The sequence below is a fragment of the Shimazuella alba genome, from assembly GCF_009831235.1.
Lineage (GTDB): Bacteria > Bacillota > Bacilli > Thermoactinomycetales > Thermoactinomycetaceae > Shimazuella > Shimazuella alba.
Genome location: NZ_WUUL01000002.1, coordinates 1 through 57124 on the forward strand (window position 1 = coordinate 1; position 57124 = coordinate 57124).

Here is a 57124-nt window from a genome sequence, read left to right on the forward strand (position 1 = left end):
TTTAAAAAAAGTTTCTCCCCTATTAGTTAGCTCATTCAAAACAACCACTATTAGAATTAAATTTGATAAATCGAAAATACATAAATCTATACTTGAAATCTTCACTATTCTTACTTAACATTAAATTATCAAACCAACAGCAAGAATCCTTGAGGGAGAGTAGATATGGAGCAGTACACTCGTCGAATCAAGTTCAAGGCTGCGCCCCAGGGCTCGCAGGACTTCAAGACCATCGAGATCGATGAAGAATGGCTGGAGACCGCGCCGAGGCACAGCCAGAACTTCTGGAACTCCGAGACTCGAAAGATCACAATCTGGAACTTCGCAGAAGGTGAGTGGCGAATCGGCTCCAGTGATGAGTACATCTCGGTCGAACCCCAGAAGAGTGGACTCCTGAAGCTCACCTGGGGAACCAATACCAACATCGAAGCCATCTTCCCGGATGGCCTCACCTACTGATCCGAGCTGTTGGTGCGCCCCGTCGATCATTGATCGACGGGGCGCGCTACTTTATTAAAAGATAACTTCACTTCTTCTTAATAGGGATCAGCTTCATGGCCTTTCTTTATCGCATCTTGTACAGCTTGTTCCCCTGCTCTACTACCGAGAGATTTTTGACTTGACCCTCCTTTAGGAGCTCTTTTTATTCCTTCTCGCAAACGGTGCCCATATTCCTCATCTGCCTCTTCTGCTAGAGCGATCATTGCCTCTTGAATTCGACGATCACTAGGAGCTAGTGCAGACACCAGATTAGAAATTAACTCATCTTTCTCCCAGTCTTCAAATTGACGATATGTTTCCCCCGCCTGTTTGGTGTTATTTTGACGATCAATCGATTGACGTACCAGATTGCCCTCAACACGCGGAGTATGTTCTTGTCCAGATTGATTTGCTTCTGTCAGTCCTCCTAAAAAGGACGGCTCATAATTAATATGTGGATTTTGACTAGGTGCATTGTCGACTACATATTGCATCTGTCCACCGCTTTGATTTGTGGCAACATCTTTTTTCGGAGCATTAATAGGAAGTTGTAAATAGTTTGCTCCTACACGATACCGCTGTGTATCCGAATAGGAAAAAGTTCGTCCTTGCAACATTTTATCGTCCGAAAAATCCAATCCATCGACCAATACTCCAGTCCCAAAAGCCACCTGTTCTACTTCTGCAAAATAGTCTTCCGGATTTTTGTTCAGTACCATTTTTCCCACTGGCAACCACGGAAACTGTTCTTCCGGCCAAAGTTTTGTATCATCTAGTGGGTCAAAATCCAATTCGGGATGTTCTCCATCATTCATGATCTGTACAAGTAGTTCCCATTCTGGGTAGTCCCCATTATCAATCGCCTCATACAAATCTTGTGTTGCATGATTAAAATTTTTCGCTTGAATTTCTTCTGCTTCTTTTTGGGTTAAATTTTTAATTCCTTGTTTTGGCTCCCAATGATATTTAACCAAAACTGCTTCTCCTTTTTGATTAACCCATTTGTATGTATTCACACCAGAACCTTGCATCATTCGATAATTTGCCGGTATACCCCATGGGGAATATACAAACGTGACCATATGAAAAGTCTCTGGGGAGTTAGCACAAAAATCAAAAAAACGTTCGTTATCTTGGATGTTAGTAACGGGATCTGGCTTAAAAGCATGAACCATATCAGGAAACTTCATCGCATCACGGATAAAAAATATTTTCAAATTATTCCCCACCAAATCCCAATTGCCATCCTCTGTATAAAACTTCACAGCAAAACCACGAGGATCACGAAGTGTTTCTGGAGAATGTCCACCATGGATAACAGATGAAAACCTCACAAATACAGGTGTTCTTTTGCCTTTTTCTTGAAATAATTTTGCACGAGTATATTTGGAGACTGGGTCTTTTCCAACTGTTCCATAGGATTCAAAATAGCCATGCGCACCTGCACCACGAGCATGAACAACACGTTCTGGAACTCTTTCACGATCAAAATGACTTATTTTTTCAATGAAATCGTAGTTTTCTAATGTAGCAGGACCACGATTACTAACCGTTCGGATGTTCTGATTGTTTGTAATCGGATGACCTTGTCGATTAGTCAAAGTTCCTTCGGTATCTTTTTGTCCTTGATTTACCTTGTCGTGTGCCAATAAAATCCCACCTTCTCACAAAAATGTACGATCCTCTATTTATCGTAACCATATTTTTACATATCATCCTAAAAATAAGTATAAATCAAAAAAATGGGTTGACTTGAATAAAAGTCAACCCATTATCTATTATGAAGCTTAATCTTCTTTCTTATACTCTTTTTCCCAAAAGTCTGCGTTTTTTATTCCTAGAGCATTTGGATTAAAGATTGGATCGAGTCCTTGTTTCCTTTGCTGTTCATAATCTTTTAAGGCTAATAATGCTGGTTTTGCAAGGATTAGTATCGCTATTATATTTAGCCAAACCATAATTCCAAGCCCAACATCACCTAACGCCCAAGCTAATGCTGCTGTTTTTACAGATCCATAGAATGTTCCTCCTAAAATAACAAGCTTTAAGAGAAGCAACGGCAACTTACTATTCTTACCTCGTACTAAGTAAGCAATATTTGTCTCTGCTATATAGTAATAAGCCATAATTGTTGTAAATGCGAAGAAGAATAATGCAATAGCTACAAAACCTGATCCGAATCCTGGAAAAATGCTGTCAATAGCAGCTTGAGTATAACCAGGACCAGCCTCTACACCTTTTAAATTGTTAACAATGAACGATCCATCAGGTGCTTCAGTGTTGTACATTCCAGTAAACAAAATCATAAATGCAGTTGCAGAACACACGAATAAAGTATCAATATAAACAGAAAATGCCTGTACTAAACCTTGTTTTGCAGGATGTGAAACTTCTGCAGCTGCAGCTGCATGTGGACCAGTACCTTGTCCAGCTTCATTTGAGTAAATTCCACGCTTTACTCCCCAAGAGATCGCCATCCCGACAATTCCACCAAATGCAGAGTCTAAAGCAAAAGCACTTCTAAAAATAAGAGAAATGATACTAGGTAATTCAGAAATATTCATTAGAACGATAATAACTGACAATAAAATATAACATAAAGCCATAAACGGAACGATTACTTGGGCAAATTTTGCAATCCTTTTTACTCCACCAAAAATAATAAATGCTAATAAAAGAACAACAGCTATTCCAGTAAAATATTTAGGAATTCCAAATGCGTTTTCTATCCCAAGTGCAATTGAATTCGCTTGAACACCTGGCATTAAAATAGCCATTGCGATAAGTGCTGCAAATGCAAAAAGGACAGCAAACCATTTCCAGCCAATACCTTTTTCAATATAATAAGCAGGTCCACCGCGGTATTGTCCATCCTGCTTTACTTTATAAATCTGAGACAATGTTGACTCAATATATGCACTTGCTGCACCTATAAATGCTATTGCCCACATCCAAAATACAGCTCCTGGTCCACCAAATGCTATCGCTGTCGCAACACCTGCGATATTACCGGTTCCAACACGACCAGAAAGAGCAATCGAAAGCGCCTGAAAAGAAGATACTCCAGCTTTTGAACTTTTCCCTTTAAACATCAGTACTACCATTTCCTTAATATGCCTAACCTGCAGGAATCGAGTTAATATGGAAAACAATAAACCTACACCAAGCAAAATATAGATAACTGGTGTACTCCATAAAATACCGTTTAAACTATTAACAAATTGCTCCAAAGTATCCCCCCTAATTTATGAAAGTGTTTACATTTTAGATTATAATTAATGATTAATAGTTTTACAATATATATGTAATTTTACTAACATATTTTTTTATATTATAAAATTGAAAAGAGACAAATAATAGAATAGTCTCCATTTGCTAATAGATATTTTATTATGATGATAAATCAATCTTTGAAAATTACGGAAAATACTGCAATTATTAACACTTCCAACGCTTTTGCTTCTTCAAATACTTTAGATGGTAAACCTTGAAATACTAAAGCAGTGTTTATTGCTAAATCAAGCTGTCTAACTCTCTCTAAAAAAAGACTATAAGTTAATCTTCCTTCTAAAACCAAGGGGTCTAATCGTAAAAATCAGTGTTGAAGATTAAGCTACAACACCAGTTTATTTGCACATTACAAAAGATAGAAAAAAAAGCTTCTCAAAAGTTTTTTCAACTAATGAGAAGCCTCTAATTTATATTTCTGAAAAAGTTCTGGCACTTTCAGCACCTAAAATGATGTTTTCACCTTTAAAACCCTGATATAAGGGTTGAGTTTTAAAAGTTAAATTACATCATGCCGCCCATTCCGCCCATGCCACCCATATCAGGCATTGCTGGAGCTTTGTTTTCTTCTGGCTTATCTGCAACAACAGCTTCTGTAGTCAGTACCATAGCAGCAACAGATGCAGCATTTTGCAATGCAGAACGAGTAACTTTAGCTGGATCAACCACACCTGCTTGGATCATGTTTACCCATTCTCCAGATAGGGCATTGAAACCAACACCTACATCTTCTTTTTTCAAGCGCTCAACAATAACAGAACCTTCTAGTCCAGCATTGTGTGCGATTTGACGAACTGGTTCTTCTAAGGAACGCTTGATGATAGATACACCAGTTTTTTCGTCGCCAATAGGTAGAGAAGATTCTAGTTCTTCTACTGCACGAATTACGTTAACAAGCGCAGTACCACCACCGGAAACAATACCTTCTTCCACTGCTGCACGAGTAGAGTTCAATGCATCTTCGATGCGAAGTTTTTTCTCTTTCAACTCGGTTTCAGTAGCTGCTCCAACTTTGATAACTGCTACTCCACCAGCTAGTTTTGCTAAGCGCTCTTGTAATTTTTCTTTGTCGAACTCAGAAGTTGTTTCTTCAATTTGTTGACGGATATGAGAAACGCGTCCTTTGATTTCGCTTTGTTCACCAGCACCATCTACGATGATGGTATTCTCTTTGTTTACACGTACTTGGCGAGCACGTCCAAGAGATTCTAGACCAGTAGTTTTCAAGTCAAGACCAAGATCTTCGGTAATTACTTGACCACCTGTTAAGATGGAGATGTCTTGAAGCATTTCTTTACGACGATCACCAAATCCAGGAGCTTTTACTGCTACTGCGGTGAAGGTTCCACGTAATTTATTCACAACAAGAGTAGTAAGCGCTTCTCCCTCTACATCTTCAGCAATGAGCAAGATAGGACGACCTTGTTGAACTACTTTTTCCAACACAGGTAAAATTTCTTGGATGTTGCTGATTTTCTTATCGGTGATAAGAATATATGGATCATCTAACACTGCTTCCATTTTATCGGTATCTGTAACCATGTAGGATGCGATATATCCACGGTCAAACTGCATACCTTCTACTACTTCTAGTTCTGTTGTAATACCTTTGGATTCTTCTACAGTGATAACACCATCGTTACCCACTTTTTCCATTGCTTCTGCGATGAGTTTACCTACTTCGTCATCGTTAGCAGAAATAGCTGCAACTTGAGCGATAGACTCTTTACCTTGGATTGGTTTCGCAATTTCATGGATGTGATTTACAGCTGCTGAAACAGCTTTTTCAATTCCTTTACGAACGATCATTGGGTTTGCACCAGCTGCAACGTTTTTCAAACCTTCACGAATGATAGCTTGAGCAAGTACAGTAGCGGTGGTGGTTCCGTCCCCAGCGATATCGTTTGTTTTGGTTGCTACTTCTTTCACCAATTGTGCACCCATGTTTTCAAAAGCATCTTCTAGTTCGATTTCTTTTGCGATTGTCACACCATCATTGGTGATCAGAGGAGATCCAAATTTACGCTCTAAAACAACATTACGCCCTTTTGGTCCCAAGGTTACTTTTACTGCATCTGCTAGTGCATCCACACCGCGAAGCATCGCACGGCGGGAGTCTTCACTAAATTTAATCTCTTTAGCCATTATAAAAATCTCCCTTCTTTATGTAAAAATTACTCGATTACTGCCAAGATATCGCTTTCGCGTAAGATGAGGTATTCTTTCTCACCATATTTTACTTCGGTTCCTGCATATTTGGAGAAGATTACAAGATCACCAGCGTTAACTTCTAAAGCAACACGATTACCGCTTTCATCGATGCGTCCAGCACCTACAGCAACGATTCTTCCTTCTTGTGGCTTTTCTTTAGCGGAATCAGGCAATACGATACCGCTAGCGGTTGTTTCTTCCTTTTCAACAGCTTCTAGAATCACACGATCACCAAGTGGTTTAATCATGATGGGAAACCCTCCTTTTGTCATTCGTTTGTTAGCACTCGACAACGTCGAGTGCTAACACCCAATTCTTATGATAATCATCTGGCATCTATTTTGCAAGCTTTCCACAAAAAAAAATTGCTACGTTTCCAACTTATCTTCACGCTCTTGTTCTTCCTCTGTTTCTTTTTCAATTCGACGATATAACCAAAGAGAAAGCAAAATGCTTACTTCATAAAGTAAAATAAGCGGAATAGCAACCAAAAAATTGGACATCAAGTCTGGAGTTATTATAAGTGCAATAACAATCAGAACCAAATATGCTCCTTTACGCAGTTTGATTAACAATTCAGGGGTAATAAGCCTTAATCGAGTCAGAAATAACACAACTACTGGTAATAAAAACAAAAATGCAAGTGGGACAATAACATTGAACATAAAGCTTATGTATTGGTAAATTCCATACATCTGTTTCACACCAAGATCTTTCGATATATTAGTGAGAAAATCAATCATGAGCGGAAATACCAAGAAATAACCAAACAACAAGCCCCCAATAAAAAGAAGAAAGGCGATTGGAATATAAATCAATGCTGCTTTTTGTTCTCTTCGTTCCAAGCCAGGGCGAACAAATTGCCATAAGTGATACAACAATACTGGCAAAGCAAGAATAAAAGCAGCTACGAATGAAATCTGCATGTAAATTTTAAATGAATCAGCTGGACTTAGTGCATAGAGTTCAAAATGCTTATTCGCATCTTTACTAATGATCTTAAATATGTCAGAAGCATATAAAAAACTTACGACAAGACCAATAACAAAAGTAGCGAGCACCCAAAAAAGGCGCCGCCTTAGTTCTGAAAGATGTTCTACTAATGGTTGTTGTTCAAAATCTTCTTCGCTCATCAAAGATACCCCTTAAAACTCTTCCTCTTCCAATATCTCATCTGCTGGAAATTTTTTTAGAAAATAGATCAGTGTTTGGAGTTCAGTAGTAAGATCTATATGGTGTATGCGAACATGCCCCGGTGCTGTGATCCTAGCTGGTGTAAAATTAAGAATACCTCTTATACCAGCATTGACAATAAAATCAGCCGTTGGCTGTGCAACATTCAAAGGAACAGTAAGTATAGCCACTTCAACATGGTGCAGTGAAATTACTTCTGACAATCGGTTCATCGAATAAACAGGTATACCATCTATATCAGATCCGATTTTACTATCTTCTTGATCGAAACCAGCTACAATTTTGGTATTATGACTTCGATAAAAATTATATCGCAATAAAGCTGTTCCAAGGTTACCAACACCGATCAACACCACATTGGTTACTTCATCTTGTTTTAGGAAGTCCCTTAAAAATTGTAAGAGATACGTTACATTATAACCGTATCCTTTTTTTCCTAACTCTCCAAGATAAGAGAAATCCCGCCGGATGGTGGCTGGGTCAATCTGTAGTGCTTCACTTAAATCAGCAGAAGATATCCGCTGTTTGCCAATAGCGTGTAATTTTTCTAAATAACGGTAATATAATGGCAATCGTTTTGCAGTTACTTTTGGGATTTTCTGTTCTGCCAAGGAAAGCCACCCCCTCCCAGCTTATATTATACGGCAAAACGAGCATCAGGGAAAATATCGCCTGATTACTCCAATATATTTCTATTAGGAGTAACAATCAGATCCATAGGTATATCATGGTCTTCTGGATATATGGTTTCCACAATTTGCTCATCATAAGCGATACCGCACTTATACACTTTAGGTAGATGAACAAAAAATCGGTCATAGTGTCCTTTGCCAAAACCCAGCCGGTATCCTTTCGTATCAAATGCAACTCCTGGAACTAGAACCAAATCAATTTTTTTTATATCCACCTTTTCACAAGATACATTTGGCTCCAGTACATGAAAGTCGCCGTGTTCTAATTCACTTGGAGAAGTAAATAGCCTTGGGACAATTTCATCTTGTTCCATACGAGGTAGAGATACTGCTTTCCCTTTTACCCAAGCATCTTCTATTAAGGGGTATAAACTCACTTCATTACGTACAGAGAAGTAAACCAGTATGGAGGAAGCTTTATGATAAATGGGAAGTTGTGTAATACGTCCACAAATTTTTCTTGCACTTTGTATGCGAAGAGAGACACCAATTTTTTTTCTAAATGCTAACATTTCTTTCCGAATTGTGTCTTTATCCAAAAAAATACTCCTCCTTACTCTTCTGTTTCATCTAAGAATCAACCTTCTCATCATACCACTTTTGTAATAGAAAAAAGACCAAGCATTTGCTTGGCCATATCTATATCAAAATTAACATTTTCGGGGGGACGATTGGATGTGAGTCTGACTGGATGTCAGCTTCAACATACAATCGCCCTTAAATCCCTATACTATCACCAGCTGTCCCCCCATGACAGTGGAAAATAGATAGGCATTTGCCAAACTGTTTACTTATCCTGGCGCTTGGAGAACTTTTCATGATAAGCAATCAAAACAAGAAACCCAACACCAAAGACGAAAAAGAATGCCATCCAACTCACCAGATTGTCGAAGGACAAGGGATTGGTGTTGGCAAATTCCTGCTTGATTCCATCAAAAATCTTTGGCACCGGATCAGCCTGCATCTCCTCGGAGAACATATCAGACTGATCAACGGAGATGGGCTTAGAATCAGAAGAAGATGCAACATGTCCTACACCGATACAAGTGAAAAAGCTGAGCATTGCAACCAGTCCTGCGATCAAAAGCTTCCTATTATGCGTGAACATAATTCCTCATTTGGGGGAGAAAGTGTGAGTGCTGATAACTTATTATATCGAATGATTGGGGAGATATAAAACTGTTTTTACTAGTAAAAAAATACAAAATAGACTGGTGCAAGACCAGCCTATTTTCATCTATATGCATTTCTTTGTATTCGGTGGACAGTAGATGTAGGATGAGCGGCTCTCATCAACTAGCATGCAACTGCCCTTCCGTCCTATCTGGTCACTGCTCCTTGTTGTAGTGCTTTCGCTCGGCTACTACGAATCCAACCACGAGAAGAAGCACTCCGAGAATGACACCATTGATACTGAACACGAAGTTGATGATGCTGTTCTCGATGAAGTCGTTGAGGTTCTCGATGGAACCCCAGAACATCGTTCCGAGATTACCAGAGAACAGTTCGATTCCACCCACAGACACCTTGAAGTCGAAGAGAGACGGGGCGGCCTGGCTCAAAACCAGGAAGATGATGGCCAGAGCTGCGAACACACTCAGGACAACCTTCTCCGCACGAGTGAAAGGAGACATGATGACCTCATTTTTGTTGATTTGGACGGATAGTTGTTATCTTTATTATAATAAAAGGAAATTAAATTTCAAAAGTTATTTTTTTATTGTCAAAAAATACAAAAATAGATCAGCTATTTCGCTGATCCATTTTTATCTATATTCATTATTCATTTCCTTGTATGCGGGGGACAGCAGATGTAGGATGAGTGGCTCTCATCAACTAGCATACAACTGTCCTTCCGTCCTATGGTGTGGTACGATCTGCTCCCCCATGCAGCTCGAATCGTCCTAGAATTGCTTCATGAAGCTCAGTTCATACGCGCGCTCTTCTGGCACTTGTGCTCGATCCAGAAACAGCGACCGACCACGGAGCCAAAGACACCCACCAAACCGAGGCAGATCAACCAACGGTTCTGGTGCATCATGGTGAGCCCCGATTGATCTCGTGGACCGCCACCGAGTTGGCGATGTTGTGCTTCACGGACTTGAGGTCCTGCTTGATCTCATGGTATGCGGAAGTTCGGTCAACCTCGACGAGCACCACGGTCTGGGACACGACCTTGGCGGGCTCACGCTCACTGTTGTTGGCGGAGTTCGTCGCACCAAGGAAGCCGAACACGAAGCCGATCAGAGCGATGACGACCCAAAAAGCGAAACGACGGAACATGATGATGTACTCACATTCTCCCAGTTGGACTGGGCATAGGACGGATTGTTGTTATATATATTATACTTTGGTTGCTTCTAAGGAAACAAATATAAATTTATAAAACTTTTTCAGTCAACCTGAACACAAAAAAACTAGCAAAATACGCTAGTTTTTCTTCATCTATATGGACTTGCCTTATATGTCGGGGGACAACTGATGAATGATGACGAAAGTCAGCATCAACAATTGTCCGTTCCCGTCCTTGTTGAGGATCAGTACTTACGTGTCTGCGACTGCGGCAGCGTCACAGCGCCGGTGGGACCGGAGTGGCACCAGCAACGGCACTGGCAGCACGCCTGCTGCGAGTAGTCGAACACGACGGCAGACTTGCGGCGACGGTTGCTCGGCAGCGTCTCGTCGATGAGCGCGGCCAGGAAGAGGATGAGGAAAGTCCACATCACGATCTCCCACTTGTGAGCCTGAATCCACTGGGAGTAGTCGAAGTTGACGACCGTGTCCTTCCACTGACCCAGGGGCAGGAGTACTTCGGTCTTGATCTGGTCGACGAGCTCCGGGTGGTCCTGCGCGACGATGACCATCAGACCTCCCACGAACATCAGGAACATGGCCTTGATGGTGACCTTGATGGCGTTGGCGATCTGGTCGACGATACGAGCGAGAACGAACATGACTAACCTCAATCTCGGCAAATAGCCGATCGGACGGGTGCTTGATATCTTCAGTATACGAGAGTATTCCCAAAATGAAAATACTTATATATGTAAATAAGAACACAAAAAAACTAGATGATATTAGCTAGCTCTTTCATCTTGAGGTCATTTATTTATTGAATCATCTTCTCACTTGGAGATTCTCTTCCTTTTCTTTTTCATCAAATCTCCTGCTCGGAACAATATATCCCAGTACTTCAATTTCTTGAGAATCACATAAATAATAGCGGAATAAATCAACACACTTTCTAAAAGATGAAGTGTTCCCGTAAGGTCGATAGCATAATCATTCACCGTAATCACAACTTTAACAGTAGCTAGTAACTTCCAAACGAGCAGTTGCCCTAAACCAAATGCACTAACCAATAAAACTAATTTCCCAAATTTCTTCCACTCAGGTTGATTCATGATGTTCCTCATTTCTCAGTGATGTTTAAGAAATGGCAAGTTAAATAAGTTGTAGATTAGCTACAGCATTTAACTCTAAGTCTGTTTTTTTCTCTTCCTTGAGCAAAAAATATCCCGCAGAAGCTATCATTGCCGCGTTATCTGTACAAAGTTCTAAAGGAGGTATACACAAGGAGATGTTTTCTTGTTTTGTACGGCTGATAAGTCTCGTACGCAAACCACTATTTGCAGCTACTCCGCCAGCAATAACAAGGTTCTTTACTTCCTTTTGAGCCATTGCCCGAAATGTTTTCTCTACGATCACGTCAAGGACAGCAGTTTGAAAACTAGCGGCCAAATCTTTCTGAGAGTAACGTTCATTTTGTTTGATAAATTGCATCACAGCAGATTTTAAACCACTAAAACTAAAATCCAAAGACTCTTTTTCTAACCAAGCCCGTGGAAGAGAATAAGACGGCGTTCCTTGTGCTGCTAAACGATCAATATGCGGCCCACCTGGGTATGGCAGGTTCATGAGACGAGCTACCTTGTCAAATGCTTCTCCCACTGCATCATCTCGAGTTCGTCCGATTCGTTCAAAATTCATATGATCCTTCATAAAGATCAGCTCTGTATGACCGCCAGAAACTACCAATGCGATCAAAGGAAAACAAAGGGGTGAAACGAGGTGATTTGCATAAATATGACCTGCTATATGATGAACAGGAATCAATGGTATTTGCACGGAATATGCTAGCGCTTTGGCTGCTGTAACACCGACTAACAGAGCACCAACAAGCCCAGGTCCTTGAGTGACTGCAATCGCAGTTAATTGATTTTTCGTTATGTTCGCTTCTAAAAGTGCTTGTTCGATAATCAATGTGATTCGCTCAACATGACGACGGGAAGCAACTTCTGGAACAACTCCACCAAATGCCTGATGTATTTCCATCTGGGAACTGATTACATTGGAAAGAACGGTAACACCATCCACTACAACAGAAACACTTGTCTCATCGCAACTTGTTTCAATTCCTAAAATGACTTGTTTATTTTTCATGTAATACCAGTCCCATCAATATGGCATCTTCCCCATTATCTGGGTAATAATTTTTTCGTGTTCCGATAACCGTAAAACCAAGATTTCGATATATTCGTTGTGCGATTTGATTTGATTTTCTTACTTCCAATGTCATTTTGGAAGCTCCGAGTTGTTTTGCAAGCTCAATCAAATAAGCTAATATTTCTTTTCCTGTACCCTGTCCGCGATAATCAGGATGCAGAGCCACATTGGTAATCTGAGCTTCGTCTAAAACAACCCACATTCCAGCATACCCAACAACCTGACCATCGACTAAAGAAACGATATAATAAGCTAGATCATTGGCAGTGATTTCATCTTCAAATGAGTAGGCACTCCAAGGATCAGCAAATGAGAGAGTCTCAATTTCCATGATTGCTGGTATATCCGTTACTTTCATTGGACGAAATAAAATTGTTTTGGTAGAGTTCATGATTGACGCCCCAATAAATTTTTTTCTGCCAGTGTCAGTTGAAGGTAATTAGGAGCATAATCGTTCCTTTCACTCCTATTTGAATCCAACCAATTTTGCATAGCCAAAATACCTAAGTTACTTGCACGAGGAAACTGAAGGCTTGACGGAGCAAAAACTGCTCGTTCTTTTAGCTCTGCTTTTATTTTCTCTTCAAAGAGAGAACTATCATCACCAATAAATAAGATATCTTTTTCTGTCTCTTTTAACTCCTCCAGCAAAACGTCTACTGGTACAATCTGCTCTTCCATTTTCCCCTTGAGTCTTCCAGATTGAACGTTGTAAATAGACGTATACACCTGCTCACGTCTAGCATCGATTAATGGAACAATATATCCCGGAAAATAGAATCCATTCATCGCCATTACTGCAAGGGTTGAAACTGCAAGGAATGGTTTATTTTGTGCCCAAGCAAATGTTTTTACTGTTGTTACTCCAATACGAACACCGGTATAAGAGCCAGGTCCTGCTGTTACTGCAAATAAGTCGATTTCCGCTATAGATAAGTCCAAATCATGCAATAATTCATCGATTGCTGGCATAAGACGAACAGAATGATTCTTTTTTAAATTGGTTGTTTTTTCACCAAGTACTTTCTGCTCATTTAATACAGCTACACTTAAAACAAGCGTGGAAGTATCAACCGCTAAAATATTCATTATGTGATATCTCCTTGTACAATGCTGGTGAACCAATCGAAATTGCTCTTTCCCCAGATGGGAGAACTTCAATCGAGATAAAAATCGTATCTTTTGGTAAAAGAGATTGGATTCGAGACGGCCATTCAACCAATGCCACTCCATCCCCATACAGATATTCGTCCAAGCCCAGATCCTCTATGCTATTCTCCTCTAAACGGTACACATCCATATGATAAAGAGGCAGTCTGCCTTCATATACTTTTAGAATGGAAAATGTAGGGCTATCTACATAATCCTCTACACCAAGTCCTATAGCTAAACCTTGGGAAAATGTAGTTTTCCCTGCCCCTAGTTCTCCTGTTAATGCAATAACTGTACCCTTGGATAACTTGGACCCGATACGTGAGGCTATTGCTTTCGTTTCCTCTTCATTTGAAGAAAGCAGTATGTTCTTATCCAAGGTTTTCACCGCCCATTCATCATAAATAATTCTATCTTACCAAGAAAAAAACAAAGAAGAAAGTTTTTGTAAAACAAAAAGAAAAAGCTGCTAGTATAAAGCAGCTTTTTGTGTGGAGCGGGTGAAGGGAATCGAACCCTCACATTCGGCTTGGAAGGCCGATGTTCTACCATTGAACTACACCCGCATATTCAAGTTTTTGGTCGGGGCGACAGGATTTGAACCTGCGCCATCCTCGTCCCGAACGAGGGACTCTACCAAGCTGAGCTACGCCCCGCTTTTGGTATAAAAAAAGAAAAGTTACGGTCATAACTCTTCATGAAGGGAAATTGGTGCGGTCGGTGGGACTCGAACCCACACGGCCTAGGGCCACTACCCCCTCAAGATAGCGTGTCTGCCAATTCCACCACGACCGCAAGTATGAAGTTTTGTAATAATATGGTGCGGGTGGAGGGACTTGAACCCCCACGCCTCGCGGCGCTAGAACCTAAATCTAGTGCGTCTGCCAATTCCGCCACACCCGCATATTTAAAAATGGTGAGCCATGAAGGACTCGAACCTTCGACCCTCTGATTAAAAGTCAGATGCTCTACCAACTGAGCTAATGGCTCTTACTAAAGATATTCTTTCAAAAAATGGCTGGGGAGGAAGGATTCGAACCTTCGGTACACGATACCAAAAACCGATGCCTTACCACTTGGCTACTCCCCAAAAGTATAAAAGTGGGGCGATCGAAGGGATTCGAACCCTCGAGTGCCGGAGCCACAATCCGGTGTGTTAACCGCTTCACCACGACCGCCACAAAATTGGCGGGGCTGACGGGATTCGAACCCGCGGTCTCCTGCGTGACAGGCAGGCATGTTAGGCCTCTACACCACAGCCCCAAATGGGAAATGTAAAACTATTTGAAAATGGTGGGCGTTGACGGGATCGAACCGCCGACCCCTTGCTTGTAAGGCAAGTGCTCTCCCAGCTGAGCTAAACGCCCAAAAATGGTGACCCGTAGGGGATTCGAACCCCTGCATGCCAGCGTGAAAGGCTGGTGTGTTGAACCGCTTCACCAACGGGCCTAAATAAAACGTAATGTCTGGCGGAGAGAGAGGGATTCGAACCCTCGCATGGCTGACGCCATCTAACGGTTTAGCAAACCGTCCTCTTCGGCCTCTTGAGTATCTCTCCAGAGTTGGCTCCCAAAGTAGGATTCGAACCTACAACCTATCGGTTAACAGCCGATTGCTCTGCCGTTGAGCTATTTGGGAACATTTTTGAAGACAAGAGTTATTGTATCAAAAAGCTTATGTGAGTGCAAGCTTTTTTTATTAGTTTCGAGCGACTTCTATAATCTAGCATGATTTATGCCTCTACGTCAAGCATAATTTTTCACTTTTGGCATTTCACGAATAAAACTGTGGGATTCTTGGGACAGTAGTCTCATGACTACTTCATTACCAAACGAACCCTGTGTGCCCCATGGGTTAAAGAGAGTTCTTTATTGCTACGACCAGCACAAACAGACAGCTTGGTTTTCGCAATTCTTATTTAATGATCGACTAGGGATGCCCCAAAAACAGAACACACATTTGCAAAGATGCATTCCGAAAATATCATCAGAATTTTAGGGAGAAAGAACGCTCTCTATCATTCTAAGATTAAAGTAGTTTTTGTTACTCGCGAACTATAAAAAAACCTTCTCACTGTATGTGAGAAGGTTTTACATCCGTTTTATTGTTTAGTCTCTGCTGAAAATAGAGATCAAGTTTTGCAAAATAGCAATGAAGTCGATGTAAAGCATCAACGCCCCAAAAATAGCCACTTTCGTCGCAGTGTTTTGATCCATGGATTGTATACTAGCACTTAAACGCTTAATATTTTGCACGTCATATGCAGTAATACCACAGAAAACAGCAACAATGATATAGGAAAGGACTAGATCGAAGCCACTATTTTGCAAAAAGATAATGTTTACTACACTAGCAAGAATGATACCAATGAGAAGCATCAAGAAGATAGATCCCATTTTGGACAAATCTCTTTTGGTAATAAAACCAAGTGCAGCTGAAATACCAAACATACCAGCAGTAATAATAAAAGCTGATCCTACTGTACTAATGTCTACATAGGCAAGGAAGACACTAAAGGTTATTCCATTAATTGCTGCATAGAAGAAAAACAAAAACGTTGCAGTAAAAGCCGAAATTTTACCGATTAATGCTGAGATAGACAAAACGACTACAATCTGTACGATAAAAGCTCCCCACAGGATTCCTGGTGTCGTCGCGATTAAAAATGATATATCTGTATTACTACTTAAGAAATATGCAATAATTCCTGTTAGTAGTAAGCCAGCAAACATCCACGAAAAAACGCGTTGGAATAGGCGTTGATCTGTTCTAACCGCAGAAGATGATTCATAGTATTGTGGTCCCACTACTCATTCCTCCAATAAAATGTTAAAGATAACATATGTTCACTACTAAGTATACTCACAAGATCAAGAAAGATCAAGAATACCTAGGCTTTTTATGCCTCTTTTAGTCTCTTCGCTCCCTAATTGATAAATCGCAGTATAAATTTCTTTTATCTTGCTATCTACATCTTTACTTTCCATTTGCCTGTCTTTTGTTTGATATGGGATATGTGCTTCCAAATATGTCCCCCAGTCTTCATTGTATGCTTCTTGGAACAAATCTTGTAAATTATTTATCTCTTCTTCTGTTGCCTCGATTTCAAAATCGTAAGGAGCATCATCTACTTTTTTCTCCGTGTGAATAGTTCCATCCACTGTAACATAATAGGTTTGTTTATCCATGTATATTCACCTCTTCTACCTTTTACCCGATAAAACTGTATTTCATTCACCTTTTTTTGAACTCATTAAAATAGGCACATGACAACCCATACATGTAATAAACATAAGTAATATCAATTTTAAAACGAGAGGAGTATACGCATGCCCAATTGGCTGAGTAAACAATTGATGCAGGCGTTTCGAAAAAAAGATCGCAACCAAATTCGTTTTTTAAATCGTTGTTGGTTTACCTTTATCAAAAAAGAATATGATGAAAAGGCAAGCAAAAATTTATTCCCTTAACATACATGATTCGTAATGAATAAAAAAGCTAGGAATTCCATAAACATGGAGTTCTTAGCTTTTCTAGATTAGTTTACCATACTCAGACTTACTCGATCACGATCTTTATCTACCGAAAGAACCCACACATCCACAATATCCCCTACTGTGACTACATCCATTGGGTTTCGAACGTACTGTCTACTCAGTTTGGATATATGAACTAGTGCATCATTTTTTAACCCAATATCAACAAAAGCTCCGAATGCAACCACATTGCGAATCGTTCCTTTTAGATGCATGCCCGTCTCTAAATCATCTGACTTTAAAACATCCGAACGCAGGATTGGACTAGGTAAAGACTCCCTTGGATCTCTTCCTGGTCGCAGCAAAGAATCAATAATATCTCTCATGGTTGGTACTCCGCTATTTAATTCTGCTGCAACTTTTACGATATCTACTTTTTTTAACTTTTCTTTTGCTTCTTCCAAACCTAAATCATATGCGGAGATATCAAGTTTTTCGAGAAGTTGTGTTGCTATTTGATAAGACTCTGGATGAATAGGTGTCTTATCTAGTGGATTATCTCCTTCACGAATTCGTAGAAAACCAATACATTGTTCAAATGTTTTTGCTCCTAGTTTTGGAACTTTTTTTAATTGCTCTCGATTTGTATATTTTCCTATCTTCTCGCGTTCTGCCACTATGTTTTTCGCTACTGTCTTACTCACCCCTGATATATATTGCAACAGAGAGGGTGAAGCAGTATTTACATCAACCCCAACATAGTTAACGGATGATTCTACAACTTGCGTCAGTGACTCTGATAATTTCTTTTGGTTCACATCATGCTGATACTGCCCTACTCCAACTGATTTGGGATCAATTTTGACTAATTCCGCTAGTGGGTCTTGTAATCTACGAGCAATGGATACAGCACTTCTTCTTGCTGCATCTAAATCTGGGAACTCTTCTTTCGCTAGTGGGGAAGCAGAATACACACTTGCTCCGGCTTCATTTACAATCACGTAAAACAGTTCTTTATTTGCTTCTTGAATGACTTCCGCAATAAAATCTTCTGTTTCTCGTGAGGCTGTACCATTACCAATTGCAATCAAGCTGATCGGGTATTTTTTTAATAAAGCATGAACTTTTTCTTTTGCCTCTTCCGTACGTTCATTTGGCTTAGTTGGATAAATAACATCAATGTCAAGCAACTTGCCAGTATCATCTACAACTGCAAGCTTACACCCTGTACGATAAGCAGGATCGACACCTAACACGACTTTTCCGGCAATTGGAGATTGAAGGAGCAGATGTCGTAAATTTTCTTTAAAGATGTCAATTGCTTTTTCTTCTGCATCTACCAACATTTTCGCATGAATCTCTCGATCGATGGATGGTGCAATCAGACGCTTATAACTATCTTGCATGATGGAAGCAGTGTATGTATTTTCATGAGGAAACCATTTACGAAGCAGGGAGAACACTTCATCTTCCTGTACATTAATTTTCAACTTTAGTATTCCTTCTCTTTCAGCACGGCGAACTGCTAGAACGCGATGAGATGGCATGGTGCGTATAGGTTCTTGATAGTCATAATACATTTCATAAACAGATGTTTCATCAGCGTCAACTGCTTTTGCTTCCAAAACACCTTGATTCCATGTATAGGTACGCACCCATTTTCTCGTATCAGCATCTTCAGACAGCTCTTCTGCTAAGATATCCAACGCACCTTTGATGGCTTCCTCTGTAGACTTAACGTTTTTCTCCTCCAAAACATACGGGGCAGCTAATTGCTCTTTATCTGTGGTCTCCTTGGATTCCAATATCATTTTTGCCAACGGCTCTAAGCCTTTTTCCCTAGCCATGCTTGCTCTTGTTTTCCGTTTGGGGCGAAATGGTAAGTATAAGTCTTCTAATTCTTGTAGTTTTTTTGCCTTTAACAACTTTTCATGTAATTCATCTGTAAGTTTACCATGTTCATCAATTAAACGAATAATTTCATCTCTTCGTGTATAGAGTCCAGCAATATAGCGATATCTTTCTTCAATCTGACGAAGCTGCTCTTCATCCAGTTCTCCTGTCATCTCTTTTCGATATCGAGCAATAAAAGGTATCGTATTTCCAGCTTCTATTAATTCCATTGTTACTTTTACTTGTTCTACTCGAAATGATAATTCACGAGCAACTTGCTCCACTAATTCCATAACTTCCATCTTCGCACCACCTAAACTTGTGTTCGCTATCTATTTTGGCACACTTGGTTATTCTCTGTAAAACGGCTAAATAAAAAACTTGCCCACATTGTAATGAGCAAGCTGTTTGTTCGCATACGGGCATGTTCGTAAATTATGTAAAGCAAACATTTATATAATTTCCGACAAATTCATACGTATTGTTTGTCGAAGTTTTTTAAGAGCTCTGCGCTGAAGGCGTGATACATGCATTTGAGAAATTCCTAAACGCTCCCCGACTTGTTTTTGGCTCAAGTTCTCAAAGAAAATTAATTCCAGTATCTCTCGCTCACGAGTGCTCAGTACTTGAAAAATCTTCTCCAGTAACAATTGTTTATCGATTTTTTCAAACGCTTCATCTTCGGTCCCCACTAAATCAAACAATGTCAATGGATTTCCTTCTGAAGAGGATTCAATAGGTGAATCCATGGAAATCGCTTGATAACTTCTACCCATCTCCATTGTTTCTAAGATCTCCTCAGGTGTAACTTCTAAATAGTCTGCTATTTCTGTGACTAGTGGGGAACGTTGTAAATTGATCGTGAGCTGCTCGACAGCTTTTTTTATGCGCGGCCCTAACTCTTTTATTCTACGAGGAACATGCACACTCCAGGTCTTGTCTCGGATATGTCGCTTTACCTCCCCTACAATAGTAGGGACAGCAAAACTTTCAAAACTCCTACCTACCTCCGGATCATACCGATTGATAGCGGCTAGAAGACCAATCATTGCCACTTGTACAAGATCCTCATATAACTCCTGCCCACGTGAAAATTTGTATGCGACAGATTCAACTAAATCGCGAAACTGGGTGACTAGCTGTTCCTGGGCTTCTCTATCTCCTTCCCGCCTATACCGATCGACGAGCTCAATAATTTGATCTTCATCAAGTCGGGTAGGATGCGGGCGACCCGGCATGCTCCTTCACTCCATTCTCTTTTATAAATTTAGTAAGCTTAACCACTACCCCTCCTTCTTCTTGAACATCGACTTGATCCATCAGTGATTCTATTAGATAAAGACCCAAATCTTGCTCACGCAATGCTTTAATGGCTGGATTTTCCAAATCATCATCATATAAGCATTGATCCATCACTTCTATCTCGAGGCGATTGGAAAAGATATTGCAACATACTTTGATGTCACCTTCTCCATCTGTATATTGTGCATCAACTGCATTGGTGCAAGCTTCAGATACTGCCAATTTTAAGTCCTCAATATCATCATAAGAAAAACCCATCCGATTGGCAATCCCAGAGACTGCTAAGCGAGCGATACCCACAAAATCAGTTTTGGCGGGAATGACTAAATTAACCAAATCTAGGGGTTGTTCCTTCATTGCAATTCATCCTCCTGGGGGTTCAAATTCATAAATTTGCAATTTGTCCTCTTCATTTTTTCATACATCCTTCTTCACATGCTTATTATCTTGCCCAAACGAATAGCAAAAAACGTCATACAAATGTCAATATCATTGATGAATTCACAAGATCATTTCCCCGTAAAGAAAAGTTGTAAACATAAAAAAAGCGAGGAGCTATTTTCCCCGCCAAAATCAACATTTTAAAAATCAATAAGTCCTAAACTTATTTGAAGCGCATCATTTACCTTACTCATCATTTCATCATCAAGATGAGTAATTTTATCTGTTAACCTTTGTTTGTCAATCGTGCGAATCTGTTCCAGTAAGATGACCGAATCTCGATCAAAACCGTACGCTTTAGCGTTAATTTCCACATGGGTAGGCAACTTCGCCTTTTGAATCTGAGCAGTAATCGCGGCGACGATCACCGTGGGGCTAAAACGATTACCTATATCGTTTTGAATAATCAAAACAGGCCGAACCCCACCTTGTTCGGATCCAACCACTGGGGAGAGGTCAGCAAAATATACATCGCCACGCTTAACGATCAAGATACCTACACCCCGCTAACCAAACGATCCAAGGTACAATCAGCTTCCTCTTCTGCTTGAAAAGCTTCATGGGATATCCCTAGATTAATTCGAGCCATTTCCATGTACCCTTTTTTCATCATTTCTCGAATGAAGCGTTTTTTTCTCTCACGGAGATATAACTTCATCGCTTGACGAATAAACTCGCTTCGATTGGAGTTATCCTGTTCTACCAAACCATCTACTTCTTGTAGCAAATTTTTCGGTAGGCTGATCATGATTCTCTTGGTACTAGACAAAGTATGTGCACCCCCAACCAATCTACACCGTTAGCGATATTAGCAAAATCTACATTTTTTCTTTTAAGTCCCTAGAACACCACATAATACTACCATTATGTTGAATGGAACGCAAAAATATACGATAATGTTTACCGCAAACGAAAAACATTCCTATCAGGATATAAAAATAGGCCATAGTAATTCCTATTCGTGCTAAAAAAGAAAATTCCTTCTACCTTTTGGTTTCAATCATCATACAACAAGTTGCGTGTGCAGACCAATTTCCCCTTTTGATAATACAAACGGGGTAAACGAGAGCCAAGACGCGTGACGATTTCATAATGTATCGTGCCGGTCAAATCAGCAATCTCACAAGCTGTTATCATCTGGTCACCTTGTGAACCAATCAATACTACCTCGTCCCCAACAGACAACGGCATAGCATCTGTAACATTCAACATCAATTGATCCATACAGACACGCCCAACAATCGGGACTCGAATATCACCTACAATTGCCATCCCAATATTGGATAATTGCCGAGGAATGCCATCTGCATAACCAATTGGGATAGTAGCTATCCATTCATCCGATGTTGTCGTATATGTTTTCCCATAACTAACACCGGAACCTCGTGGTAAACATTTTAGATTAGAAATAGTTGATTTGAGATTTAACGCATATTTCAGGTCAACATCTGCATTCGGAACATCTTTAAATCCATAGGTACTAATTCCGACACGTACTAAGTTACACTTTTTCAGACCTTTTCGCAATGCAGCCGAACTATTAGCAGCATGCCGGAGTGGAATGTATATCCCTTCCTGCTCCAGTTGTTGCAATACATCTTCGAACTGTTCTACCTGCTGCTCATAGTAGGAGGAGTTCAGATCATCAGAAGTTGCAAAGTGCGTATATATTCCTTCTAGTTCCACGCATTTCAAATTTCTAACCTGGTGAATAAAGGAAATAACCTCGTGAGGAGGGATTCCTAATCTACCCATACCTGTATCTACTTTAAGATGAACTTTAGCTGTTTTCCCAACCTTCTTGGCAACCTCCGCTATCTGTGCAAGGTGCTCTCTATCAAAAACTGTAAAAGTAAGATCGAAACTCATAGCTGTTTCTATGGCATGTGGAGGTGTGTATCCAAAAACAAGAATAGGAGCTCTTATCTGTGCTTCTCGCAACTGAATTCCTTCGTCTACAAATGCTACACCTAGATGGCTTGCACCTGCCGATAATGCAGCAAGAGACACTGTAACAGCTCCATGTCCATAGGCATCAGCTTTTACCGCAACAAGGATTTGGGTATCCTTGGACAAAATTCGGCGAAACTGAGAAATGTTATGTTCAATGGCATCAAGATCTACTTCTATATAAGTGTCACGAAAAAAAGAATGACTCATCAGGTTCACCCCAGTAATAGCCATAGAAAAATAATTAGCCTTAGTATAACAAAAATGGCTATACTGTGAAACTAAAACAACTATTATTTTTCAGTTTGGTCATCTACTGAATTAGCAATTTTTTTCATTTCTTCTAATGGAATATTTCCGATTAGTTCGAAATCCTTCCCATCTACTGTCCAGGATAAGTGTTGTTGAGTAGCAAATTTCATCCATACTCCTGCGGCATCATGAAGATCTATGGGATCACCTTTCATGGATGTACTTACTTCTTTGCTTTTTACTAATCGCTGCGTCAGTGTAAATGGTTGTTTGCCTGTAAAACGCATGATAACAATTGGACCTTGTGATCCTTGAATTGTTTCTTCATCCACTAAGCGACTTCCTTTTGGTAAATATCCAGGCGTGACTGCTGAAAGTGTCTGCTGAGAATCTGCCATTGTTTGTTTGGTATTCTCTGGTAATCCTCGCAGATTTCGTTCCATATCAAAAGCATCTTTGTCAAACGATGTATTTAATTTAAAGCGATCATATTTGAGTTGAACCATCACTTGATTGTTTTCGTCTAGAATATTGACTCGTTTTGGCAAGTAGTCTTGATCCAACCAAATTTGTTGTTTCACCCAAGTACGATGGTAATCGTTATTCGTTGCTACATCAAAGCGATAATCATTCTTCTCTGCACTAAACTGTCTCTTTGGATCTGTGATCACATTCTGCAATATGGATTGGTATAGATAGATCTGCCCACTATTTAGTGGCCAATCACTCTGAAATCGAAAGCTTTTTTTCAAGTGCGGAGTTAACACATAGACTCCATTTTTGTTCTTTAATAAAATTTGTGTGATATGTTTCTTTGTGTTCGTGAGTGCAACTCGATACATATTAGGTTTTTGATACCATACTTCAATATCAATAGTTTGTGGTTCCTGTCCATTGTTTATCGTCATGGTTCCATGACTTGTATAGGATTCCAAGTGTTCTGAGCGGTCCGTTAGATCAGATATGACATCTTTCGAATCTTTTGGACCGCAGGCAGTTACCAGCAAAAACAAACAAAGTGCACCAACCCATTTTACTCGCAATGTTTTTTCCTCCTAACCAATTTCCCGGGAAATTCTTGTCTATCGTCTAATTGGTACATGTTTATGCTTGTATAGGTAGATTAGAAGTATTTTTCTTTTTGTGATCTTTTGATTACTCTATGAAATAAATTGTAGTTCTTTACTCCTTTTAGATTTGATAAATTTCGCATACTATTGAATTAGTAGGTGTATTTTTCCCAGAGAAACGTACAGGAGAAAAAAATGGGGAAAAAGATTACGTATTGTGGTATTACACTGGAGAGTGTGGGTACACATTCCTATAGAGTGAGTGTGAACAAAGAAGTCTACCATGAAGGCATGCTCGAGAAACCAATCGTTCTGTCTTCAAAAGTCAAAACTTCTAAGGGGATTCCTACCATTCACTTGGGCCAGGTGAGGATTGTGGTAAAAGAGACTCCACATGTTCGAACCATGGAAATCTATGAGGAATTTAAGTTTATCGTATCGCATGAAATCGATCCACACGACCCGATTACAGCGTAAAGACCATCTGCGTACAGACCAGTAATCACCTGCAAAAAGACGGCTTTTATCTGAGATCCGATGGAAACTCAAAAAAGCCGTCCTGCTTTTGAATGATGAAGAATAAGACTACCTCTCTAGAACAACCATTGCTACAGCATAATGTTCACTGTGGGAAATAGACAAATGTACCATTGGTTTTCCATTGATATCTTTCCATATCACTTTTGGTGCTCCAAGTAAATCGTTCAAAATCGCTACATCTTGAAATGCAAAACTAGACCCGATCCCGGTGCCTAATGCCTTTGAAATCGCTTCTTTAGCAGCAAAACGTCCTGCAATGAATTCTTTTTTCCGCTTTTCTTTCATAGGAACCAAAGTGAGCTCTTCATCTGTCAAAATTTTATTCATCAGTCTATCCAATCCTACTTGCTCCAATCTCGCTATTTCCACAATATCTGTCCCAATTCCAACTATCACTTATTTCACATCCCAACGAAATGTCAAAGCTGCGACTGTAAATGCTAAAATTGTCCATGCGAGTAAAATAAGCAATGGAACTTGCAAGGCAGCAAAGGTAGCACCATTGTTCATAATGCCACGTAATGCATCTGTGAGATGTCCGATCGGGATAGCTTGAACTACAATCTGCAAAAAATCAGGTAACTGTCGAATCGGAAAGAAAATTCCACCAATAAACATCATGGGAAAAGAGATCAAACCAGCAATTGGTGATGCACTTTCTGGTGTCTTTGCAAGACTTGCAACCGTAAACCCAATGGACATAAAAGTCAGCGTTCCAAGTAATACAAAGAATAGCAATGTTCCCCAACTGCCATAAACATTTACCCCAAAAATGAAGGTTGCAATCAATATTACTACAACCGCTTGAACCAAGTTGATCAAAATACGCGCTGTCATTTGTCCAGCAATAAAGGTGGCACTAGATAATGGTGTTCCTTGCATTCTTCGTAAAATAGAACGTTCCCTCCAGGAAGCAATCTGCGCTGCGACTCCATTTAAGTTATTACTCATAATAAGCAATGATAAAATACCAGGAACAAGAAAATCCATGTATTGTAACTGATGTGTAGAGATGCCTTTATTATCAATCAGTATTTTTGGTTGAAAATGTACCAGCTGTTTATTGATTTGATCAACTGTACCACTTACAATTGCAGATGATAATTGACTCGTGGATAAATTGCCTTTGTCTTGATACACCGTTACTGTCGCTTTGGATTTCTGTTTATTTAATTTAGCTTCAAATCCTTTTGGTATGATGATTACCATCTGTAAATCATTTTGTTTTAATCTTGTGATGGCTGCTTTCTCTGATAGCGCTACAGTTGTCACTCCAGGTGCTTTTGTTAAGGATTCGGATAACTTTTTAGACATAATAGAGTTATCATGATCGATAATACTGACTTGTATGGAAAACTGATTGCTATTACCACCTACCAGTGTGCCAAGTGCGATCATCATAAAGACCGGTAAAAGCAGAGACCAAATGAAGCTGTTTTTGTTCCTAGCAAACAAGAGAAGCTGAGCTTTCACCAATTGAAAATACGCTTTTATCATTAGCTCAACCTCTTTCCTGTTTGTTCTAAAAAAACATCTTCCAAAGTAGCTGTTCTTGTAGAAATTCCATTTAACGGTAAATGATATTTATCAGCTAAAGGGATAAGCTGTTGCAGTGTATCTGCTAATTGATCAGTATGTAATTGCACGAGGTCATTTTCTAAACGTACTACCTTTTTCACGCCCGCGAGTGTTGAAAACTCACTATCATAACAATCATCCTTGGAAGGAAATTCGATTCTCGTATTGGTTCCTAATTGACGAATAAGTTCCCTAGGTGTATCCAAAGCGAGAATTTTTCCACGATCCATGATTGCAATTCGATCACATAATACTTCTGCTTCTTCCATATAGTGAGTAGAAAGAAATATAGTTCGTCCTTCTTCCCTTAACTGCAAAACAATATCCCACAAACTGCGTCTAGCCGCTGGATCTAACCCTGTAGTTGGCTCGTCTAAAAAGATAACCTTTGGATCATGGACCACAGCTATCGCAATAGCCAAACGTTGTCGCTGACCTCCAGATAAATGTTTTACCCAGGTCTTTTCTTTCTCCTGCAAATCAAAAGAAACCAGTAATTCTTTTACAGGACGTGCTTTGGGATAAAAGCTAGCATACAGCTCGATACTTTCTTTTACCGTCAAATAATCAAACAAAGATGTGGACTGTAACTGCATTCCGATATGCTGCTTCAGCTTTTTCTTCTGTCTTTTTGCATCAACCCCTGCTACTACAATCTTTCCATCATCCGGATCTCGAAGACCTTCGATCATCTCCATTGTGGTTGTTTTTCCAGCACCATTTGGACCAAGCATTCCAAATATTTCTCGTTCTTTTACCTCAAAAGAGATATGGTCAACAACTGTCTGATTTCCATACCGCTTCATTAAATTTTCAACTTGTATCATGTGTTACCTCCACTTTTCATTCCCCTTCCCATCATACCCATTACAAAAGGAAAAATGAAGCGAAGGACTAAGGGGTACATGTATGTGGCACGTTTGATTTGCTTCATGGTAAGATATGAGGGAAAAGTAACGAATTTTACATAGGTGATAAAGAAGGAGTAATAATAATGTGGGATGTTAAAATTAGTTTGTTTGTTCATGTTTTTTCTGTTGCGACTTGGTTTGGTGCAACAACCTTAATGGCAATGTATCTTCGAAATGCTATTCGTAGTAATGATGAAACAAATATGGTCCAATCATTATCCACTGCACATCGCTGGAACCTCACCATGATGATCCCAACATCTGTATTGGCATTGATTACTGGTTTGTATATGCTCATACAATATGAAGAAAACAAGCCATTGTGGTTATTGGTGAAAGAGCGACTTGGATCCCTTTTTATTGTTGTATTTATTTTAATCATTACCCTGTATGGAAAAAAACTACTAAAATCAGCAAAAGAGTCTGCTTCTAACGTCACTGCTTCATCTTCACTTAAAAGGTATATCATGATTTTAAATACTTCTGTACTTGTCATGCTGATTCTCATTTTCTTTGTAACAACAAAAATTCAATAAAAAATACAATTTCAAGCTGGCCTATGGGCTGGCTTTCTTGCTAAATTTGTAAAAATGTGAATATTGCAGATGGGTAATATATGGTTTATCATAAAAATTGATATAGCGGAGGTGGAGGGATGCTTAATGGAAGAAGATTATAAAAGTGGACAGGAAAGAAAAGAAGAACTCCAAGAAAAAATTCTTCGTGACATCGAGGATCTAAAAGAAACCACCGACCAAGCAGAAAAAGAGGGTTGGTACTAGCTGTGAGCGATCGTAAAAATTATGAGCAATGGACAGCTGAAGAATTTGTAATCAAACGGGATGGCTTACGAACAAGAATAAAAAACGATATTGATTGGCTAGACCAAGTAATCGAACAAGAAGAGAAAGAACTAGCACAACTGGAAGTGAAAACAAAATCGTTCTTATCATACTTATTTTTACGAAAATAAAAATGGGCTGACCAACTCGGAAGCCCACTTTGTCCTTTTCCAGCACTCACTAAACTCCTGCTAATTGCTTCTTATCGACTTCATAACCAGCTTCCTCTATAAGATCCACTATTTGAGCTATGTTCACTTGCTTTTCATCAAAGGTAACAGATACTTCTTTTTTGTCTAGATCAACCAAAACTTCGTTCGTTCCCTCGATTTCTCCCACTGCTTGCTCAATAGCCAATAGCCCGTACACAATGCTGACAGGACATTTGATTTACAGATAATAATATTTTGGTCATATATGATTCCCACCTTATAAAAAGATAGTAGCTAATTCGGCAAAATCTAGGAAAAACCTTCCTATATCAAGAAATTTTATTCTATTTAAGTAGAGGTTATAGGGAAATGTTCACAATTACAATGAAATCTTCTTTTTAGATACATCCTTATTATTTTAAAATAATAGGAATAAAAACGCTGTCTTTCCCGTAATCAGAATAGATCAGCGTTTCTAGACCTTCTACTTTTTATTTTGCCATGTTCGAACTTTTCAGAAGTTCATCTAACTTCGTAATTGCTTCCTCTTCATCTGGGCCTTCTGCAATAATTTTTATTGTTTCACCCTTTTTTATCCCTAATGCCATTACACCCATTATCGACTTTAAATTTGCTTTTTTCTCTTTGTACTCTAAATTAATTTCCGAATTGAATTTACCGGCATTGCTAACCAAAAGACTTGCTGGACGAGCATGAATACCTGCTTCTTCTGTAACCGTAAATGTTTGTTCTTTCATATTTTTCTACCTCCTATTTTTTTAAATAACAAACAAAAAAAATAACAAAACAAAAATATGAAGTTCTTCGTTATGTTACTATACTCGATGCATGCCCTATTGCAAATATTGCTATGTACATACAAATTTGAGTGTAAAAAACAAAAAAGGCCAGATAAGGTTGTCTTGGTAGTATATTCATTATCTGCATCAAATACACAACCTTATCTAGTAGAACTTTAATTTTTGTTCAGTATATTTAGTATTACAGTTCTTCCCCGTTTGTTGCAACAACATTTTTATACCAATAGTAACTATCTTTCTTTTTTCTCAACAATGTTCCATTACCTTGATCATCTTTATCGACATAAATAAAGCCATATCGTTTACTCATTTCAGATGAAGAACAGCTGACGATATCGATTGGACCCCATGAATAATAGCCATGTACATCTACGCCATCGCTAATTGCATTTCTCACTTGCTCAATATGTTTTCGCAGATAATCAATGCGGTAATCATCATGAATATCTCCGTTTTCATCTGGTTGGTCATGTGCCCCGATCCCATTTTCCGTGATCATGATCGGAAATTGATAACGATCATAATAAAGGTTCAGAGCGGTTCGCAAGCCAATTGGATCAATCGACCAACCCCAGTCACTCGCAGGAAGTTCGGGGTTTATATACGCCGAATTCTCTTCCTTTGCGCTATTTGCATCGGAGATACGAGTGTAATAATAAGAGAAGGTAAGGAAATCTGCTGTATTTTTCAAGTCTTCTTCATCATGCGCACCAAACTTGATATCCAAACCATTGTCTTCGAAATAGCGAAACGCATAGCCAGGATAATAACCCCGCAATAAAACATCAGAAAAGAAATACTCCATTTGGTTGCGCTTCATGGTCGCTAGTACATCTTCTGGTTTTGGTGTTGCGGGATGAGAAATACCATCAAACAACATCATGCCAATTTGCATATTTGGATTAATTTGTTTTGCAATTTTGGTCGCCCTCGCACATGCTACCAATTCATGATGGATTCCTTGGTATTTCGCTTCTTTTAAATTTTCAACTCGATCCGCTGGTATTCCCAGATGATTAAAAGATTCAAACGTAATCAGATTGATTTGGTTGAGCAAAATCCAATATTTTACCTTTTGATAATAGCGTTGAAATAAGGTTTCACAAAATCGAACAAAGAAATCAATAGTTTTTCGACTATACCACCCGTTATACTCAGTAGCAAGATGAAGAGGCATTTCATAATGAGATACGGTGATCAAAGGCTCCATACCATTGGCAATAATCTCATCAATTAAATTATCATAAAAGCGAAGCCCTGCTTCACTTGGCTCTAATTCATCCCCATTTGGAAAAATTCTTGTCCAGTTGATCGAAGTACGAAATGAGTTCATGCCTGTTTCAGCAAGCATCTTTAAATCTTCTTTGTAATGATGATAAAAGTCAATCGCGGTACGTTTTGGATAGAACCCTTCTTTGTCTTGTAAGGCAAACTCTATATCTTTCATTGTAATTTCTTTGTTAGAACGATCTTGTCTCTTGAGTTCTCCATGAAATCGGTTGATATCTGCGACAGACATACCTTTTCCATTTACATCATAAGCACCTTCACTTTGGTTGGCAGCAATGGCACCTCCCCAAAGAAAATCAACTGGGAAGGTTGTTGGATTTTTTTTCATTTATTCTCTCCTCCAGAGTTAAGACTTTTGATGTAAAATCTATAGTTCTGTTCCATTGGATGAGATTTTTTTTGAACCAATAAAAACTGTCCTTTTTGTTCTTTCTTTAGTTCCATCTCCTTTGCCACGACGGTGCCTATAACGAAAGAAATTCTGTTAAAGAATCTCTCCGTTCGATTCAATTACTTTTTGATACCAGTAAAAGCTATCTTTTTTAATACGTTTTCTTGAACCATTACCTTCATTATCTATATCAACATATATGAAGCCATATCGTTTCTCCATTTCAGCCGAAGAACAGCTGACAATATCAATGGGTCCCCATGCACAATAAGCAAAGACATCTACACCGTCTTTTATTGCTTCTTTTACCTGTGCTATATGCTCAGATAGATAAGAAATACGGTAATTATCATGAACTGTTCCATCTTCCAACCTGTCATACATGCCAAAACCGTTTTCAGCAATCATTATCGGCACTTGATAACGGTCGTAGTATTGGCATAATGCGTTATATAACCCTTTAGGATCAACAGCCCACCCCCATGGATTTGCTTCAAGATGTGGGTTTTTGCTTAAATCAATAGGACTCATACCATTTCTTTTTGCCGAAACCATGGATGAATAATAGTATGAGATTGCTAGGAAGTCCATTGTATTTGTTTTTAAGATTTGGGCATCCTCTGCCTGTTCATTTAGTGTAATATCATTTTCTTTAAAGAATCGTCTCATAAAGCCAGGGTATTCACCTCTGAATTGAACATCAGTGAAGTAATACTGCAGACGATTTCTCTTCATAGCCAGCACAACATCATCCGGGTGGCAACTCTCTGGATATGCTGTACAATCCGCCAACATGGTACCCATATGAAGTTCAGAACTCAATTCTCGTGCCTTTTTCACTATAAGAGCAGAGGCAATCATTTGGTTATGAATCGCTTGATATTTTGCTTCTTCTAAATTTTCTACCTGATCTTTGCAAATCGCAACGGAATTAAATGATTCATGGTACATTAAATTGATTTGATTAATCACAATCCAATATTTCACTTTGTCTTTGTATCGGTTAAGCAATACTTCCCCATATCGGACGAAGAAATCAATTACTTTGCGATTATTCCATCCTCCATATTGGAGGGTAATGTTCAACGGCGTTTCATAGTGAAGCATTGTAATAATTGGTTCCATACCAAGACTTCTGATTTCACCTATTAACTTATCATAAAAAGCAAGTCCTTCTTCGTTCGGCTCTTGGTCATCACCATTAGGAAAAATACGTGACCAATCAATAGATGTTCGAAATGTTTTAAAGCCCATTTCAGCAAGAAGCTTTAAATCTTCTTTATAGGTATGGTAAAAGTCAATACCATGTCTTTTTGGATAATAACCAATCTTATCTTCGATTGCTTCTTTCACTTGCGCAAGGGTCATATCAGAATCATGGCTTACATTTGTAATATCTTGATTAGAACGATAACGATGAACGTCAGCAAGACTGAGTCCTTTTCCTCCAACACCGAAAGCACCTTCGCATTGGTTAGCTGCTACCGCTCCGCCCCATAGAAAATCTTTTGGAAAAGTATCTCTAGTTAAACTCATGGTTATGCCTTCCTTCCGTCAATTTTTTCGTCCAATCTTCTAAAAACACGAACTAACCGTTTGGCAAGTTCATACTCACTTTTTACTGTCATTAAAGTATCTTGGGCATGAGCAAACAGCAGCGAAAAAATAGGTTCTTCTCCCTGTGCTTCTTTTTGTACTGTATCTGTTTGCAGCTTATGAGATTCAACAATATTTTTATTAGCTTTTTCTAATAGCTTTTCAGCAGAGTCATATTCTTCTTCTTCACAGCAGGTTAATGCCTTCATGACATCATTGCGAGCATCACCTGCATGTAAAATCATTTGCATGGACAGTAAACTCAATTTCTCTAATTCTTCTTCTCTATCAATCATGAGATAATCTCCTTTTCTCGTTACTCAAGTCAAGTTCGAATTCCTATTGAATCATTCTTCCGATGCGCTTAATTCTAATTCTTTCTTCTTTTCTTGATTATCGTAGGCTTTAAAAAATGGAAAGTATATGATAAATGCCACTGCAAAAATCACGAAAGCAAAAATGATAGCCCGCCAATCTTGGGTAGCTAGATAAGATGCAATTGGATAAGGAATATACCAAAGCATAAATGTTTTTGCCGGGATGGCTACAAATCCTAATTTCATCACAAAATATACGATGGAAGGAATAACAATGGATGAAATCCACACAGGAACCATTAAAAATGGGTTAAAAACTACTGGCCCGCCAAACATAAGAGGCTCATTTATATTAAAAATGGAAGGTACAATTGTCGCCCGGCCAATTGCCTTTAGGCGATAAGATTTACTAGCAATAAGCATCATCACCGCTAGTGCAAGTGTTGTTCCAACACCACCCATACTTATGAAAGCATAAGCTGTTTCTTGAACAGCAATATTAGTAGGTTCAAGACCAGCAGCGACTCGTTCAGCATTTTCAGCCAGTCCTGAGAGATAAACAGGATAAATCACCGGCATCATTACCCAGCCGCTTATTCCAAATGTATAAAGGAACACGGGAATAAATATGGATAAAACAAAACCAGGATAACTTTGAACAATTTGCGATAAAGGATTGAAGATTTTCAGAATAACATCAAAAAAGTCTACATTTAACGGAACAGCAATCGTCCAAGCTCCCGCCATTAATAACGTAATGGGAATCAAGGAATCAAACCACACAACAACAAACTCAGGAATGACACTATCTTCAGAAAAAAAGGATTTCTTGGAAGCAAGATTCATTACTGCAGCAACTGTTAACCCAATAACAAGAGATAAAAACATCCCAGTTGCACCAAATCTGCTAAAAATAAATGTAATTTTGCCGTCATCTGTCACAACTGGTGACAAAAGCATCAGGTATAAAGCAAGACCTGTTGCTCCAGATATAATTTTTTTATTGTTATAACCTTTCTTCTCCATAACAAAATAGGGAATTAAAAAGGCGACTAATAATCCTAGTAAACCAAATGAAAAGCTATTTATTAAGGAAAAATCCGGCATATTGGGAAAGATATTATGAAGCAGTGAAACAACCGTTACCAGTGATCCTACTAAAATCAATGGTAAAATAATCATTACAGAATCCTGAATCGATGAAATCCAGGGATTTTTCGTAACCTTCGTTACAACAGGAGTAAACGAGTTGGTCATGAAATCCATTATTTTTTTCATGTTTTATTCACCCGATTCAAGTAGTTTCGTAATTAGATCACACGCTTTATTTCCGTCCAATGTACCGTAAACGCTTTGCGGTATAACGGATACTTTGATTGGATAGTTACTTAATTTTTCTTTTAATTCATCTTCCATATATTTCAAGTGAGGGCCAATTAACAAAACATCTACTTCATTTAGGTACTCTGATAATTGGGACTCACTTCGAGCTTGTACATTCATTTCCATTCCTCTTTTTTTGCCTGCTTTTCGAATGGCGTTTGCCATAAACCCGCTAGAAGCACCTGCACCACAGATTAATAATACTTTTGTCATTGAAAACTCCCCCTGAATATTTTTGTATTCGCTTACATGTTTAGTATTGCATTTGCCGAATGTCAAAAACCAACAATAAAATTTCCTATCCATAGGAATAATAAATGAAAGTGTCCCTATTTCCCTCAAAAAAAGAAAGAGCATCTGCTGCTCTTTCTGCATGAAAAGATTATGCAACTTTTTTAACTGAATTTCCTAAAAAGGTGAAGACCCTTAATGAAAGTTCGATAATAGGACCGATTAAAAAGATACAGAGAATCGTTCCGAAACCGTATAAACCACCTAATAAAATACCGGTAGCAACTAAAATTCCATCAATGACCATTCTTGTTACCTTTATAGTTACGTTTAATCGTGTAGATAAAAAGAACATAAGCCCTTCTAATGGTCCCGTTCCTGTTTTTGTAAATAAAAACAGACCCGTTCCAATCCCATAAATTAAGATCCCAATCAGCGCAATAAATATGTTTGGTATCGATTGCAAGGGTAAAGCAGCCATTAAATCCATGGTGAGAAACAAATTAATGAAATAACCGCACCCAATACTAAAAATAATACTTCCTATACCAAAAAACTTTGGGTTAAGAAAATAATTAATGACTAGAAACGTCAAACTAAAGATCTGACTACCCGTCCCAAATCGAATGGGAACAAAATTCAGACCGCCCAGTAAGAACGTACTAATGGGATCTACCCCTAATTCTGCCAGCAAAACCAGTGTAATTCCAAAAGCTGTCACAGCTGTGCTAATGACTACAAGGGTATAAGTTATCCATCTTTGATTCATTTTCTTGTTCCCTCATTTTAGCATTCATTTGTAAGAAAGTATTTCATCTTCCTATGGAAGAACCCAATAAAAAAAGTTCCTACAGATAGGAACCTTTTTTACTCGAATACAGGTTGTTCTATTTCTATAATAAACATGAGGAACTCTATATCTTTCATATAAGGAGCACCATTATTATGAAAAATGATCGGAGAGAGGCTTTCATTCAATACTTGGCATCTCAAAATGATTGGTGCTTAGCAACAAACTTGGCTAATTATTTTAAAGTGTCCACAAGAACCATCAGAAAATATGTTAACGAAATTAACCAAGATCAAATCGTTATCGCTTCCTCTCCAAAAGGGTATCAGCTAGTAAGCAAAGATAAAGTAAAAACGAATGATATTCATGCTTCTCCCATGGATCGTACGAAAGTCATATTGAAGGAATTAATTCTACAATCAGAAGGGTTAAATATATTTGATCTTGGTGACAGGCTTTTTTTAAGTGTATCTTCCATTGAAAATGATATCGTTCATGCCAATAAAATCATTAAGCCTTATCAATTAAAAATTCGCCATAAGAAAGACGTGCTCATTTTAACCGGCGAAGAAAAAGATAAACGAAGATTAATGAGCTTTATTATTTCACAAGAAACCTCCAACGAATTTTTAAGCTTAAAAGCTGTTCAAGATTCTTTTCCGGATTATGATGTTTCTTTATTGAAAAGTGAAATCGTTTTCATTCTAAAAGAACATAATTTGTATGTGAATGATTATATCATGAATAATATTCTCCTCCACCTTATTATTACAGTGGATCGAATAAAAAATAACAACTCGGTTATTCAAACTGCGGATCTTCATAAATTTAAAAGTAATCTAGAAACAAAAGCAGCCAATAAAATTGCTGACTTTCTGGAAGCCAAATATGACATTAGCTTTAATGAATCGGAACGCTATAATTTTATTTTGCTTTTATCAAGCAAAACAACCTTACTAAATTATCAATCATTAACACCCAGCTCTTTAAATCATTACGTCGATGAGCACTATGTGAGTCTTTCTAAAAAATTGTTAGAGAAGGTGCATGAACGCTACTTTATTGATATCTCTGATGATGAGTTTTTTGTTAAGTTCACGCTCCATATACGCAATTTAATTTTTCGGTCAAAGAATGAGCAAATGGCTAAAAATCCTTTAACACATAAATTAAAGGATTCGTATCCTCTCATTTATGAATTAGCTGTATTTATATCGAATCAAATTCAGTTGATAGAGAACATTCATATTAAGGAAGATGAAATTTCTTATATCGCTTTTCATATCGGTTCTTACTTTGAACGAAAGAAAAACTTAGAAAAGAAAATTTTATGTGCAGTTATTTGTCCGAGCTACTATGATATGCAAGTACAGCTCATCCAAAAGCTAGAGAAAAATTTTCATGATTCTTTAGAGATTATTAAAGTTTCATCGGAGTTAAGTGAACTTGACTCACTTGAAGAAATAGATTTAATCATTAGCACACTGCCTTTACAGAATGAACGAATCCCGTCTGTATTTGTTCATCCTTACTTGACAAATGAGGATTACGCATACATTCAAAATCAATTAAACAAACTTAATAAACAAAAAGAAATACGCGAGGTAAAACAATATCTTGACTTATATTTTGACGAAGAATTATTTATGAAGAATGTTTATCTTGACAGCGATGAAGCCTATATTGCATTCATGTCAAAACTGCTTTATGAGAAAGGCTATGTGTCCCAAGACTATGGAAAATCTGTGCTAGAGAGAGAAAGAATGTCCTCCACTGCCTTTAATAACAATGTAGCTGTGCCTCATTCTATGCATATGAATGCTGCAAAGACAGGCATTTGTATTATCATTTTGGACCGCCCTGTAAATTGGGGGAAAGAGAAAGTCCAAGTCATTGTGATGATTTCGATTAATAGACAACAGCGCGAATTATTCAGTCCTTTCTTCGAAGGCGTTATCAATATACTGTCGGAATGGAAAAACGTCCATGAGCTAATTAAAGCCAAAGACTATGATGATTTTATGGACAAGATGATGTGGCTTATGAACCTCCCCCGCCTATAGAGGAGGAGGTTTCTCACCGTCACAAGAAACGTTCACGTGTTGAAGGGTTTTTTCTTCGATACTCGACCATCAGAAATCGGAAAATGGGGTTCATAAGTAAGCAACTGACACAGGAAGTACCACCGTTGCAATAGACCATCTACTTTCGCTTAAGCGATCCTGTAGATACGTTTTCTTGGTGCAAACACCGAAGTGCCCAATTTCTCCATAGAGCGATTTCGCTAATAGATTTCTTGCTCCATATGTAGTGGAGAGAAGAAAAACTACAGATCACAGCTATAATTGTCGTGCGTAAGCAAGAAGAAAAATTTCTACAGCTTTATGAATGTTTTAGCGGAATGGACAATATGAAAGAATTAACCAAAGCGATGATTATTCAGTTGATGAGTCCCTTATAAACAATCTGCTATACGAAATTATTTTTATATTTCTCCAAAAGCTTAGCAAGTCTTTGCTTCATATTTTCTATTAGTTCAGGTGGACGCTCAACCCATGCATCTTCACCTAAACCAATAAAATACTTCGCAAAAAAAGGAATATTACTCAGCTTGATTTGATCTTCTATCCAGCCAGTCCCATCTTCCCTGACATTTACTATAAATCGCCGACTAAGGTCACTTTCACACCGCTGAACCCCTTCTCTACTCAACTCTACAAAAAAATCTGCTTTTTTATGTTTCTCCTCTTTTATCGCCTGTCGATTACCTAAATGGATATGTGTTAAATCGATTGGCTTGACGGACTCGTCTAATTTGGCAGAGTGGATTTTATCACAACGAAAAAGTCGAAAATCGTCACGAGTAAAACAATACGAAGGACAATACCACAATCCAACGCTTGCATATATTCCAATTGGTTGGATTTTTCTGCTTGTTAACTCTGATTTGGATTCGTAATCAATATGTACTACTTTTTGATGTACGGCTGCCTCTAGCAAAAGAGATAGATAAGAAGATTTGGCTTGTCTAGTAGGAGAAATAAAATCAAATCTATTTTTCATCTGATCGATCCGATCACGTACATCTCCTGGCATATAAAAATAAAATTTTTTCAAAGCAGCAGATATTTCTGTTTCAAACGGCAGACTCGAAAAATGACGCAATGCATGACTGGCAAAAAAAATGGACACAGCTTCTTCTTCTGTAAACGCAATCGGAGGCAAGATTCTTTCCTTTAACACCTGATAGCCGCCATGTGGTCCTACTTCTGAGTAAAGAGGAACTCCTAAACCGCTCAATTCTTGTAAATCCCGGAGTATGGTTCTCCGCGAAACATTAAATTCTTCTGCCAGCTCTTTCACAGTGAATTTTCGTTTTCGATTCACAGTCATCATCAATTCAATCAATCTTTGTGATCGATTCGACATAATATTTTCCTTTCACTTTTTAATAGTGACATGATTTGTCACTATTATACTTTATGATTGAAATCAAGCACAAGTTCAGAAAAAGGATTGAGGTATAAGTGAAAAGACCATTTGAAGTAGATTCAGAAGAATATCCATTTAAAGATAATTGGCTATTGTATCAAGACGGATACATTCATTATATCGACGAAGGCTATGGAAAAACGATCCTTCTTCTTCATGGAAATCCAACATGGTCCTATCTTTATCGAAATGTTGTAAAAGAACTACGAGATGACTATCGACTTATTGCATTGGATTACCCTGGATTTGGTATGTCAAAAGCGCCTTCTACCTATGGATACACACCGCAAGAACATGCAAAGGCACTTACTCAATTTATACAACAACTAAATTTAAAAGATTTTGTTATCGTGGTGCAAGATTGGGGTGGGCCAATCGGGATGCATTATGCAGTTCATCATCCTGAAAACATAAGCGGCATTGTATTAATGAACACATGGGCTTGGCCTGCTACACTTCCAGCAATGAGGTTGTTCTCAATCACCATGGGAGGCTGGCCTATCGGATATTGGCTACAAACAAAGCAAAACTTCTTTGCCAAAACGATTGTGCCAAGGGGAATACATCAAGCTAAAAAGGTAACAAATCGTCTAAAAAAAGCATACACAGATCCATTTCAAACTCCCGAATCTCGAATACCTACATGGGTATTTCCTAGAAGTATTAGAAAGGAACATAGGTGGCTTGGTGAGACAGAATCGAAGTTAACGAACCTATCTTCAATTCCTACCCAAATTCTTTGGGGCATGAAAGACAGTGCAGGGTTTCCACTCAGTGAAATGAAAAAATGGCAAACATACTTACCAAAAAATGAAACAGAAATTTTAGATAATGCATCCCATTATGTACAAGAAGATTGTCCAGATCGCATCTCTGCTGCTATTAGGCGCATAGCATAGCAAATTAAAAACACGTATACAAACAAAGGGGTTTATATAAAATGAAAACAATCTTATGGGCAACCTTATCTGCAAATGGGAACTACGCACAGTCTAGTCCAGAAAATCCACCAAAGCAAGAAGCACTTGTCAACTTTGCTAAACATGCAAACATAGCAGGGAACTTTATTGTCGGTCGAAAGACCTTTGAAGGCATGCTAGCTAACGGAGGAGGGAAAGAATTCGCAGGTTTAGATATCGTGGTAATTTCTCGCAATAATAAAGCAATACCTGGCGTGACCATAGTCTCTTCTCCACAAGAAGCACTTCACGTTTTAACAGAGAAAGGATATCATACTGCACTACTCTCTGGAGGAGCAGATTTACACAATAGTTTTCTCGCCGGAAACCTAGTAGATGAAATTATTTTTAATATCGCACCAGTACTTGAAGGAAAAGGATTAAATCTTGTTATAAATAAAACGGATTATACATGTAAGCCGGTCGAATTGTTGAATGTCAAATCTCTAGGCAACGGGATTGTACATTTGCATTATAGAGTGCAGAAGTAAAGCTTAAACCAAAACGACTTGTCCATTTTTGGCACATGCCATTTTGGTTTTTACCTATTGCATGTCATTCTTATTCAAATTTTCTGCTCACCATTGGTTCATCAAATTAAAAATAGAAAGTAATTTTTCAGCTTTTTTCGTTAAAGAATATTCTACTTTTGTTGGCATTTCATTGTATTGTTTGCGGCTAATCACTCCATGCAGCTGTAATTCTTTTAATTGCTGACTTAACGTTCGATGAGCGATAGGAGGCAACAATTTTTTTAGTTGACCATATCGGATGACTCCCTCTCTGCCAAGATGAAACAAGATAGCTAATTTCCATCTGCCGCCAATAACAGAAAGTGTATAGTAAATGGGACCTTCAACATTTTTTGTATGTTGTCAACGTTCTCACCTTTACTTACTTTTTGTTTAGTATATAACAAAATATTGCGTACTACTAAATGTTTAAGTAAGTCGTTATACTCATTTGAAAGTCGAAATTGGATTTTCAAAGGAGAATAAATACAATGACTCAACCAAAAGTTGCTCTGATTACAGGGGCTGGACGTGGAATTGGAGCCGCAACTGCTATCGAATTGGCAAAGATGAATATTAGGGTGGCAGTAAATTATTTATCTAATCACGATAGTGCGGAGAAGGTAATTCAAACAATCCGAACAAACGGTGGAGAAGCGATTAAACTTCAGGCTGATGTTTGCAACGCTGAGCAAGTCGCTCAGATGACAGAGGATATTGTAAAACAATGGGGAAAAATAGATATTCTCGTCAGCAATGCAAATATACCTTTTGTAATAAAACCTTTTCTTGAAATATCTTGGACTGAGTTTTCCCAAAAGTTAAACGGAGAAATACAAGCCGAATATCTTCTCTCTCAATCAGTACTTCCTATTATGAAAGAAAATCATTATGGAAGAATTGTATATGTTGCTAGCGGCGCTGCTAAAACCGCTGTTCCAAATTTTATCACTCATGGTACTGCAAAAGCAGCACTTGTCCAATTCGCTAGATACATTGCCGTTGAATTTGGGAAATATGACATTACAGCCAATATCATCTCTCCGGCACTTACCGAAACTGATGCTTCTCGTGGACAGGTAGAAATACTAAAAGAACAATACGCAACTAGCACTCCATTAAATCGGATTGGCCAACCTGATGATATTGCCAAAGCAATTTCCATGTTTGTAAGTGAGCAATCTCAGTTTATCACTGGTTCCTATATACCAGTAGATGGAGGAAAAAGTATGGTTTAATGCCTTACTCATTTTTTGATCGATTCATTTAAGATACCAACAAGATCATCCTTCCAGAATGATGTTCGTACGAAAACTAGTTTCTTAATTAGCAGACCAACTAACGTCAGCCGTAATAACCGTACCATTAACAAAACTGGAATCATCGAACCAAGGATTAACGCAACTTTTGCTATCTCTTCTGGTTTTCCTGTTCTTGGATTAATCGCCATACCGAGTTGTTGGAGTGAGATACCGAATTTATTGATGTTGCTCATTGATGACATGATGTTCGTTTCTACTCCACCCCAAGCACTTGCATTACAGCGTATACCCTGCTGTGCGTACATAAAAGCAGTGTTTTTGGTTAAACCGACTGCAAGCATGTTTGGATGCTGTATAAGCTGCACCTGCCGTGCGCCATACAGTTCACCCGCAGAAGCAATGTTAACGATTACACCGCTTTGCTTTTCTAAGAAAATAGGAAGTACTTTGCCATAGAAAGCATTACGCTATTGGTATTGATGGCGGATATACGGTCCCATCATCTTCCCATCTCCAACAGGTTCAAAATTGTCGATGATACCAGCGGTGTTCACCAGTATGTCCACTGTACGTATTTCTCTACTGTAGTATCGATCAAAGCCCCAATATCAGCTTCTTTAGCTATATTTGTTATAATGCAACAAACTTTATAATGAAATAAAGGAGGTAGATTTCATGGAGATCAAACAAGATGATTTGTCTGGTAAAAAAATAGTGGAATTATTAATGGATCATCTCAACAGTATGACATCCCTCTCACCTCCAGAAAGCGTTCATGCACTAGATTTAGAGGGACTTAAAAGCCCAGAAGTTACTTTTTGGAGTGTTTGGATAAAAGACGAATTATTAGGCTGTGGAGCACTAAAAGAACTGGATTCTTCACATGGGGAAATAAAGTCGATAAAAACTGCGAAAATACATCTGCGCAAAGGGGTAGCAAGGAAAATGCTTCATCACATTGTGGAAGAGGCTAAACAAAGAGGTTACAAAAGACTTTTTTTAGAAACTGGTTCACTAGATGGTTTTATGCCAGCTAGAAACCTATATAAAAGTATGGGCTTTCAATACTGTGAAGCCTTTTCTGATTATAAAGAAGATCCAAATAGTGTATTTATGAAGATGGAACTATCATGAAAGATAATGAATACTTTCGTCACCTAAAGGGGTGTGGATTTCTAACTATCGACCATTCGAATGCTTCACGCTAGTGGAGTTGACACATGGATGGATTGATTACCGAAGGAGACATTCAAAAAAATATTGTATGTAATGGAAATATACTAAAAAAGCTTCTAGCAGCCTATTGTTTAGTCTTTATTATTGATTGTATTATGCTTCGATCATTGTATATATTTATTGAGCAATATCAAAACACTTTATTTAGAAGAGTATACTGCCTAAAACCGCTAAAATAGTAGCGGTTTTTGCTTTGTATATATTTTGAATACTATTGAATTCAGTATATTTCTATGATTAAATACATTTAGTTCCTGTTTTGGTTTGATTTTTGGTCGAGCACTTCTCCCAAACAGGCTGAATCCTTTGGTAAATCTTTGGATTCCCATCAAATCAGGCTACAAACAAACAGGCGCCTTGCGGATACGTTTGTAGCAATTGCTTTGATCGTGTGTTGGCTGTCTCTGGTTCAGCCCCGTGATCAGTCATCATCAAGCACCCTTGTTGGATGAGTGATGACACTGGTAGTACAAGCTTGGTTGTTTCACGTTATGTTTCATGCTTTACGTTTTACTGTTTTACAGTATTAGATTCACAATCTTGGGAATACTGAAACACCTTAATGATGTGGATAAGTGGGTTCGAAAAATCGCATACGTGTGGGCGCGTAAGAGATCCATTTTTTCTGTCAGGTGATGACACTGTCGGGTTTGATTTACGGACAAAACCATCATCTGAGGAGAGATAATAATGAAAAATCAGGAAATTTTATGCGCGAGTCAGCTTTTAGATTCTTTGGAGCAGGGTATGGAGCAGCAACAGTTAGATCAGTACCTTGGTGTAGTGTTAGCGATGGACGTCGATGTGCAAACAAAGAAGCAACTTATCTCAGCATTTTTTTCTGCCTGGCAGCAGCAAAAACAGTCAGTAGTGCAAGAGATACAACAACTGCGGTCGGAAATACGGCAGCATGAAGAACTGGACAAGGCGAGGGATAACCAAGTCTTAAAACAAGTTTCTTTCATTCGTCGTGTGACCATATACAGCAAACGTCGGCTAACCATACTCCATGACAAGGGAATGCCATTGCTGGAGAATATCCATCAGTTACTGATAGAGAGCGGCAAGTTTAGCATTAAGTTCTTTCTCAGTAATTTGGGAATTTTCCTTGTCCAAGAGTTGATAAAAGCATCTGTTGGTGGAGACAAATTTTTCGGAGCAATCAGCAATGGGGTAAAATCAGGTATCAAGCGAATAGAGCCATTGTATTCGCTATACGTGGACATCCTCCCGCATTGCCCGAAGTTTCTCATCGATAATAAAGAAGCAGTTACCACTGCATTAGTGATAACTGCTGTCTTGGCTCTAATCCACACGGTCTCGGTTTCGCAGCCCATCCGTCGTAGTTTAGAGTTCATCAGAAGCTTATTCGCTTCTAAAAAATAAACCTGACAGAGGATCGAAACGCTCACACGCTTTCGATCACTGTCCACATCATTATAAAAAATCCAGATATTTCTGTCAAGAAATGCTGGTTCATTAGACACAAACAACGCCCATGTTTTTGCATAGTGGGCTGTTTGTGCTTTTGCATTTGTGCTAACTTAAAACCACTGAATATTACGGTTTTTTCCTTGTGTGTATATTTTGAATACTATTGAAATCAGTATATTTCTATGATTAAATACACTTAGTTTCTGTTTTGATTTGATTTTTGTCGAGCGTTGCTCCCAAATAGGCTGTATCCTTTGAATTTCCATCAACAGGTGATGACACTGTCGCTTTGTTTTATGGACAAAAACATCATCTGAGGAGAGATAACGATGAAAGATCAAGAAATTTTACACGAGAGTAAGCTTTTAGATTCTTTGGAGCAGGATATTGATCAGCAACAGCTAGATCAGTACCTTGGTGTAGTGTTAGCGATGGACGTCGATGTGCAAACAAAGAAGCGACTTATCACAGCAATTGTTTCTACCTGGCAGCAGCAACAACAGTCAGTAGTACAAGAGATACAACAACTGCGATCGGAAATACGGCAGCATGAAGAACTCGGCAAAGCAAGGGATAACCAAGTCTTAAAACAAGTTTCTTTCATCCGTCGTGGTTTAGAGTTTGTCAGAAACATATTTGCTTCTAAGAACTAATACCTGACAGAGGATCGAAGCACTCACACGCTTTCGATCATTGTCCACATCATTATAAAAAAATCCAGATATTTCTGCCAAGAAATGCTGGTTCATTAGACACAAACAAAGCCCACGTTTTTGGATAGCGGGCTGTTTGTGTTTTACCATTTTAGAAGGGTGATTTTAAAGAAAGAATACAATTGTTGTATGGAAACTTGATCAGTCTTTTTTCAAGATGAATTCTTTTTCGCGCGAGCATTTCATTTATAAAAAAGTTTGATTAAAACTTACATAGAACCCTTTAATTGAAAATGATTAAAACGGTGCATTTTTTTGCAAATAGTATAACTTTCTTTATAGCGATACACCTTTTTTTAGAAGTAATAACGCGGGCAGTAACAGCGTAGCTGACACCACCCGCAAGCATATAGCTATAAATGTAAGAACTCTCTAATTTCGAGAGTTCTATTTCTGTGATTATGATTACTATTGAAATGGCTAATTTTGTTCGTTGTCAAGAAACGACTCCAGCGCATCAAGCTTATCGGACCAGAAATGACGGTACAATTCCAGCCATGCGTCGATTTCTCGAAGTGGCTTAGGGCAAATGGAGTAGATGTTTTTCTGAGCAGCGGATCGCACCTTTACTAATCCGGCTTCCCGTAATATCCGGAGATGTTTGGAAACTCCGGGCTGACTCAAATGACTCTCCTTAACCAGTTCCCCAACGGACCGCTCGCGAATTCGTAGGAGATCCAGCATAAACCGCCTGTGAGGCTCTGCCAAGACCTCAAAAATATCCATGTTCATCACTGCTCCATCTGTTTTCTTTAATGCTTTGTTACGAAGCTATCTGTTCGTTTCAGGTATTCTTCCGTCATTGTTTTATCTAAATGGTGTCTGGGTACAGCTCCGTATGTGATTCCATACTCCAGATAATATTTCAGGAGGGTCAGAGCTTCCCCCCAACCGACAGCGCAATCTCCAAATGCTTTCAGATCCTGCTCAGAACGGGTATATCCCGATTCAATCAAAGTAACCATTGTCCCTCCATCCAAGCTTGTTAATGTGAACGATATGGTCGTCGTGGATTCCCCCGGTGTCCATTGAAATACAAACTTTTCCCCTGTGATAGCCTCCAATACAGTTCCGCCATCCTCCAGCGTAATATGGTCCGGTCCAAAATCTTTAAAACGAAAATGAATATATCCACCCGCTCTAACATCAACCGTAGTACCTTGAGTAAACCATGCGTCCCAGCCTTCACCCGTAGTAAGAGTCTCATAGACGACATTCGGTGAGACATTAACAAATGTACGATGCTGTATCATGAGCAAATCGTTCATAATGCTCCTCCTTTTAAACGCATTTTGGAATCATAATAATTACGAAATTCTTTCACTCGCTCCCAAGGAAAATCAATATGCCTGCCTTGAAGAATCAGATCCAGCACATCCAAATGAACATGCCACCCTGCCAGAAATCCGGAGATCATAGAAGCCTCATTGAACGTGTGGGTAAGATGTACCCTGCATCCTTCGTCTTCCTCCGTCAGCCTCCAACGTACCACGGAGTCACCGGAAACTGGTTCCATCCACGTAAACGCAAGCTCATAGGGAGGGTTGATTTGAAGAAACTCTCCATTTACGATATCGCCATTTTTCCAGCGAAATACAATCCTGCCACCCACAATCAGTTCGAACTCAGCTTGGGCGGTTAGCCAATCCGCGATACGATCAGGCCTGGTAATGGCCAGCCAAACTTTTTCCACGGGGTGCTTCAGATAGCGTTCAAAGCTTATGATGCGTACTCCGTTCAATTCTTTAAGTATGCCCTCCATGTGATGATCATCCTCCATATTTGATTTTTTAATGCTCTGCTCTTATATTACCATAAGGTTATATAACTGTTAAGTAATGAATTAATTTTTATGAATTTGCTTCCTGCAAATTCATGCTGTCTGCTTGTTTTTATTCCTTTTAAACGAGTGGGGTGACCTAATAAGGATCTATCCTTGACCACGGCTTATAATCCGACCAATGCCAGAACCTCGATATTCTTTAACCCATTGCTCAATTATGGATGTTCTTTTTCTTATAGACATAAAAACACCCCTTTGGCTAATCAAAACCAAAGGGGTAAAACGGTGCAACTTTTTGAAGCCGGTATATCTTTAATGTACACAGTACATATTTTTTGTGAACGGCACGACTTTATTTGTAATCAACAACACGATTCTCATCTCATGCTTTTTACTCTACCGTCACACTTTTTGCAAGGTTACGAGGTTTATCTACATCATACCCACGTTCTACACAAGCATAGTAAGCGAGTAATTGTAGTGGTACAACTGCAAGTACTGGAGCGAAGAGATCATGAATAGTAGGGATATACATCACTTCATCTACTGATTTCAATAGCTCTGTATCTCCTTCGGAAGCCAAGCCAAGTACATGTGCACCACGAGCTTTTACTTCTTGAATATTGCTCACCATTTTTTCAAAGACAGCATGTTGGGTAGCAAGGGAGATAACAGGAATTCCTTCTTCAATCAACGCTAGTGTACCGTGTTTTAGTTCACCAGCAGCGTATGCTTCTGAATGAATGTAGGAAATCTCTTTGAGTTTTAGGGAACCTTCCAAGGCTACTGCATAATCCATGCCGCGCCCAAGGAAGAATAAGTGTTCATGATGTACGATCGATTTTGTGAATTCTGCGATCTTATCCGCTTGGCCCAGTACTTCCTCTGTTTTTTCAGGAAGTGACTGAAGTTCATCAAGCAGGTTACCAATGGAAGCAACTACGCTTGTTTCAAGCAATTGTGCCATATACATACCCAATAAATAAATAGCAATCAACTGTGAGGTGTAAGCTTTGGTTGATGCTACAGCAATTTCGGGACCAGCCCATGTCACGATCACATCATCTGCTTCACGAGAGACACTGCTACCTACAACGTTCGTGATAGCCAGAACACGAGCACCGTGTTTTTTCGCTTCACGTAGCGCTGCCAATGTGTCTGCCGTTTCTCCTGATTGGCTTACCACTACAACGAGTGTATGCTCATCGATAATCGGATTTCGATATCGGTATTCAGAAGCAACATCGATTTCAACTGGAATACGGGTAAGTTGCTCCAATACCGTTTTCCCAACCAATCCTGCATGGTAAGCTGTACCACATGCCACAAAGTGGATTTTGTTGATCTGTTTTGCACTTTCAGCTGTCAATCCAACTTCCTGTGAAAGATCAACTAAACCATCCTTGATCCGTCCTGCTAAGGTATCACGAATTGCTTTTGGCTGTTCGTAAATTTCCTTCAGCATAAAATGGTCAAATCCGCCTTTTTCAGCAGTTTCCATGTCCCATGTAACACGTAGAACATCACGGTTTACAGGAGTTCCTTCTAATGTCATCAATTGTACATGGTGTTGATCCAGTACAGCCATTTCACCATCTTCTAAAATATAAACGTCACGAGTATGCTTCAATATAGCTGGGATATCAGAAGCAATGAAATTTTCCCCTTCGCCAATGCCGACTACCAAAGGACTAGCCAAACGTACAGCTACTAATTTATCCGGCTCATAGTTGCTAATAATCCCTAACGCATATGCTCCACGGAGTCTTTTCACGACTTTTTTTACAGTGGAGATGAGATTACCATCGTGAAGATCAGATAGTAACTTGGCGATTACTTCTGTATCTGTTTCCGAAGTAAAATGATGTCCTTTTGCAATAAGTTCTTCTTTTAATTCAATGTAGTTCTCGATAATACCATTGTGAACAACAGCAAATTGCTCCTCACCATCCACATGCGGATGGGAATTTTCATCGGATGGTTTGCCATGTGTTGCCCATCTTGTATGACCGATGCCAAGTTGACCTACTAATGCTTTTTGGTCCAGATGATTAGCCAAATCAGCCAATCGTCCCTTTGTTTTCTTTACACCAATTTCATCTCCGTTATAGATCGCTACTCCAGCAGAGTCATACCCACGATACTCGAGCTTCTCTAGACCTTCCAATAAAACATTTTGAGCTTGTTTCAAACCAATATAACCTACAATTCCACACATAAACAAACCTCCATTGCTATCTTTTTTTCAAGGTCCGATATCTCATTTTTCACGTCTGCTCCCTATTTTTGCTCAGATAGTCACCTAGCTGAATTGTATAGAGAGTCCTCGGTGTAGACGCAACACCGGGAGGCATCCGCCGAACTAATTCGATAAACCTCCACCTCGTCAACTGCAACCCATGCAGTCCTGGCGCTTTTCAACATTAATTTTAGATTCTACGCTCCTTTTCCGCACATCCCCCCTTACAAAGTATAAAAATAGAAATACACTTCCCTATCATATCTTATTCAAAAAGAATCGAAAAGTAAAGCCTTTGAAAAGAAAAAACCAAGTTCTGGTAAGAACTTGGTATATTTTTTTATTTTCCCATCTCTTGTTCTATCACATCAGCGATTTTCTTCACATATAGTTTTAATTCTTCTTGGTCAGGACCTTCTGCCATCACTCGAATCAATGGTTCCGTACCAGAAGGGCGGACCAATACACGCCCATTATCTCTAAGCTCTCCCTCAACTTCATGAATAGCAGATTGGATGGCATGATTTTGTTCCCAACCATCCTTCGATTTCACTACTACATTTTGTAATAACTGGGGATATGTTTTTACACGAGCATTCAGATCAGATGACCGTTCTCCTGTTTCTTTCATCACACGCAACAGTTGAATAGCAGAAAGCAAACCATCACCAGTGGTATTGTAATCTAGGAAGATAACATGACCAGACTGTTCACCACCGAGGTTGTAACCACCAGAAAGCATTCTTTCTAATACATAGCGATCTCCAACTTTTGTTTTTTCTGTTAGCATACCGACATTTTCAGCAGCTTTAAAAAAGCCTATATTGCTCATAACAGTGGTAACTATGGTATCTTGTTTTAATTGACCATGATCTTTTAAGTATTGACCACAAATAAATAAAATTTTGTCTCCGTCCAGCAATTGTCCATTTTCGTCTACTGCAATCAATCGATCGGCATCTCCATCAAAAGCTAACCCTAAGTGAGCCCCTTTTGCAATCACCTCTTCTTGAAGGGATTCTGGGTGAGTTGAGCCACAATCTACGTTAATATTCGTACCATTTGGATTGCCGTGGATTGTTGTTACATCAGCACCTAATTCACGCAGCAATTGAGGAGCAAGCTGGTAAGCAGCACCATTTGCACCATCTACGACAACATGAATTCCGCATAAATCGATATCAATAGTTGATTTTAAATGTTTAAGGTACTGTAGATATGCTTTAGAATCATCCAACACTCTACCGACATTTTCCGCAACAGGTCTAACCAAGGAATCATTCTCCTGTGTAAGGTACTCTTCTATTTGTTCTTCTATATCATCTGCTAACTTTTGCCCATTAGCATTAAAAAATTTAATCCCGTTGTCTGGAAATGGATTGTGAGAAGCTGAGATCATTACCCCTGCTTCCGCTTCCAAATGTCTCGTGAGAAAAGCTACCCCGGGTGTACTTATAACGCCTAAGCGGACAACATCTACACCAACTGATGTAATTCCCGCAATCAGTGCAGATTCCAACATTTCCCCTGAAAGACGTGTATCTCTTCCTACAACCATTTTGGCATTTTGTTTTTGTTTGGTCAGCACATAGGCTCCAAAACGCCCTAGGCGAAAAACAAGCTCTGGTGTTAATTCTAAGTTAGCTACTCCCCGGACACCATCTGTTCCAAAAAATTTACCCATGTCATTCCTCCATCATCCGAACGAAAAATAACCGATATCATTCACGTTCATACGAATCATTTATTTTCCTTTGGAGTACTTCCGTTATCTGTACCTACTTCTGTATCTCCATTTGTATTACTTTCGTCAGTATTCGTATCTTCAGCAGGCGTCCGACCTATTTTAACATAAATCTCTATCCTGGTGGGTGACACTTTTTCAGCAGGTGTAACCACTTTTACATCTTGTGTCAATGTAGTATCAGATGTAACTTTTGATAGATCAATAGATCCTCCTGGATATGTTTTTAACTTCTTCAATTTTTCAATTGATCCGTACACTCTTATCTTCAAGGGATTTGTTGTAATAGACTCGACTTTATATCCCTCAGGTGGTGGCTTACTCACCGTAATTTGAAGTGGTATATCACGATAAGACAATTGCTGATTAGGTGTATTAGGCGTATTAGGTGTCTCTGGTTTAGGTGTTGTTGGACTAGTTTGCACTTTCTCAATTGGAATAGTTACTTGTGTATTACTTGGTGCTATTTTCACGTTTGGAATTTTTGTTGTTTTGCTGTGGACAGCTAATTGAACATTGCGTTTCGTAGTTTGTTTCAATCCGTTTACATTTACCAGTGCAGTGATACGAGATACTTTTTCTACCTCTCGTCGAATTCCAGATACGCGCACAGAAATGGGAGTGTATGTAATTGGTAATAACTTATATCCATATGCTACAGCACCTCTTGTAATGATGTTAACAGGAATTGTTTTGGTAACTTTTTCTGCAATCTCAACTGATACGTTAGAGGGATTAGGTCTTACCTGTACATTAGCAGGCAAACCCTCTACTTTAACAGGTAGTGATAAATATTTTCCTGCTTTCAACTTACTCAAATCTACAAATACACGATAGGAAGGCAGACGATTGATTGTATTTTTGTCACCGATAAACACAAGATCTACTTTATGCTTTGCATTTAAAAGTTGGTACTTTTGATTATCATATCTATATTCAATCTGAATTCCCCTGACTGTAGTGGAAGAACGATTAACGGAAATGGGAAGAGTCGGCTCTGAAACCATGAACCACAAAACAGTAGCTAGAACGATTGAAATTACTCGAAGCACCCATTCGTTCTGAAATAATCTATCCATTTTTTTCCCTCCTATCTTTACTCAACCCCTCAGCTGGTTTCTGTTTTAAAAGTTGAAAAAGATGAGACAAAAATGCTTCATTGGACAGATTTGATTCGAGTATCCCATTTTGTGCAATCGATACCGCACTAGTCTCTTCCGAAACAATAATGACAATCGCATCCGAGATTTCTGACATACCCAATCCTGCACGATGTCGGGTTCCTAAAGCTTTGGATATTCTCGCGCTCTCACTCAATGGCAAGAAGCACCCTGCTGCTGTTACTTTAGCTCCTTGAATAATAATGGCTCCATCATGAAGAGGAGTGTTAGTTGAAAAGATGGTTCGAATTAGTTCAGAACTAACGTCTGCATTTAACACAACACCTGTACGAACATAGTCAAATAAACCTGTCCTTTGTTCCAATACAATCAATGCTCCTACCTTATTAGAGGATAGGTATTGTACTGCCTTTGCTAATTCTTGCACTAATTTATTTACTTCTTCTTCTCTGATCACCCGATGACGACTAAAAAAGCCACCTCTTCCAATCTGCTCTAACGCACGCCGAATCTCAGGTTGAAAAATAACAATAATCGCTATTACTCCTACGGAAAAAAGATTTTCTATCAACCACGTTATCGTACGCAGCTCAAAGTAACGGCTAATAATCCAGAGCAATACCACAACGCTAATTCCTTTTACAAGTTGGACTGCTCTCGTTCCTCTAAGCAATAGAAGTAACTGATAAAATATAAAACTGACAATAAGTATATCAACCAGATCACTCATATACTCTTTTACAACGCTGGATAACATGGGAAATCCTCCAAGAAATTACTTGTACCTTTAGTATGCTCAACTTTTTAAATAAAAGCAGTTTGCGAAGCCGTGTATTTTCTCATTGATATGTATATTTGATAGCTATACACATTTGATATACAGCTTACTTTCATACTCATAAGACAAATGCGTTACTTCAACTTCCTTATCTTAACCCTACCTTCTTTGGATTCATTTCTAAATATTTTCCCATTAACACATTTGGATTTCTTTCTTGCCCAAGACTTCTTTCTAGTTAATAAAAATTCTTTAATAGTGCATCTCTTTCTTCTTTGTGATCACAAACCCAATGATGATGAGTAATGGAATCATTCTTATTGGAATCAGACCATTCAAATAACAAAGAGTAAATAGATTCCCGCTTTTCCTATAACCAATTCCTCAGATGGAAAGGACTTCTTTTGCTAGAATAGGGGATTAGAGAATGAAATACTTTTAAGCAATACTGTAGCTCTATCGTTCTTCTACTAATTTTTTTGTTTTAGTTTGAAACTCAATGAAGGGAGAAATTCTGGAAATAAATTTTTACCAAAGCAGTTGCTAATTTTCCCATACAACTGTTCTTCCTATTCTTCACAAGTAAAGAAGAGAAGCCTTAAGCTATTTTCTTTCGGTCTAAAAAGATAAACTGAATCGCTTTCTTCCGAAGGATATATCCTAATAAATGAAATAAAATATATTTAACAGCATCGTATTTCATATATCCTAAAGAATATAATAATTCCTTAGGCATATTCTCTTTTCAAATGTCATTTGTAAAACCAAAGTTAAACAATATTACTGCTGTTTCTATACTACCATGAATTCCAATCGGCTTTCACAATTCTATGTGCCATCCTATTTGTTGGATCTTCCATAAATATGGTCAATAATGCCTCAATATCGGACGAACCACAAAAATCTCAATAAATTGAACATACTTGCCTATTGTTGAATGGTTTGCTTCTTGTTCTGAAACTGCTTTATTAATCCTTTGGTTGCTTCTAACATGTAAATCCTTCCTGATGATTTGGTAATATTTTAATTTAATATTATAACAAATAAAAAAAAGCATAATGAATACCATATTAACTTAATTCATACTATATTTTCTTTTTTCATAAAAATTTCAAATAGTATGAGACCAGGAAAATCAAAAAAGTATTGCTAAATAAGTAGAATGAAGTATCTTAGCTTATGTAATTCCTCCATAAGGAATCAAGATAGAAGTAACACCCAAGAAAAGGAGGAGAAATCTTCCATTTTTTGGGTGTTGGTCTGAATCTATCAATCGAACTTACAATATTTTTTTTCCAAATAAAGAACTAATAAGAGCCACAGCTACTTCGGCTGTCATATTTTCCCGATCCAATATAGGGTTAACCTCAACAAATTCAGCAGATGTAATTAATTTCGACTCAGACATCATTTCTAATGCAAGATGACTCTCTCGATACGTAATCCCACCAGCTACAGGAGTTCCAACCCCAGGGGCATCTTTTGGATCTAATCCATCCAGATCCAGGCTCAAATGCACTCCATCTGTACCGGTACCTACAATCGATAGTGCTTCTTCCATAACTCTAGCAAGTCCAAGACGATCTACTTCATGCATGGTAAAAACTTTTAATCCTATTTCCCGGGCAATCTCTTGTTCTCCCTTATCTAATTCGCGAATACCAATAAGAACCACGTTTCCTGGCTTCACTTTAGGAGAGTAATTACCGATATTTACTAAGGATGGATGACCAAATCCTAAACTTGCTGCCAAAGGCATACCATGAATATTTCCTGATGGGGAGGTATCCCCTGTATTTAAGTCACCATGAGCATCATACCAAATTAAACCTAAGTTTTCATAATGCTTTGCTACACCAGCAATCGTCCCTATTGCCATGCTATGGTCTCCACCTAAGACAAGTGGAAAGCGCTTTCTTTCCACCACATTGGAAACAGCTTTTGCTAGGTGTTCATTCACATCACAAATCGCTGATAAAAATTTTAAATGATTCTCTCCAATATCAATTGATTCGGGACTGGGAACTTCAATATTACCTAAATCTTCAACATCAAAGCCTAAAGCTTCTAATGTTGATTGTAACTTCGCATATCGGATAGCACTCGGTCCCATATCTACTCCGCGACGACCTTGACCCAAATCCATTGGCATTCCAATAACGCTTATTGGTTGTTTGTTCATCTAATCCAACCCTCTTTCTCCATTCATATTGATAAGCGCATTGTATCATTATTTAATACAATTTGTAAAATTTTAATATTTATTCTAAAAGATGTATAATTACTTGTTCTCGGCTAATGGTTCACTTATACTTATTAATAGATAGAGAATAGGAGACCAGACGACTCAAGGGAGCACAAACACTAAATCATCAAAGAATAGGAACAGAAATGGATTTTGTTTCCGAGAAAAGCCCCAAAATGGTCATCACGAAACTGCTAACAGAACCAAAAAGCACAAGTGTAGACATCAATGGTACCGATCACACTTTGGTTCACCACAGACCGATCTTGGTACTAAAAAACGATATACAATACACCGAAACCACATCACTTTCAAGAAATGCGCTATTCCAGCTTAATCTTCTTCTAGATAATCCGGCAAATCATCCTACACACATTATTCTTAGGAAAAATGATAAATTTCATGTATTTCCCATAACCTACAAACTGTAGGCATTTTGGAGTCGCATGCTATATGCGGCTCCAAATCCGTTTTTGCTTTTCTCTCCTTTAGCATCTTTAACACAATGCTAAAAACACGCTACATTTAGAGATTCTACTATTCTTTATAGAAGTATACATGGGAGATGTAGCCTTTTTAACGAATGAATGATAACACATATGCTACTTATAGAAGATCTGTGATATTTTTTATACAAAGCAAAAAAGATACCCAATAGAGGTATCTTTCTCGATAATGTTGGAGCGGGTGAAGGGAATCGAACCCTCACATTCGGCTTGGAAGGCCGATGTTCTACCATTGAACTACACCCGCATATACGAAATGGAGCGGAAGACGGGATTCGAACCCGCGACCCTCGCCTTGGCAAGGCGATGCTCTACCACTGAGCCACTTCCGCACAATGATATATGGTGATCGAAGATAAAAATGGTGAGCCATGAAGGACTCGAACCTTCGACCCTCTGATTAAAAGTCAGATGCTCTACCAACTGAGCTAATGGCTCTCAAGATGTAAATAAATGGCTGGGGAGGAAGGATTCGAACCTTCGGTACACGATACCAAAAACCGATGCCTTACCACTTGGCTACTCCCCAAGGAGCAAATATATTGACAAAAAATGGTGGAGGGAGTAGGATTCGAACCTACGAAGTCGAAGACAGCGGATTTACAGTCCGCCCCAGTTGGCCACTTTGGTATCCCTCCGTAAATGGTGGGCGCTGACGGGATCGAACCGCCGACCCCATGCTTGTAAGGCATGTGCTCTCCCAGCTGAGCTAAGCGCCCTTATAAAATTGTGGTGACCCGTAGGGGATTCGAACCCCTGCATGCCAGCGTGAAAGGCTGGTGTGTTGAACCGCTTCACCAACGGGCCGAATAAACAATGGTTGTGGAGCTCTCTACCAGGCTCGAACTGGTGACCTCTTCCTTACCATGGAAGCGCTCTGCCGACTGAGCTAAGAGAGCATGGCTCCCAAAGCAGGATTCGAACCTGCAACCTACCGGTTAACAGCCGGTTGCTCTGCCGTTGAGCTATTTGGGAATAAACATTTTATTTCGACAAAGTGTATTGTAGCAAGAACACTTATGTATGTCAAGTTATTTAACACTAATTTTATAGCATTTTTTTGTTTTTGTTTCCTTTTGGCGACAAGATTTAATATACCACAGGTAGTATTCCATTGCAAGCACTATTTATGAAAAACCACCCATCTTTTGATGAGTGGTCAAATCTAATTCAAGTTATTGTTTATACGCTGTTAGTCACTTAACTTTTCTATTAGAACTGAGGCATTCACACTAGGTTGTGTTCCACCAGCATCAGTTTGCAGGGTGACTGCGGCAGCACTTGTATGATTTCGAATGGTTAGAACATCATTTGCGCCAGCAGTGATAATTACCATTCCTGAATTTTGTTGATCAGTAGTTGCAACACCATAAATACTGCTAGAAACCTCAACATTATTTTGAAATACAGTAAATTGATTTGTTTCCACTCCAGCAACCATAAAGAATACTGCATAGGTTCCCGCACTACCAAGTGTTATCGATGCTGAGCCTGGAGTATGAGTAATACCATTAAGGTTACCATTACTATCGAACGTTACATCTTCTTCAACTGCTACCGTTTGTGCGCCAGTATTAAACACATATCCATATGCTGATAAGCCTGTACCTGCTTCTCCAGTTTCACCAGTGGCTCCGGTCGCTCCGGTTTCTCCGGTTGCTCCGGTGGCTCCAGTTTCACCAGTGGCTCCGGTTTCTCCGGTTTCTCCGGTTGCTCCGGTTTCTCCAGTGGCTCCGGTTTCTCCGGTTTCTCCGGTTGCTCCGGTTTCTCCAGTGGCTCCGGTCACTCCGGTGACACCTGTGACTCCGGTGACTCCGGTGGCTCCGGTCGCTCCGGTGGCTCCTGTTGCACCAGTAGCTCCTCCACCATTAATAAACAATAAATCAATGTCATCTACTAACACATTTGAACCGCCTACTAATGGCTGCTTGACTATCATGAGCATTCCTATCGATGCTCCTGCAGGAACAAATGCAGTTGTATCGTACATCTCCAGCCATGTTCCAGCAGCTAAACGGTTGGTTGGTATAATCCGATTTAAACCTGCTCCCACAAAGTTAAAAGAAGCATCAAAATAGTTAATGATCACATTTACTTGAGGGCTAGGACTGGCACTATCTTTTGAAAAAGATGCTAATAACTCAAAATTTCCACCTGGATTTACGGTGAAAAATTGATAGATAAAAGCACTACCATTTTGCAACTGCACACTAAATTGTCCAGTATGACGAACAGCGATGTTACCACAGCATTAAAACCCGTCCATGGTGCCAATGAACCCGTTTCAAAGTCACCATTCACTATTCGATTGTCTATCATTCTTCGTTCATCACCTTACTCTCCTTTATTAA

The 57124-nt window shown here is 38.9% G+C and carries 60 protein-coding genes, 21 tRNA genes and 1 pseudogene; 12 read left to right on the forward strand and 70 right to left on the reverse strand.

Annotated features, from left to right (window positions below):
- Positions 1-165: 165 nt before the first annotated feature.
- A complete protein-coding gene (locus GSM42_RS02565; protein ID WP_160799731.1) occupies positions 166-459 on the forward strand; it encodes a hypothetical protein in 294 nt (97 codons plus the stop codon).
- Between the two features lie 77 nt (positions 460-536).
- Here GSM42_RS02565 and GSM42_RS02570 read toward each other — a convergent pair whose 3' ends face one another.
- The 30 genes from GSM42_RS02570 to GSM42_RS02715 form a co-directional block, all read right to left on the reverse strand.
- Positions 537-2129 (reverse strand): catalase, encoded by a 1593-nt coding sequence (locus tag GSM42_RS02570; protein WP_160799733.1) that lies wholly within the window; start codon positions 2127-2129, stop codon positions 537-539.
- A gap of 138 nt (positions 2130-2267) precedes the next feature.
- A complete protein-coding gene (locus tag GSM42_RS02575; RefSeq protein ID WP_160799735.1) occupies positions 2268-3710 on the reverse strand; it encodes an alanine/glycine:cation symporter family protein in 1443 nt (480 codons plus the stop codon).
- A gap of 562 nt (positions 3711-4272) precedes the next feature.
- Positions 4273-5913, reverse strand: coding sequence for a chaperonin GroEL (gene groL / locus GSM42_RS02580; RefSeq protein ID WP_160799736.1), 1641 nt, complete (start codon positions 5911-5913; stop codon positions 4273-4275).
- Positions 5914-5942: 29 nt separating this feature from the next.
- The gene (gene groES, locus GSM42_RS02585) at positions 5943-6227 is read right to left on the reverse strand and encodes a co-chaperone GroES (protein ID WP_160799738.1); all 285 of its coding nucleotides are present in this window, start codon (positions 6225-6227) and stop codon (positions 5943-5945) included.
- A gap of 120 nt (positions 6228-6347) precedes the next feature.
- Positions 6348-7112: a twin-arginine translocase subunit TatC gene (gene tatC, locus GSM42_RS02590; protein ID WP_160799741.1), complete on the reverse strand. Its 765-nt coding sequence runs from the start codon at positions 7110-7112 to the stop codon at positions 6348-6350.
- 12 nt (positions 7113-7124) lie between these two features.
- The gene (locus GSM42_RS02595) at positions 7125-7784 is read right to left on the reverse strand and encodes a redox-sensing transcriptional repressor Rex (RefSeq protein WP_160799743.1); all 660 of its coding nucleotides are present in this window, start codon (positions 7782-7784) and stop codon (positions 7125-7127) included.
- 65 nt (positions 7785-7849) lie between these two features.
- Entirely contained in the window at positions 7850-8404 is a 555-nt protein-coding gene (locus GSM42_RS02600; RefSeq protein WP_160799745.1) for a 5-formyltetrahydrofolate cyclo-ligase, read from the reverse strand.
- A 248-nt stretch (positions 8405-8652) separates the two neighbouring features.
- Positions 8653-8949: a hypothetical protein gene (locus tag GSM42_RS02605; protein WP_160799747.1), complete on the reverse strand. Its 297-nt coding sequence runs from the start codon at positions 8947-8949 to the stop codon at positions 8653-8655.
- A gap of 244 nt (positions 8950-9193) precedes the next feature.
- Entirely contained in the window at positions 9194-9499 is a 306-nt protein-coding gene (locus GSM42_RS02610; protein ID WP_160799749.1) for a hypothetical protein, read from the reverse strand.
- 403 nt (positions 9500-9902) lie between these two features.
- Positions 9903-10148: a hypothetical protein gene (locus GSM42_RS02615; protein ID WP_160799751.1), complete on the reverse strand. Its 246-nt coding sequence runs from the start codon at positions 10146-10148 to the stop codon at positions 9903-9905.
- A 254-nt stretch (positions 10149-10402) separates the two neighbouring features.
- Positions 10403-10819, reverse strand: a complete 417-nt coding sequence (locus GSM42_RS02620) for a hypothetical protein (protein WP_160799752.1) — start codon at positions 10817-10819, stop codon at positions 10403-10405.
- A gap of 171 nt (positions 10820-10990) precedes the next feature.
- On the reverse strand, positions 10991-11269 hold the full coding sequence (locus tag GSM42_RS02625) for a hypothetical protein (protein ID WP_160799754.1): 279 nt from the start codon (positions 11267-11269) through the stop codon (positions 10991-10993).
- A gap of 40 nt (positions 11270-11309) precedes the next feature.
- Positions 11310-12308: a tRNA (adenosine(37)-N6)-threonylcarbamoyltransferase complex transferase subunit TsaD gene (tsaD, locus tag GSM42_RS02630; RefSeq protein WP_160799756.1), complete on the reverse strand. Its 999-nt coding sequence runs from the start codon at positions 12306-12308 to the stop codon at positions 11310-11312.
- Positions 12298-12762: a ribosomal protein S18-alanine N-acetyltransferase gene (gene rimI / locus GSM42_RS02635; RefSeq protein ID WP_160799758.1), complete on the reverse strand. Its 465-nt coding sequence runs from the start codon at positions 12760-12762 to the stop codon at positions 12298-12300. Before rimI ends, tsaD begins: the two co-directional genes overlap by 11 nt.
- Entirely contained in the window at positions 12759-13460 is a 702-nt protein-coding gene (gene tsaB, locus GSM42_RS02640; RefSeq protein WP_160799761.1) for a tRNA (adenosine(37)-N6)-threonylcarbamoyltransferase complex dimerization subunit type 1 TsaB, read from the reverse strand. Before tsaB ends, rimI begins: the two co-directional genes overlap by 4 nt.
- Positions 13441-13911 carry a tRNA (adenosine(37)-N6)-threonylcarbamoyltransferase complex ATPase subunit type 1 TsaE gene (gene tsaE, locus GSM42_RS02645; RefSeq protein WP_420820960.1) on the reverse strand — a complete coding sequence of 157 codons (471 nt, stop codon included), beginning with the start codon at positions 13909-13911 and terminating at the stop codon, positions 13441-13443. Before tsaE ends, tsaB begins: the two co-directional genes overlap by 20 nt.
- Positions 13912-14015: 104 nt before the next feature.
- A tRNA-Gly gene (locus GSM42_RS02650) sits at positions 14016-14089 on the reverse strand.
- 13 nt (positions 14090-14102) lie between these two features.
- Positions 14103-14179, reverse strand: a tRNA-Pro gene (locus tag GSM42_RS02655).
- A 53-nt stretch (positions 14180-14232) separates the two neighbouring features.
- Positions 14233-14318, reverse strand: a tRNA-Leu gene (locus GSM42_RS02660).
- A gap of 23 nt (positions 14319-14341) precedes the next feature.
- Positions 14342-14426: transfer RNA gene (locus tag GSM42_RS02665), tRNA-Leu, on the reverse strand.
- Positions 14427-14437: 11 nt separating this feature from the next.
- Positions 14438-14513 (reverse strand) — tRNA-Lys (locus GSM42_RS02670).
- A gap of 25 nt (positions 14514-14538) precedes the next feature.
- Positions 14539-14613 (reverse strand) — tRNA-Gln (locus tag GSM42_RS02675).
- 12 nt (positions 14614-14625) lie between these two features.
- A tRNA-His gene (locus GSM42_RS02680) sits at positions 14626-14701 on the reverse strand.
- A gap of 8 nt (positions 14702-14709) precedes the next feature.
- Positions 14710-14786: transfer RNA gene (locus tag GSM42_RS02685), tRNA-Asp, on the reverse strand.
- A gap of 28 nt (positions 14787-14814) precedes the next feature.
- Positions 14815-14890: transfer RNA gene (locus tag GSM42_RS02690), tRNA-Val, on the reverse strand.
- A 5-nt stretch (positions 14891-14895) separates the two neighbouring features.
- Positions 14896-14972: transfer RNA gene (locus GSM42_RS02695), tRNA-Glu, on the reverse strand.
- A gap of 18 nt (positions 14973-14990) precedes the next feature.
- Positions 14991-15081, reverse strand: a tRNA-Ser gene (locus GSM42_RS02700).
- 5 nt (positions 15082-15086) lie between these two features.
- Positions 15087-15161, reverse strand: a tRNA-Asn gene (locus tag GSM42_RS02705).
- A 470-nt stretch (positions 15162-15631) separates the two neighbouring features.
- Positions 15632-16330 carry a Bax inhibitor-1/YccA family protein gene (locus GSM42_RS02710; RefSeq protein ID WP_338055216.1) on the reverse strand — a complete coding sequence of 233 codons (699 nt, stop codon included), beginning with the start codon at positions 16328-16330 and terminating at the stop codon, positions 15632-15634.
- 63 nt (positions 16331-16393) lie between these two features.
- Entirely contained in the window at positions 16394-16711 is a 318-nt protein-coding gene (locus GSM42_RS02715) for a hypothetical protein (RefSeq protein WP_160799764.1), read from the reverse strand.
- Positions 16712-16852: 141 nt separating this feature from the next.
- Between GSM42_RS02715 and cmpA the strand changes: the two genes are divergently transcribed.
- Entirely contained in the window at positions 16853-16993 is a 141-nt protein-coding gene (gene cmpA, locus GSM42_RS02720) for a cortex morphogenetic protein CmpA (protein WP_160799767.1), read from the forward strand.
- 68 nt (positions 16994-17061) lie between these two features.
- Here cmpA and GSM42_RS02725 read toward each other — a convergent pair whose 3' ends face one another.
- The 7 genes from GSM42_RS02725 to GSM42_RS02755 form a co-directional block, all read right to left on the reverse strand.
- Positions 17062-19194: a Tex family protein gene (locus GSM42_RS02725; RefSeq protein WP_160799769.1), complete on the reverse strand. Its 2133-nt coding sequence runs from the start codon at positions 19192-19194 to the stop codon at positions 17062-17064.
- 150 nt (positions 19195-19344) lie between these two features.
- The gene (gene sigB, locus GSM42_RS02730; protein WP_160799771.1) at positions 19345-20130 is read right to left on the reverse strand and encodes an RNA polymerase sigma factor SigB; all 786 of its coding nucleotides are present in this window, start codon (positions 20128-20130) and stop codon (positions 19345-19347) included.
- Positions 20099-20551: an anti-sigma B factor RsbW gene (gene rsbW, locus GSM42_RS02735; RefSeq protein ID WP_160799774.1), complete on the reverse strand. Its 453-nt coding sequence runs from the start codon at positions 20549-20551 to the stop codon at positions 20099-20101. The genes sigB and rsbW overlap by 32 nt, the downstream gene beginning before the upstream one ends.
- Before the next feature lie 224 nt (positions 20552-20775).
- The gene (locus GSM42_RS02740; protein WP_160799776.1) at positions 20776-21126 is read right to left on the reverse strand and encodes a type II toxin-antitoxin system PemK/MazF family toxin; all 351 of its coding nucleotides are present in this window, start codon (positions 21124-21126) and stop codon (positions 20776-20778) included.
- A gap of 5 nt (positions 21127-21131) precedes the next feature.
- A complete protein-coding gene (locus tag GSM42_RS02745; RefSeq protein WP_160800440.1) occupies positions 21132-21383 on the reverse strand; it encodes a CopG family ribbon-helix-helix protein in 252 nt (83 codons plus the stop codon).
- Positions 21384-21631: 248 nt separating this feature from the next.
- Entirely contained in the window at positions 21632-22795 is a 1164-nt protein-coding gene (alr, locus tag GSM42_RS02750; protein ID WP_160799778.1) for an alanine racemase, read from the reverse strand.
- Between the two features lie 83 nt (positions 22796-22878).
- Complete coding sequence (locus GSM42_RS02755; protein ID WP_160799781.1) at positions 22879-23880, reverse strand: DUF4367 domain-containing protein; 1002 nt, start codon at positions 23878-23880, stop codon at positions 22879-22881.
- A 222-nt stretch (positions 23881-24102) separates the two neighbouring features.
- Between GSM42_RS02755 and GSM42_RS02760 the strand changes: the two genes are divergently transcribed.
- Positions 24103-24384, forward strand: a complete 282-nt coding sequence (locus tag GSM42_RS02760) for a hypothetical protein (protein ID WP_160799784.1) — start codon at positions 24103-24105, stop codon at positions 24382-24384.
- Between the two features lie 108 nt (positions 24385-24492).
- On the opposite strand, the gene acpS is transcribed toward GSM42_RS02760, so the two are convergent.
- From acpS to GSM42_RS02775, 3 genes are read right to left on the reverse strand one after another with little or no spacing between them, the layout of a single operon-like run.
- Entirely contained in the window at positions 24493-24843 is a 351-nt protein-coding gene (gene acpS / locus GSM42_RS02765) for a holo-ACP synthase (RefSeq protein WP_160799787.1), read from the reverse strand.
- Positions 24844-25944, reverse strand: a complete 1101-nt coding sequence (locus tag GSM42_RS02770) for an ABC transporter permease (RefSeq protein WP_202404749.1) — start codon at positions 25942-25944, stop codon at positions 24844-24846.
- The gene (locus GSM42_RS02775) at positions 25944-26852 is read right to left on the reverse strand and encodes an ABC transporter ATP-binding protein (RefSeq protein WP_160799790.1); all 909 of its coding nucleotides are present in this window, start codon (positions 26850-26852) and stop codon (positions 25944-25946) included. Before GSM42_RS02775 ends, GSM42_RS02770 begins: the two co-directional genes overlap by 1 nt.
- Positions 26853-27019: 167 nt before the next feature.
- Between GSM42_RS02775 and GSM42_RS02780 the strand changes: the two genes are divergently transcribed.
- Both GSM42_RS02780 and GSM42_RS02785 read left to right on the forward strand, forming a co-directional pair.
- Complete coding sequence (locus GSM42_RS02780) at positions 27020-27472, forward strand: DUF2269 family protein (RefSeq protein WP_160799793.1); 453 nt, start codon at positions 27020-27022, stop codon at positions 27470-27472.
- A 248-nt stretch (positions 27473-27720) separates the two neighbouring features.
- Positions 27721-27909: a hypothetical protein gene (locus tag GSM42_RS02785; protein ID WP_160799795.1), complete on the forward strand. Its 189-nt coding sequence runs from the start codon at positions 27721-27723 to the stop codon at positions 27907-27909.
- Between the two features lie 49 nt (positions 27910-27958).
- On the opposite strand, the gene GSM42_RS02790 is transcribed toward GSM42_RS02785, so the two are convergent.
- From GSM42_RS02790 to GSM42_RS02825, 8 genes are all read right to left on the reverse strand, one after another.
- On the reverse strand, positions 27959-28135 hold the full coding sequence (locus GSM42_RS02790; RefSeq protein WP_237446451.1) for a heavy-metal-associated domain-containing protein: 177 nt from the start codon (positions 28133-28135) through the stop codon (positions 27959-27961).
- Between the two features lie 286 nt (positions 28136-28421).
- A complete protein-coding gene (locus GSM42_RS02795) occupies positions 28422-28688 on the reverse strand; it encodes a phosphocarrier protein HPr (RefSeq protein ID WP_160799797.1) in 267 nt (88 codons plus the stop codon).
- Between the two features lie 244 nt (positions 28689-28932).
- Positions 28933-30369 (reverse strand): glycoside hydrolase family 1 protein, encoded by a 1437-nt coding sequence (locus GSM42_RS02800; RefSeq protein ID WP_160799800.1) that lies wholly within the window; start codon positions 30367-30369, stop codon positions 28933-28935.
- 156 nt (positions 30370-30525) lie between these two features.
- The gene (locus GSM42_RS02805) at positions 30526-31968 is read right to left on the reverse strand and encodes a glycoside hydrolase family 1 protein (RefSeq protein WP_160799803.1); all 1443 of its coding nucleotides are present in this window, start codon (positions 31966-31968) and stop codon (positions 30526-30528) included.
- A 2-nt stretch (positions 31969-31970) separates the two neighbouring features.
- Positions 31971-32324, reverse strand: coding sequence for a PTS lactose/cellobiose transporter subunit IIA (locus tag GSM42_RS02810; protein ID WP_160799805.1), 354 nt, complete (start codon positions 32322-32324; stop codon positions 31971-31973).
- A 51-nt stretch (positions 32325-32375) separates the two neighbouring features.
- Positions 32376-33623: a PTS sugar transporter subunit IIC gene (locus GSM42_RS02815; protein WP_160799808.1), complete on the reverse strand. Its 1248-nt coding sequence runs from the start codon at positions 33621-33623 to the stop codon at positions 32376-32378.
- Between the two features lie 3 nt (positions 33624-33626).
- Positions 33627-33941: a PTS sugar transporter subunit IIB gene (locus GSM42_RS02820; RefSeq protein ID WP_160799810.1), complete on the reverse strand. Its 315-nt coding sequence runs from the start codon at positions 33939-33941 to the stop codon at positions 33627-33629.
- A 169-nt stretch (positions 33942-34110) separates the two neighbouring features.
- Positions 34111-34728 (reverse strand): YczE/YyaS/YitT family protein, encoded by a 618-nt coding sequence (locus GSM42_RS02825; RefSeq protein WP_160799813.1) that lies wholly within the window; start codon positions 34726-34728, stop codon positions 34111-34113.
- A gap of 176 nt (positions 34729-34904) precedes the next feature.
- On the opposite strand from GSM42_RS02825, the gene GSM42_RS02830 reads away from it, so the two are divergent.
- Positions 34905-36812 carry a BglG family transcription antiterminator gene (locus tag GSM42_RS02830; protein WP_160799816.1) on the forward strand — a complete coding sequence of 636 codons (1908 nt, stop codon included), beginning with the start codon at positions 34905-34907 and terminating at the stop codon, positions 36810-36812.
- 406 nt (positions 36813-37218) lie between these two features.
- Here GSM42_RS02830 and GSM42_RS02835 read toward each other — a convergent pair whose 3' ends face one another.
- Positions 37219-38178, reverse strand: coding sequence for a helix-turn-helix transcriptional regulator (locus GSM42_RS02835; RefSeq protein WP_160799818.1), 960 nt, complete (start codon positions 38176-38178; stop codon positions 37219-37221).
- Positions 38179-38276: 98 nt separating this feature from the next.
- Between GSM42_RS02835 and GSM42_RS02840 the strand changes: the two genes are divergently transcribed.
- Together GSM42_RS02840 and GSM42_RS02845 are read left to right on the forward strand one after the other, a co-directional pair.
- On the forward strand, positions 38277-39140 hold the full coding sequence (locus GSM42_RS02840; protein WP_160799821.1) for an alpha/beta fold hydrolase: 864 nt from the start codon (positions 38277-38279) through the stop codon (positions 39138-39140).
- Positions 39141-39181: 41 nt separating this feature from the next.
- Complete coding sequence (locus tag GSM42_RS02845) at positions 39182-39691, forward strand: dihydrofolate reductase family protein (RefSeq protein ID WP_160799823.1); 510 nt, start codon at positions 39182-39184, stop codon at positions 39689-39691.
- 87 nt (positions 39692-39778) lie between these two features.
- Here the strand turns inward: GSM42_RS02845 and GSM42_RS02850 are convergent, their stop codons facing one another.
- Entirely contained in the window at positions 39779-40048 is a 270-nt protein-coding gene (locus GSM42_RS02850) for a winged helix-turn-helix transcriptional regulator (RefSeq protein WP_160800442.1), read from the reverse strand.
- Between the two features lie 155 nt (positions 40049-40203).
- On the opposite strand from GSM42_RS02850, the gene GSM42_RS02855 reads away from it, so the two are divergent.
- Positions 40204-40950, forward strand: coding sequence for an SDR family oxidoreductase (locus tag GSM42_RS02855; RefSeq protein WP_160799826.1), 747 nt, complete (start codon positions 40204-40206; stop codon positions 40948-40950).
- A gap of 8 nt (positions 40951-40958) precedes the next feature.
- Here the strand turns inward: GSM42_RS02855 and GSM42_RS02860 are convergent, their stop codons facing one another.
- Positions 40959-41411 carry an SDR family oxidoreductase gene (locus GSM42_RS02860; RefSeq protein ID WP_160800443.1) on the reverse strand — a complete coding sequence of 151 codons (453 nt, stop codon included), beginning with the start codon at positions 41409-41411 and terminating at the stop codon, positions 40959-40961.
- Positions 41412-41649: 238 nt separating this feature from the next.
- Between GSM42_RS02860 and GSM42_RS02865 the strand changes: the two genes are divergently transcribed.
- The 3 genes from GSM42_RS02865 (at position 41650) to GSM42_RS02875 (ending at position 44297) form a co-directional block, all read left to right on the forward strand.
- Positions 41650-42108, forward strand: coding sequence for a GNAT family N-acetyltransferase (locus GSM42_RS02865; RefSeq protein ID WP_160799827.1), 459 nt, complete (start codon positions 41650-41652; stop codon positions 42106-42108).
- 792 nt (positions 42109-42900) lie between these two features.
- Entirely contained in the window at positions 42901-43596 is a 696-nt protein-coding gene (locus GSM42_RS02870) for a hypothetical protein (RefSeq protein WP_160799830.1), read from the forward strand.
- Between the two features lie 377 nt (positions 43597-43973).
- The gene (locus GSM42_RS02875; RefSeq protein WP_160799832.1) at positions 43974-44297 is read left to right on the forward strand and encodes a hypothetical protein; all 324 of its coding nucleotides are present in this window, start codon (positions 43974-43976) and stop codon (positions 44295-44297) included.
- A 480-nt stretch (positions 44298-44777) separates the two neighbouring features.
- Here GSM42_RS02875 and GSM42_RS02880 read toward each other — a convergent pair whose 3' ends face one another.
- The 19 genes and pseudogenes from GSM42_RS02880 to GSM42_RS02970 form a co-directional block, all read right to left on the reverse strand.
- On the reverse strand, positions 44778-45089 hold the full coding sequence (locus GSM42_RS02880; RefSeq protein WP_202404754.1) for a metalloregulator ArsR/SmtB family transcription factor: 312 nt from the start codon (positions 45087-45089) through the stop codon (positions 44778-44780).
- 20 nt (positions 45090-45109) lie between these two features.
- Complete coding sequence (locus GSM42_RS02885; RefSeq protein WP_160799838.1) at positions 45110-45625, reverse strand: SRPBCC family protein; 516 nt, start codon at positions 45623-45625, stop codon at positions 45110-45112.
- Positions 45622-46119, reverse strand: coding sequence for an SRPBCC family protein (locus GSM42_RS02890; protein WP_160799840.1), 498 nt, complete (start codon positions 46117-46119; stop codon positions 45622-45624). Before GSM42_RS02890 ends, GSM42_RS02885 begins: the two co-directional genes overlap by 4 nt.
- Positions 46120-46226: 107 nt before the next feature.
- Positions 46227-46383: pseudogene (locus tag GSM42_RS21110) on the reverse strand (heteromeric transposase endonuclease subunit TnsA); the annotation flags it as partial.
- Between the two features lie 148 nt (positions 46384-46531).
- The gene (gene glmS / locus GSM42_RS02900; protein WP_160799843.1) at positions 46532-48358 is read right to left on the reverse strand and encodes a glutamine--fructose-6-phosphate transaminase (isomerizing); all 1827 of its coding nucleotides are present in this window, start codon (positions 48356-48358) and stop codon (positions 46532-46534) included.
- A gap of 361 nt (positions 48359-48719) precedes the next feature.
- Positions 48720-50063, reverse strand: a complete 1344-nt coding sequence (glmM, locus tag GSM42_RS02905) for a phosphoglucosamine mutase (RefSeq protein WP_160799846.1) — start codon at positions 50061-50063, stop codon at positions 48720-48722.
- 56 nt (positions 50064-50119) lie between these two features.
- Positions 50120-51202, reverse strand: coding sequence for a CdaR family protein (locus GSM42_RS02910; protein WP_160799848.1), 1083 nt, complete (start codon positions 51200-51202; stop codon positions 50120-50122).
- Complete coding sequence (cdaA, locus tag GSM42_RS02915; protein ID WP_160799851.1) at positions 51195-52001, reverse strand: diadenylate cyclase CdaA; 807 nt, start codon at positions 51999-52001, stop codon at positions 51195-51197. The genes GSM42_RS02910 and cdaA overlap by 8 nt, the downstream gene beginning before the upstream one ends.
- 1300 nt (positions 52002-53301) lie before the next feature.
- Positions 53302-54204 carry an arginase gene (gene rocF, locus GSM42_RS02920; RefSeq protein WP_160799854.1) on the reverse strand — a complete coding sequence of 301 codons (903 nt, stop codon included), beginning with the start codon at positions 54202-54204 and terminating at the stop codon, positions 53302-53304.
- A 742-nt stretch (positions 54205-54946) separates the two neighbouring features.
- Positions 54947-55020: transfer RNA gene (locus GSM42_RS02925), tRNA-Gly, on the reverse strand.
- Between the two features lie 10 nt (positions 55021-55030).
- Positions 55031-55105: transfer RNA gene (locus GSM42_RS02930), tRNA-Gly, on the reverse strand.
- 30 nt (positions 55106-55135) lie between these two features.
- Positions 55136-55211, reverse strand: a tRNA-Lys gene (locus GSM42_RS02935).
- Between the two features lie 16 nt (positions 55212-55227).
- Positions 55228-55302 (reverse strand) — tRNA-Gln (locus tag GSM42_RS02940).
- Between the two features lie 24 nt (positions 55303-55326).
- Positions 55327-55411 (reverse strand) — tRNA-Tyr (locus GSM42_RS02945).
- Between the two features lie 5 nt (positions 55412-55416).
- A tRNA-Val gene (locus GSM42_RS02950) sits at positions 55417-55492 on the reverse strand.
- A gap of 11 nt (positions 55493-55503) precedes the next feature.
- A tRNA-Glu gene (locus GSM42_RS02955) sits at positions 55504-55580 on the reverse strand.
- A gap of 16 nt (positions 55581-55596) precedes the next feature.
- A tRNA-Thr gene (locus GSM42_RS02960) sits at positions 55597-55672 on the reverse strand.
- A 1-nt stretch (position 55673) separates the two neighbouring features.
- A tRNA-Asn gene (locus GSM42_RS02965) sits at positions 55674-55748 on the reverse strand.
- Between the two features lie 217 nt (positions 55749-55965).
- The gene (locus GSM42_RS02970) at positions 55966-57012 is read right to left on the reverse strand and encodes an NTTRR-F1 domain (protein ID WP_338055244.1); all 1047 of its coding nucleotides are present in this window, start codon (positions 57010-57012) and stop codon (positions 55966-55968) included.
- Positions 57013-57124: the final 112 nt, after the last annotated feature.

What these genes read in the sequence shown, in the direction of transcription:
- GSM42_RS02760 (WP_160799784.1), top strand. Translation starts at nt 24,103, where the DNA reads ATGGGGAAAAAGATTACGTATTGTGGTATTACACTGGAGAGTGTGGGT.
- cmpA (WP_160799767.1), top strand. Translation starts at nt 16,853, where the DNA reads ATGCCCAATTGGCTGAGTAAACAATTGATGCAGGCGTTTCGAAAAAAA.
- GSM42_RS02610 (WP_160799749.1), bottom strand. Translation starts at nt 9,499, where the DNA reads ATGTCTCCTTTCACTCGTGCGGAGAAGGTTGTCCTGAGTGTGTTCGCA.
- GSM42_RS02830 (WP_160799816.1), top strand. Translation starts at nt 34,905, where the DNA reads ATGAAAAATGATCGGAGAGAGGCTTTCATTCAATACTTGGCATCTCAA.
- rsbW (WP_160799774.1), bottom strand. Translation starts at nt 20,551, where the DNA reads ATGAAGGAACAACCCCTAGATTTGGTTAATTTAGTCATTCCCGCCAAA.
- groL (WP_160799736.1), bottom strand. Translation starts at nt 5,913, where the DNA reads ATGGCTAAAGAGATTAAATTTAGTGAAGACTCCCGCCGTGCGATGCTT.
- glmM (WP_160799846.1), bottom strand. Translation starts at nt 50,063, where the DNA reads ATGGGTAAATTTTTTGGAACAGATGGTGTCCGGGGAGTAGCTAACTTA.
- GSM42_RS02745 (WP_160800440.1), bottom strand. Translation starts at nt 21,383, where the DNA reads ATGATCAGCCTACCGAAAAATTTGCTACAAGAAGTAGATGGTTTGGTA.
- alr (WP_160799778.1), bottom strand. Translation starts at nt 22,795, where the DNA reads ATGAGTCATTCTTTTTTTCGTGACACTTATATAGAAGTAGATCTTGAT.
- GSM42_RS02815 (WP_160799808.1), bottom strand. Translation starts at nt 33,623, where the DNA reads ATGAAAAAAATAATGGATTTCATGACCAACTCGTTTACTCCTGTTGTA.
- GSM42_RS02775 (WP_160799790.1), bottom strand. Translation starts at nt 26,852, where the DNA reads ATGATACAAGTTGAAAATTTAATGAAGCGGTATGGAAATCAGACAGTT.
- tsaB (WP_160799761.1), bottom strand. Translation starts at nt 13,460, where the DNA reads ATGAATATTTTAGCGGTTGATACTTCCACGCTTGTTTTAAGTGTAGCT.
- GSM42_RS02810 (WP_160799805.1), bottom strand. Translation starts at nt 32,324, where the DNA reads ATGATTGATAGAGAAGAAGAATTAGAGAAATTGAGTTTACTGTCCATG.
- GSM42_RS02885 (WP_160799838.1), bottom strand. Translation starts at nt 45,625, where the DNA reads ATGAACGATTTGCTCATGATACAGCATCGTACATTTGTTAATGTCTCA.
- GSM42_RS02875 (WP_160799832.1), top strand. Translation starts at nt 43,974, where the DNA reads ATGAAAGATCAAGAAATTTTACACGAGAGTAAGCTTTTAGATTCTTTG.
- GSM42_RS02910 (WP_160799848.1), bottom strand. Translation starts at nt 51,202, where the DNA reads ATGGATAGATTATTTCAGAACGAATGGGTGCTTCGAGTAATTTCAATC.
- cdaA (WP_160799851.1), bottom strand. Translation starts at nt 52,001, where the DNA reads ATGTTATCCAGCGTTGTAAAAGAGTATATGAGTGATCTGGTTGATATA.
- GSM42_RS02870 (WP_160799830.1), top strand. Translation starts at nt 42,901, where the DNA reads ATGAAAAATCAGGAAATTTTATGCGCGAGTCAGCTTTTAGATTCTTTG.
- GSM42_RS02865 (WP_160799827.1), top strand. Translation starts at nt 41,650, where the DNA reads ATGGAGATCAAACAAGATGATTTGTCTGGTAAAAAAATAGTGGAATTA.
- GSM42_RS02820 (WP_160799810.1), bottom strand. Translation starts at nt 33,941, where the DNA reads ATGACAAAAGTATTATTAATCTGTGGTGCAGGTGCTTCTAGCGGGTTT.
- GSM42_RS02780 (WP_160799793.1), top strand. Translation starts at nt 27,020, where the DNA reads ATGTGGGATGTTAAAATTAGTTTGTTTGTTCATGTTTTTTCTGTTGCG.
- GSM42_RS02890 (WP_160799840.1), bottom strand. Translation starts at nt 46,119, where the DNA reads ATGGAGGGCATACTTAAAGAATTGAACGGAGTACGCATCATAAGCTTT.
- GSM42_RS02770 (WP_202404749.1), bottom strand. Translation starts at nt 25,944, where the DNA reads ATGATAAAAGCGTATTTTCAATTGGTGAAAGCTCAGCTTCTCTTGTTT.
- GSM42_RS02805 (WP_160799803.1), bottom strand. Translation starts at nt 31,968, where the DNA reads ATGAGTTTAACTAGAGATACTTTTCCAAAAGATTTTCTATGGGGCGGA.
- sigB (WP_160799771.1), bottom strand. Translation starts at nt 20,130, where the DNA reads ATGCCGGGTCGCCCGCATCCTACCCGACTTGATGAAGATCAAATTATT.
- GSM42_RS02845 (WP_160799823.1), top strand. Translation starts at nt 39,182, where the DNA reads ATGAAAACAATCTTATGGGCAACCTTATCTGCAAATGGGAACTACGCA.
- rocF (WP_160799854.1), bottom strand. Translation starts at nt 54,204, where the DNA reads ATGAACAAACAACCAATAAGCGTTATTGGAATGCCAATGGATTTGGGT.
- rimI (WP_160799758.1), bottom strand. Translation starts at nt 12,762, where the DNA reads ATGAACTCTACCAAAACAATTTTATTTCGTCCAATGAAAGTAACGGAT.
- GSM42_RS02725 (WP_160799769.1), bottom strand. Translation starts at nt 19,194, where the DNA reads ATGGAAGTTATGGAATTAGTGGAGCAAGTTGCTCGTGAATTATCATTT.
- GSM42_RS02795 (WP_160799797.1), bottom strand. Translation starts at nt 28,688, where the DNA reads ATGAAAGAACAAACATTTACGGTTACAGAAGAAGCAGGTATTCATGCT.
- GSM42_RS02565 (WP_160799731.1), top strand. Translation starts at nt 166, where the DNA reads ATGGAGCAGTACACTCGTCGAATCAAGTTCAAGGCTGCGCCCCAGGGC.
- GSM42_RS02855 (WP_160799826.1), top strand. Translation starts at nt 40,204, where the DNA reads ATGACTCAACCAAAAGTTGCTCTGATTACAGGGGCTGGACGTGGAATT.
- groES (WP_160799738.1), bottom strand. Translation starts at nt 6,227, where the DNA reads ATGATTAAACCACTTGGTGATCGTGTGATTCTAGAAGCTGTTGAAAAG.
- GSM42_RS02800 (WP_160799800.1), bottom strand. Translation starts at nt 30,369, where the DNA reads ATGAAAAAAAATCCAACAACCTTCCCAGTTGATTTTCTTTGGGGAGGT.
- GSM42_RS02620 (WP_160799752.1), bottom strand. Translation starts at nt 10,819, where the DNA reads ATGTTCGTTCTCGCTCGTATCGTCGACCAGATCGCCAACGCCATCAAG.
- GSM42_RS02625 (WP_160799754.1), bottom strand. Translation starts at nt 11,269, where the DNA reads ATGAATCAACCTGAGTGGAAGAAATTTGGGAAATTAGTTTTATTGGTT.
- tatC (WP_160799741.1), bottom strand. Translation starts at nt 7,112, where the DNA reads ATGAGCGAAGAAGATTTTGAACAACAACCATTAGTAGAACATCTTTCA.
- GSM42_RS02715 (WP_160799764.1), bottom strand. Translation starts at nt 16,711, where the DNA reads ATGGATAAACAAACCTATTATGTTACAGTGGATGGAACTATTCACACG.
- GSM42_RS02880 (WP_202404754.1), bottom strand. Translation starts at nt 45,089, where the DNA reads ATGAACATGGATATTTTTGAGGTCTTGGCAGAGCCTCACAGGCGGTTT.
- tsaD (WP_160799756.1), bottom strand. Translation starts at nt 12,308, where the DNA reads ATGAAAAATAAACAAGTCATTTTAGGAATTGAAACAAGTTGCGATGAG.
- GSM42_RS02825 (WP_160799813.1), bottom strand. Translation starts at nt 34,728, where the DNA reads ATGAATCAAAGATGGATAACTTATACCCTTGTAGTCATTAGCACAGCT.
- GSM42_RS02835 (WP_160799818.1), bottom strand. Translation starts at nt 38,178, where the DNA reads ATGTCGAATCGATCACAAAGATTGATTGAATTGATGATGACTGTGAAT.
- GSM42_RS02615 (WP_160799751.1), bottom strand. Translation starts at nt 10,148, where the DNA reads ATGTTCCGTCGTTTCGCTTTTTGGGTCGTCATCGCTCTGATCGGCTTC.
- glmS (WP_160799843.1), bottom strand. Translation starts at nt 48,358, where the DNA reads ATGTGTGGAATTGTAGGTTATATTGGTTTGAAACAAGCTCAAAATGTT.